At 58.2% G+C, this 57,671-nt stretch carries 52 protein-coding genes and 2 pseudogenes (2 of these 54 cut by a window edge); 25 read left to right on the top strand and 29 right to left on the bottom strand.

Annotation, left to right across the window (positions count from 1 at the left end; translation table 11 throughout):
• From ID864_RS18155 to ID864_RS18165, 3 genes and pseudogenes are all read left to right on the top strand, one after another.
• Positions 1 to 551: the end of an L-cystine transporter gene (locus ID864_RS18155; protein ID WP_099754372.1), read on the top strand. It extends 847 nt beyond the left edge of the window; the window shows 551 of its 1,398 coding nt (coding positions 848-1,398); the start codon falls outside the window, past its left edge; it ends in the stop codon at positions 549 to 551.
• Positions 552 to 721: 170 nt separating this feature from the next.
• Positions 722 to 2,812, top strand: a pseudogene (gene katE / locus ID864_RS18160) (catalase HPII); the annotation flags it as partial.
• A gap of 152 nt (positions 2,813 to 2,964) precedes the next feature.
• Positions 2,965 to 3,372 carry a DUF6515 family protein gene (locus ID864_RS18165; RefSeq protein WP_048916221.1) on the top strand — a complete coding sequence of 136 codons (408 nt, stop codon included), beginning with the start codon at positions 2,965 to 2,967 and terminating at the stop codon, positions 3,370 to 3,372.
• 63 nt (positions 3,373 to 3,435) lie between these two features.
• On the opposite strand, the gene osmE is transcribed toward ID864_RS18165, so the two are convergent.
• Entirely contained in the window at positions 3,436 to 3,774 is a 339-nt protein-coding gene (osmE, locus tag ID864_RS18170) for an osmotically-inducible lipoprotein OsmE (protein ID WP_048916222.1), read from the bottom strand.
• A gap of 198 nt (positions 3,775 to 3,972) precedes the next feature.
• Here osmE and ID864_RS18175 point away from each other — a divergent pair, with 198 nt between their 5' ends.
• The 4 genes from ID864_RS18175 to cho all read left to right on the top strand — a co-directional run bounded on the left by ID864_RS18175 (position 3,973) and on the right by cho (position 7,649).
• Complete coding sequence (locus ID864_RS18175; RefSeq protein WP_191150036.1) at positions 3,973 to 4,557, top strand: TetR/AcrR family transcriptional regulator; 585 nt, start codon at positions 3,973 to 3,975, stop codon at positions 4,555 to 4,557.
• Complete coding sequence (locus ID864_RS18180; RefSeq protein ID WP_191150037.1) at positions 4,554 to 5,744, top strand: multidrug effflux MFS transporter; 1,191 nt, start codon at positions 4,554 to 4,556, stop codon at positions 5,742 to 5,744. The genes ID864_RS18175 and ID864_RS18180 overlap by 4 nt, the downstream gene beginning before the upstream one ends.
• A 124-nt stretch (positions 5,745 to 5,868) precedes the next feature.
• Positions 5,869 to 6,696, top strand: a complete 828-nt coding sequence (gene nadE / locus ID864_RS18185) for an ammonia-dependent NAD(+) synthetase (protein WP_048916225.1) — start codon at positions 5,869 to 5,871, stop codon at positions 6,694 to 6,696.
• Between the two features lie 83 nt (positions 6,697 to 6,779).
• Complete coding sequence (gene cho / locus ID864_RS18190) at positions 6,780 to 7,649, top strand: excinuclease Cho (RefSeq protein WP_048916226.1); 870 nt, start codon at positions 6,780 to 6,782, stop codon at positions 7,647 to 7,649.
• A 129-nt stretch (positions 7,650 to 7,778) separates the two neighbouring features.
• Here cho and spy read toward each other — a convergent pair whose 3' ends face one another.
• The 18 genes and pseudogenes from spy to ID864_RS18275 form a co-directional block, all read right to left on the bottom strand.
• Positions 7,779 to 8,267, bottom strand: a complete 489-nt coding sequence (gene spy / locus ID864_RS18195; protein ID WP_048916227.1) for an ATP-independent periplasmic protein-refolding chaperone Spy — start codon at positions 8,265 to 8,267, stop codon at positions 7,779 to 7,781.
• Between the two features lie 311 nt (positions 8,268 to 8,578).
• On the bottom strand, positions 8,579 to 9,580 hold the full coding sequence (gene astE / locus ID864_RS18200) for a succinylglutamate desuccinylase (protein ID WP_048916228.1): 1,002 nt from the start codon (positions 9,578 to 9,580) through the stop codon (positions 8,579 to 8,581).
• A 73-nt stretch (positions 9,581 to 9,653) separates the two neighbouring features.
• Positions 9,654 to 10,982, bottom strand: coding sequence for an N-succinylarginine dihydrolase (gene astB, locus ID864_RS18205; RefSeq protein ID WP_191150038.1), 1,329 nt, complete (start codon positions 10,980 to 10,982; stop codon positions 9,654 to 9,656).
• Positions 10,979 to 12,448, bottom strand: coding sequence for a succinylglutamate-semialdehyde dehydrogenase (astD, locus tag ID864_RS18210; RefSeq protein WP_191150039.1), 1,470 nt, complete (start codon positions 12,446 to 12,448; stop codon positions 10,979 to 10,981). The genes astB and astD overlap by 4 nt, the downstream gene beginning before the upstream one ends.
• Positions 12,445 to 13,479, bottom strand: a complete 1,035-nt coding sequence (gene astA / locus ID864_RS18215; protein WP_191150040.1) for an arginine N-succinyltransferase — start codon at positions 13,477 to 13,479, stop codon at positions 12,445 to 12,447. Before astA ends, astD begins: the two co-directional genes overlap by 4 nt.
• Positions 13,476 to 14,696, bottom strand: coding sequence for an aspartate aminotransferase family protein (locus ID864_RS18220; RefSeq protein ID WP_191150157.1), 1,221 nt, complete (start codon positions 14,694 to 14,696; stop codon positions 13,476 to 13,478). Before ID864_RS18220 ends, astA begins: the two co-directional genes overlap by 4 nt.
• 424 nt (positions 14,697 to 15,120) lie before the next feature.
• Positions 15,121 to 15,279 (bottom strand): annotated as a pseudogene (locus ID864_RS23890) (type VI secretion system tube protein Hcp); the annotation flags it as partial.
• A gap of 5 nt (positions 15,280 to 15,284) precedes the next feature.
• Positions 15,285 to 16,193, bottom strand: coding sequence for a bestrophin family protein (locus ID864_RS18225; protein WP_133623474.1), 909 nt, complete (start codon positions 16,191 to 16,193; stop codon positions 15,285 to 15,287).
• Positions 16,194 to 16,338: 145 nt separating this feature from the next.
• Positions 16,339 to 17,778: a YchO/YchP family invasin gene (locus ID864_RS18230; protein ID WP_187498631.1), complete on the bottom strand. Its 1,440-nt coding sequence runs from the start codon at positions 17,776 to 17,778 to the stop codon at positions 16,339 to 16,341.
• A 152-nt stretch (positions 17,779 to 17,930) separates the two neighbouring features.
• Positions 17,931 to 18,728: an SDR family oxidoreductase gene (locus ID864_RS18235; RefSeq protein WP_048916234.1), complete on the bottom strand. Its 798-nt coding sequence runs from the start codon at positions 18,726 to 18,728 to the stop codon at positions 17,931 to 17,933.
• A gap of 72 nt (positions 18,729 to 18,800) precedes the next feature.
• Positions 18,801 to 20,315 carry an FGGY family carbohydrate kinase gene (locus ID864_RS18240; protein ID WP_048916235.1) on the bottom strand — a complete coding sequence of 505 codons (1,515 nt, stop codon included), beginning with the start codon at positions 20,313 to 20,315 and terminating at the stop codon, positions 18,801 to 18,803.
• Positions 20,308 to 21,375, bottom strand: coding sequence for an ABC transporter permease (locus ID864_RS18245; protein ID WP_062820952.1), 1,068 nt, complete (start codon positions 21,373 to 21,375; stop codon positions 20,308 to 20,310). Before ID864_RS18245 ends, ID864_RS18240 begins: the two co-directional genes overlap by 8 nt.
• Positions 21,376 to 21,395: 20 nt before the next feature.
• Entirely contained in the window at positions 21,396 to 22,946 is a 1,551-nt protein-coding gene (locus ID864_RS18250) for a sugar ABC transporter ATP-binding protein (protein WP_099755210.1), read from the bottom strand.
• An 11-nt stretch (positions 22,947 to 22,957) separates the two neighbouring features.
• Positions 22,958 to 23,569, bottom strand: a complete 612-nt coding sequence (locus tag ID864_RS18255; protein ID WP_048918588.1) for a DUF2291 family protein — start codon at positions 23,567 to 23,569, stop codon at positions 22,958 to 22,960.
• Positions 23,570 to 23,625: 56 nt separating this feature from the next.
• Positions 23,626 to 24,561 carry a D-ribose ABC transporter substrate-binding protein gene (locus tag ID864_RS18260; RefSeq protein WP_048918589.1) on the bottom strand — a complete coding sequence of 312 codons (936 nt, stop codon included), beginning with the start codon at positions 24,559 to 24,561 and terminating at the stop codon, positions 23,626 to 23,628.
• Positions 24,562 to 24,643: 82 nt separating this feature from the next.
• Positions 24,644 to 25,441 carry a GolD/DthD family dehydrogenase gene (locus tag ID864_RS18265; RefSeq protein WP_048918590.1) on the bottom strand — a complete coding sequence of 266 codons (798 nt, stop codon included), beginning with the start codon at positions 25,439 to 25,441 and terminating at the stop codon, positions 24,644 to 24,646.
• A gap of 15 nt (positions 25,442 to 25,456) precedes the next feature.
• Complete coding sequence (locus ID864_RS18270) at positions 25,457 to 26,374, bottom strand: transketolase family protein (protein WP_048918591.1); 918 nt, start codon at positions 26,372 to 26,374, stop codon at positions 25,457 to 25,459.
• Between the two features lie 2 nt (positions 26,375 to 26,376).
• On the bottom strand, positions 26,377 to 27,180 hold the full coding sequence (locus ID864_RS18275; protein WP_048918595.1) for a transketolase: 804 nt from the start codon (positions 27,178 to 27,180) through the stop codon (positions 26,377 to 26,379).
• Between the two features lie 378 nt (positions 27,181 to 27,558).
• Between ID864_RS18275 and ID864_RS18280 the strand changes: the two genes are divergently transcribed.
• On the top strand, positions 27,559 to 28,350 hold the full coding sequence (locus tag ID864_RS18280) for a DeoR/GlpR family DNA-binding transcription regulator (protein WP_048918592.1): 792 nt from the start codon (positions 27,559 to 27,561) through the stop codon (positions 28,348 to 28,350).
• A gap of 126 nt (positions 28,351 to 28,476) precedes the next feature.
• Here the strand turns inward: ID864_RS18280 and ID864_RS18285 are convergent, their stop codons facing one another.
• A complete protein-coding gene (locus ID864_RS18285) occupies positions 28,477 to 28,896 on the bottom strand; it encodes a DUF1311 domain-containing protein (protein WP_191150041.1) in 420 nt (139 codons plus the stop codon).
• On the bottom strand, positions 28,893 to 29,498 hold the full coding sequence (locus ID864_RS18290; RefSeq protein WP_191150042.1) for a pesticin C-terminus-like muramidase: 606 nt from the start codon (positions 29,496 to 29,498) through the stop codon (positions 28,893 to 28,895). The genes ID864_RS18285 and ID864_RS18290 overlap by 4 nt, the downstream gene beginning before the upstream one ends.
• 1,005 nt (positions 29,499 to 30,503) lie before the next feature.
• Here ID864_RS18290 and ID864_RS18295 point away from each other — a divergent pair.
• The 8 genes from ID864_RS18295 (at position 30,504) to ID864_RS18330 (ending at position 39,664) form a co-directional block, all read left to right on the top strand.
• The gene (locus ID864_RS18295; RefSeq protein ID WP_318153235.1) at positions 30,504 to 31,097 is read left to right on the top strand and encodes an SH3 domain-containing protein; all 594 of its coding nucleotides are present in this window, start codon (positions 30,504 to 30,506) and stop codon (positions 31,095 to 31,097) included.
• A gap of 113 nt (positions 31,098 to 31,210) precedes the next feature.
• Positions 31,211 to 32,434, top strand: coding sequence for a type IVB secretion system protein IcmH/DotU (gene icmH, locus ID864_RS18300; protein ID WP_048916240.1), 1,224 nt, complete (start codon positions 31,211 to 31,213; stop codon positions 32,432 to 32,434).
• A gap of 1 nt (position 32,435) precedes the next feature.
• Positions 32,436 to 34,544: a type VI secretion system membrane subunit TssM gene (gene tssM, locus ID864_RS18305; protein ID WP_396018883.1), complete on the top strand. Its 2,109-nt coding sequence runs from the start codon at positions 32,436 to 32,438 to the stop codon at positions 34,542 to 34,544.
• A gap of 10 nt (positions 34,545 to 34,554) precedes the next feature.
• Entirely contained in the window at positions 34,555 to 35,253 is a 699-nt protein-coding gene (gene tagF / locus ID864_RS18310) for a type VI secretion system-associated protein TagF (protein ID WP_048916242.1), read from the top strand.
• Between the two features lie 38 nt (positions 35,254 to 35,291).
• Positions 35,292 to 36,467, top strand: a complete 1,176-nt coding sequence (gene tagH / locus ID864_RS18315) for a type VI secretion system-associated FHA domain protein TagH (protein ID WP_048916243.1) — start codon at positions 35,292 to 35,294, stop codon at positions 36,465 to 36,467.
• On the top strand, positions 36,464 to 37,240 hold the full coding sequence (locus ID864_RS18320) for a PP2C family protein-serine/threonine phosphatase (RefSeq protein WP_062818284.1): 777 nt from the start codon (positions 36,464 to 36,466) through the stop codon (positions 37,238 to 37,240). The genes tagH and ID864_RS18320 overlap by 4 nt, the downstream gene beginning before the upstream one ends.
• 14 nt (positions 37,241 to 37,254) lie before the next feature.
• Positions 37,255 to 38,205 (top strand): hypothetical protein, encoded by a 951-nt coding sequence (locus ID864_RS18325; RefSeq protein ID WP_191150043.1) that lies wholly within the window; start codon positions 37,255 to 37,257, stop codon positions 38,203 to 38,205.
• A 34-nt stretch (positions 38,206 to 38,239) separates the two neighbouring features.
• Complete coding sequence (locus ID864_RS18330) at positions 38,240 to 39,664, top strand: serine/threonine protein kinase (protein ID WP_191150044.1); 1,425 nt, start codon at positions 38,240 to 38,242, stop codon at positions 39,662 to 39,664.
• Positions 39,665 to 39,890: 226 nt separating this feature from the next.
• Here the strand turns inward: ID864_RS18330 and ID864_RS18335 are convergent, their stop codons facing one another.
• Positions 39,891 to 40,568, bottom strand: a complete 678-nt coding sequence (locus tag ID864_RS18335; protein ID WP_048916248.1) for a gamma-glutamylcyclotransferase — start codon at positions 40,566 to 40,568, stop codon at positions 39,891 to 39,893.
• 291 nt (positions 40,569 to 40,859) lie between these two features.
• Here ID864_RS18335 and ID864_RS18340 point away from each other — a divergent pair, with 291 nt between their 5' ends.
• The 6 genes from ID864_RS18340 to chaA all read left to right on the top strand — a co-directional run bounded on the left by ID864_RS18340 (position 40,860) and on the right by chaA (position 48,767).
• Entirely contained in the window at positions 40,860 to 41,795 is a 936-nt protein-coding gene (locus ID864_RS18340) for an aminoimidazole riboside kinase (protein WP_191150045.1), read from the top strand.
• Positions 41,796 to 41,925: 130 nt separating this feature from the next.
• A complete protein-coding gene (locus ID864_RS18345; protein ID WP_191150046.1) occupies positions 41,926 to 43,470 on the top strand; it encodes a carbohydrate porin in 1,545 nt (514 codons plus the stop codon).
• 34 nt (positions 43,471 to 43,504) lie between these two features.
• Positions 43,505 to 44,878, top strand: coding sequence for a sucrose-specific PTS transporter subunit IIBC (locus ID864_RS18350; RefSeq protein ID WP_048916251.1), 1,374 nt, complete (start codon positions 43,505 to 43,507; stop codon positions 44,876 to 44,878).
• Positions 44,875 to 46,284: a sucrose-6-phosphate hydrolase gene (locus ID864_RS18355; RefSeq protein ID WP_191150047.1), complete on the top strand. Its 1,410-nt coding sequence runs from the start codon at positions 44,875 to 44,877 to the stop codon at positions 46,282 to 46,284. The genes ID864_RS18350 and ID864_RS18355 overlap by 4 nt, the downstream gene beginning before the upstream one ends.
• A 28-nt stretch (positions 46,285 to 46,312) precedes the next feature.
• Positions 46,313 to 47,329: a substrate-binding domain-containing protein gene (locus ID864_RS18360; RefSeq protein WP_099754006.1), complete on the top strand. Its 1,017-nt coding sequence runs from the start codon at positions 46,313 to 46,315 to the stop codon at positions 47,327 to 47,329.
• Positions 47,330 to 47,675: 346 nt separating this feature from the next.
• Complete coding sequence (chaA, locus tag ID864_RS18365) at positions 47,676 to 48,767, top strand: sodium-potassium/proton antiporter ChaA (RefSeq protein WP_048916254.1); 1,092 nt, start codon at positions 47,676 to 47,678, stop codon at positions 48,765 to 48,767.
• Between the two features lie 181 nt (positions 48,768 to 48,948).
• On the opposite strand, the gene ID864_RS18370 is transcribed toward chaA, so the two are convergent.
• The 7 genes from ID864_RS18370 to hemA all read right to left on the bottom strand — a co-directional run bounded on the left by ID864_RS18370 (position 48,949) and on the right by hemA (position 54,783).
• Positions 48,949 to 49,362: an META domain-containing protein gene (locus tag ID864_RS18370; RefSeq protein ID WP_191150048.1), complete on the bottom strand. Its 414-nt coding sequence runs from the start codon at positions 49,360 to 49,362 to the stop codon at positions 48,949 to 48,951.
• Positions 49,363 to 49,474: 112 nt separating this feature from the next.
• Entirely contained in the window at positions 49,475 to 50,329 is an 855-nt protein-coding gene (gene kdsA, locus ID864_RS18375; RefSeq protein WP_048916256.1) for a 3-deoxy-8-phosphooctulonate synthase, read from the bottom strand.
• Positions 50,330 to 50,357: 28 nt separating this feature from the next.
• Entirely contained in the window at positions 50,358 to 51,167 is an 810-nt protein-coding gene (sirB1, locus tag ID864_RS18380; RefSeq protein WP_048916257.1) for an invasion regulator SirB1, read from the bottom strand.
• The gene (locus ID864_RS18385; RefSeq protein WP_099754008.1) at positions 51,164 to 51,562 is read right to left on the bottom strand and encodes a SirB2 family protein; all 399 of its coding nucleotides are present in this window, start codon (positions 51,560 to 51,562) and stop codon (positions 51,164 to 51,166) included. The genes sirB1 and ID864_RS18385 overlap by 4 nt, the downstream gene beginning before the upstream one ends.
• A 9-nt stretch (positions 51,563 to 51,571) precedes the next feature.
• A complete protein-coding gene (gene prmC, locus ID864_RS18390) occupies positions 51,572 to 52,408 on the bottom strand; it encodes a peptide chain release factor N(5)-glutamine methyltransferase (protein ID WP_048916259.1) in 837 nt (278 codons plus the stop codon).
• Positions 52,408 to 53,490, bottom strand: a complete 1,083-nt coding sequence (prfA, locus tag ID864_RS18395; protein ID WP_191150049.1) for a peptide chain release factor 1 — start codon at positions 53,488 to 53,490, stop codon at positions 52,408 to 52,410. The genes prmC and prfA overlap by 1 nt, the downstream gene beginning before the upstream one ends.
• A gap of 36 nt (positions 53,491 to 53,526) precedes the next feature.
• Positions 53,527 to 54,783 (bottom strand): glutamyl-tRNA reductase, encoded by a 1,257-nt coding sequence (gene hemA / locus ID864_RS18400; RefSeq protein WP_048916261.1) that lies wholly within the window; start codon positions 54,781 to 54,783, stop codon positions 53,527 to 53,529.
• 226 nt (positions 54,784 to 55,009) lie between these two features.
• On the opposite strand from hemA, the gene lolB reads away from it, so the two are divergent.
• The 3 genes from lolB to prs form a co-directional block, all read left to right on the top strand.
• Entirely contained in the window at positions 55,010 to 55,636 is a 627-nt protein-coding gene (lolB, locus tag ID864_RS18405; protein ID WP_191150050.1) for a lipoprotein insertase outer membrane protein LolB, read from the top strand.
• Positions 55,633 to 56,496, top strand: a complete 864-nt coding sequence (gene ispE / locus ID864_RS18410) for a 4-(cytidine 5'-diphospho)-2-C-methyl-D-erythritol kinase (protein WP_048916263.1) — start codon at positions 55,633 to 55,635, stop codon at positions 56,494 to 56,496. Before lolB ends, ispE begins: the two co-directional genes overlap by 4 nt.
• A 258-nt stretch (positions 56,497 to 56,754) precedes the next feature.
• Positions 56,755 to 57,671 carry the 5' portion of a ribose-phosphate diphosphokinase gene (gene prs, locus ID864_RS18415; RefSeq protein ID WP_013201847.1) on the top strand. 31 nt of this gene lie beyond the right edge of the window, so only the first 917 of its 948 coding nucleotides appear in the window; its start codon is at positions 56,755 to 56,757; the stop codon falls past the right edge of the window.

Consider the following 57,671-nt stretch of genomic DNA (forward strand, 5'->3'; position numbering starts at 1 on the left):
CGGTCAACGGTGTGAACCCCCTGCGCTTCTTCCGTAAAGTGTGGCCGGTTATCACCTTCGCCTTCACCAGCCGCTCCAGCGCCGCGACTATCCCGCTGAGCGTGGAAGCGCAAACCCGTCGTCTGGGTATTCCAGAGTCGATTGCCAGCTTTGCGGCATCCTTTGGTGCCACCATTGGCCAGAACGGCTGTGCCGGTCTCTATCCGACCATGCTGGCGGTAATGGTGGCGCCAACCGTGGGCATCAACCCGTTTGACCCCATGTGGATTGCTACGCTGATCGGCATCGTGACCCTCAGCTCTGCGGGCGTTGCCGGCGTTGGTGGTGGTGCAACCTTCGCGGCGCTGATTGTGCTGCCTGCCATGGGCCTGCCGGTCACCCTGGTTGCCCTGCTGATCTCCATCGAGCCGCTGATTGATATGGGCCGCACCGCGCTCAACGTCAACGGTTCCATGACCGCCGGTACGCTGACCAGCCAGTGGCTGAAGCAGACCGATAAAGCGGTAATGAACACCGAGTCAGACAGCGAAGCCGAACTGGCACATCGCTAACCCTCCCGCGGGCCGGATCCCCCCGGCCCGCCTCATTTCGTCATACCCCTGCATTTATCGGGCGTATATCCCTCACTGTTCTATAGTTACTGTTGCCCTAAAATGACAGCAACTGGAGTACATGAGTCATGCCGAAAGAACACAAACCGCAGCAGCAGAAGCCCACTACCGCCCCTGACAACGCCAAAGTGGCTGCGCTGGAACCCTTTCGCAAAAATGGAATGGAACAACCACTGACCACCAATCAGGGTACTCGCATCGCCGATGACCAGAACTCACTGCGTGCCGGAACGCGCGGACCGACGTTGCTGGAAGACTTCATCATGCGTGAGAAGATCACCCACTTTGACCACGAGCGCATCCCGGAGCGTATTGTCCATGCGCGCGGCTCTGCGGCGCACGGCTACTTTCAGACCTATCGCGACATGAGCGAGGTTACCAAAGCGGACTTTCTGCGCTCTCCGGAAAGCGTCACGCCAGTATTTGTGCGCTTCTCCACGGTGCAGGGCGGCGCGGGTTCCGCCGATACCGTGCGTGACATCCGCGGCTGGGCCACCAAGTTCTATACGGAGGAAGGCGTTTTCGACCTGGTGGGCAACAATACCCCGGTGTTCTTTATCCAGGATGCCCATAAGTTCCCTGATTTTGTCCACGCGGTAAAACCAGAGCCGAACAATGAGATGCCGCAGGGGCAAAGCGCCCACGACACCTTCTGGGATTATGTTTCCCTGCAGCCAGAAACCCTGCACAACGTCATCTGGGCGATGTCCGATCGCGGCATTCCGCGCAGCTACCGCACCATGGAAGGTTTTGGCATTCACACCTTCCGCTTTATCAACGCCGAAGGGAAAGGGACGTTTGTGCGCTTCCACTGGAAGCCAGTGGCGGGTAAAGCCTCGCTGCTGTGGGACGAGTCACAAAAGCTGACCGGCCGCGACCCCGACTTCCACCGCCGCGACCTGTGGGAAGCGATCGAAGCGGGAGACTTCCCGGAATATGAGCTTGGCGTGCAGCTTATTCCCGAGGCTGACGAATTCAACTTCGATTTTGACCTACTGGATGCCACCAAGCTTATCCCTGAAGAGCTGGTGCCGGTGCAGCTGATTGGCAAAATGGTGCTCAACCGCAACCCGGATAACTTCTTTGCCGAAACCGAGCAGGTGGCCTTCCACCCGGGTCATATCGTACCGGGAATGGATTTCAGCAACGACCCGCTGCTGCAGGGGCGCCTGTTCTCCTACACCGATACCCAGATCAGCCGTCTTGGCGGCCCTAACTTCCATGAAATTCCGATTAACCGCCCGGTCTGCCCGTACCACAACTTCCAGCGCCAGGGCATGCACCGTATGGAGATCGATACTAACCCGGCCAACTACGAACCCAACTCGATCAACGACAACTGGCCGCGTGAAACGCCACCCGCGCCACAGCGCGGCGGTTTTGAGAGCTATCAGGAGCGTATTGAAGGCCATAAAGTGCGCGAGCGCAGCCCCTCTTTTGAGGAGCACTACTCGCAGCCGCGCCTGTTCTGGCAGAGTCAGACGCCGGTGGAACAGCAGCATATCGTCGATGCTTTCTCCTTCGAGCTAAGCAAAGTCGGCCGCGCCTACATTCGCGAGCGCGTGGTGGACCAGCTGGTGCATATCGATATTTCGCTGGCGAACAGCGTGGCGGAGAACCTTGGCCTGACCCTTTCCGAACAGCAGTTGCAGACGGCCCCCCCTAAGGACGTCAATGGCCTGAAAAAAGATGCCAGCCTCAGCCTGTATGCGGTGCCAAGCGGCACCATTAAAGGCCGCAAGGTGGCGCTGCTGCTCAGCAATGGTTTCAACGCGGCCGATACGCTGGCTGCGCTGCAGGAGCTGAAAAATCACGGGGTGCATGCCAAATTGCTGGCGGCGCACATGGGCGAGGTTCACGCGGATGACGGTTCGACGCTGACCGTGGATGCTACCTTCAGCGGCCTGCCTTCGCTGACGTTTGACGCGGTGCTGGTGCCCGATGGCAACATCGATGCCCTGCTGCTGCGCGGCGATGCCTGTTATTTCCTGCTGGAAGCCTACAAACACCTGAAAGTGATTGGGCTGAGCGGCAACGCACGGCGCTTTAAGGCACAGTTCGGGCTGGCTGACGATGATGAAGAAGAGGGCATCATCTGCGACAGCAAAACTGAGGGGGTGTTGATGAGCGAATTCCTGGCCGCGCTGGGTGCTCACCGTATCTGGTCACGCAGCCAGAAAGCGCTCAGCGTCCCGGCGTAAGCGCCCTGCTCATCACAATCTGAGGGCAATCGTGGCGGTCAGGTAAAGGAAACGTTAAGCGCTGTAAGCAGCGGCAAATGGCGAGGGGTTGGCGCTTGTATTTATCCCGGGTAAGGAAGATGCTGAACCCGGTATGAACCAGGAGAATGCTTATGAAAAAGGTGATAACCACACTTTTCGCCTTATCGCTGCTTACCCCGGCGCTGGCATCGGCCCATCCCGGCGGCTGGGGTCCCGGCCCCGGTCCGGGCTGGCATCATGGCGACGGCGGCTGGCACGGCGGCCACGGACCCGGGCGCTTATCGTTTCTTCCCGGTGCTGCCGCTGCGGTGCTGATTGGCGGCCTGACTTACTATGTGCTTAACGGCAACTACTACCAGCGCCAGAACGATAACACCTATGTGGTGGTTGACCGCCCGGTGGAACATTACCGCGACAGTTACGACGACATGCGCGCGCTGGATTACAACGGTGAGCGATTTTACGTGCAGGACGGCCATTACTACCGCCGCAGCATCAACGGTGAATATCTGGAAGTTCCACGGCCGCCGGGTCTGTAACTTGCTAAAAATGACAAAAAAAAACGGTCACCGCGGTGACCGTTTTTTTTACGTAACCAACAGTTACTTGGTGGTAGCCTGCGGGTCGGTATCGTAATCTTTGCAGCTCTGGAAGCCGTAGTTCATCACACGGCCGGTGTCGCTATAGCTGACAAAGTAAGTCTGCTGTTTACCGTCACGTTCGCCCAGCACATACGTCTGGCAGGTGCCGCGAGCGTGGACCATGGTAATTTCGGTAGAAGGTGGGCCGGCGATGTCACGCACCTGCTGGCGGGTCATCCCTTTTTTCACGTCCTGCACTACTGGTTTGGTGACATAACTTTCAGCCCGGTCGTAGGCAGTACAGCCAGACAACACGGCCAGGGCAACAGCAGCACCAATCAATCCCGTCAACTTACGCATTTATTCTTCCTCATTTATTATCCATGTAAGCTTAAGCCTGGAATATAAATGCAGATTTATCAACTTTATGGCGTCAAATTATTATCGATCTCTCTGCTCCACGCCTATAATGCAGCCATTGAGAATGAACATTCGCATTCCTGTTATTGCTGTAGCTTACAGATTGTTATGGGTCACTCACCCCCAAGCGGAGAGCCGATGAGCACACAAGCAGAAGCACGCGATGCGCGCCACCGTCTGCGCCAGGACGAGATTATCACTGCTGCCCGCCGCTGTTTTCGCCAGCATGGTTTTCATGGCGCCAGCATGGCGCAGCTGGCGCTGGAAGCGCAGCTCAGCGTGGGGCAAATCTATCGCTACTTCACCAATAAAGACGCGATTATTGAAGAGATCATCCGCCGCATAATCGACTACCGCCTGCAGGAGATGATATCCACCAGCGGCAACATCTACCTGCCCGAGCTGCTGGCGTGGCGCAGGGTACGCAATGAAGAGGATGAAGCCCTGATGATCGAGGTTGCCGCCGAAGCCACGCGAAACCCCGGAGTGGCAAAGATGATGGCCGATGCCGACCAGCGTATGTTCACCCAGGCCTGTCGCAAAGTGGCGGATGAACATCCTGAGTTCAGCCCTGAGCGGGTTCGCGCCTCGGTCGAGATCCTCGCCGTCATGGTGGAAGGCACCTCTTACCGCCGCATCACGCCGCAGAAAGCGTCAGCAGAACGTCTCTATACCCTTTATCAGCAAATTAACGACCTTCTTTTCAGATCAGAGGAATCATGACACCTGCTCATCCCAAACGTCTTGGCTATGCCATCACGCTCGGCCTGCTGGCGGCTCTTGGCCCGCTTTGCATCGATCTCTACCTGCCCGCGCTGCCGGAACTGGCTAAAGACCTGCACACGCCGACCGCAACGGCACAGCTGAGCCTGACCGCCGGGCTGCTCGGCCTTGGCTTAGGCCAGCTGTTTTTCGGCCCGCTAAGCGATAAATATGGCCGTATTCGCCCGCTGCTGCTGTCGCTGGTGCTGCTGCTGGTGGCCTCCATCGGCTGTGCGCTGGCGCAGGATATCCATCAGCTGCTGCTGGCGCGGCTATTTGAGGGGCTGTCCGGGGCTGGCGGTGCGGTGCTGTCGCGCGCCATTGCCCGCGATATGTACAGCGGCCACGAGCTGACCAAATTCTTTGCGCTACTGATGCTGGTCAACGGCCTGGCGCCGATTGCTGCGCCAGTGCTGGGCGGCGCGCTGATGGCGTTCCTCGACTGGCGCGGGCTGTTTATGGTGCTGGCGGCGATTGCCGTGCTGCTGTTTGTGCTGGCACGCCTCAAGCTGCACGAGACCCTGCCCGCTGAGCGGCGCAGCCAGGGCAGTCTGTTCTCTTCCTGGGCGGCTCTCGGCCAGGTGGTCACTCATCGCCCGTTTATGGGCTTCTGCCTGACGCAGGGCTTTATGATGTCGGGCATGTTCGCCTATATCGGCGCATCGCCGTTCGTCCTGCAGCAGATCTACCAGCTTTCCCCTCAGGCATTCAGCTTCTGCTTCGCCGCCAATGGGGTCGGCCTGATTATTGCATCACAGGTTAGTGCACGCCTCAGCCCGCTGTGGGGTGAGTATCGCGTGCTGAAAGGCGGGCTGGTGCTGGCGTTTATCTCTTCCGGCAGCCTGCTGGTGGCGGGGCTAAGCAGCGCGAGCCTGCCGCTGGTACTGGTGGCGCTGTTCTTTAGCGTGGCCAGCAACGGCGTGATCTCCGTCACCGCGGCCTCGCTGGCGATGCAGAGCCAGGGGCACCGTGCAGGCAGCGCTTCGGCCGTGATTGGCGTCACCATGTTTACCCTGGGCGGCATTAGCGTCCCGGTTACCGGTATCGGTGGCACCTCGGTACTGACCATGAGCGCCACCATCTTTGGCTGTTATATGCTGGCGATTCTGATGTTCAATCTGCTGGCACAGAAAGCGAAAACAGCCTGACCCAATCAGACCCGGTGCAGAGAGTAACGTATTGATTGTTGTGGTTTCGCGCCGGGCACGTTAGCTTAAACAGATAAATTGCACACGGTCGCCGCCAGTCGGCGCTGAAAATGAGGAGAGGTAAATGGCTCTGCAACAGGACATTATCGCGGCGCTGGGCGTCAAGCCCACTATTGATGCTCAGGCAGAAATTCGCACCAGCGTTGAATTTCTTAAATCCTATCTGAAAACGTATCCGTTCCTGAAGTCGTTGGTGCTGGGCATCAGCGGCGGTCAGGACTCTACCCTGACGGGTAAACTGTGCCAGATCGCCATTAACGAACTGCGCGCTGAAACTGGCGACAGCAGCTACCAGTTTATCGCGGTGCGCCTGCCGCACGGCGTACAGGCCGATGAGCAGGACTGCCAGGACGCCATTGCGTTTATTCAGCCGGATCGCGTGCTGACGGTGAACATCAAGGCTGCGGTGCAGGCCAGCGAGCAGGCGCTGCGCGATGCCGGAATTACGCTTTCCGATTTTATTCGCGGCAACGATAAAGCGCGCGAGCGCATGAAAACCCAGTACAACATTGCCGGTATGACTTCCGGGGTGGTGGTCGGCACCGACCACGCGGCGGAAGCCGTCACCGGGTTCTTTACCAAATACGGCGATGGCGGCACCGATATCAACCCGATCTTCCGCCTGCATAAAGGTCAGGGTAAGCAGCTGCTGAAAGCGCTGGGCTGCCCGGAGCACCTCTATCTGAAGCACCCCACCGCCGACCTTGAAGACGATCGTCCGGGCCTGCAGGATGAAGTGGCGCTGGGCGTGACCTATGAGATGATCGACCGCTATCTGGAAGGGCAAACCATCGACCCGGCGGCAGCGAAAACCATTGAGAACTGGTATCTGAAAACCGAACACAAACGCCGCCCGCCGATTACGGTGTTTGACGATTTCTGGAAACGTTAACCCCTTCGGCCCTTTTCACCGGTTATTCCTTACGCGAAAACTCCTGCTATACTGTGCGCATACACAGTATGCCGGAGTTTTTAGTGGTCAGAAGAATAGCCAGTCATCGCCTTGAGTTTGAACCCGCCGCGATCTACCAATATCCGGAACAGCTGCGTCCGTGGCTCGAGTCCCTGCCCTCCCTGCCCGGCGTCTATATTTTTCATGGTGAAAGCGAAACCCTGCCGCTGTATATCGGTAAAAGCGTCAATATCCGCAGCCGGGTGCTGTCGCATCTGCGCACGCCGGATGAAGCACGCATGCTGCGCCAGGCCACGCGCATCAGTTTTATCCCTACCGCCGGTGAGCTGGGCGCGCTGCTGCTGGAAGCCCAGATGATCAAACTGCAGCAGCCGCTGTTCAATAAACGCCTGCGCAAAAACCGCCAGCTGTGCGCGCTGCAGATCCGCGCCGGGCGCCCGCAGGTGGTGTATGCCAAAGAGGTCGACTTCTCGCACACCCCGGATCTGTTCGGCCTGTATGCCAGCCGCCGCGCCGCGCTGGACACCCTGCAAAAAATTGCCGACGAGCAGCGGCTCTGCTACGGCCTGCTGGGGCTGGAAACGCTGACTAAAGGTCGCGCCTGCTTCCGCTACAGCCTGAAACGCTGCGCCGGAGCCTGCTGTGGGGAAGAGTCACTGGAGGCGCACCAGCAGCGCCTGCTGGCGGCGCTGGACGCCGTGCGCCTGCAGTGCTGGCCATGGCCGGGTGCCGTCGCCGTGGTGGAAAAAGGCGTCAGCCAGCAGCAGATACATGTGATCAATAACTGGCTCTACCTCGGTTCAGTCAGCGATCTGGCGGATGCCGCCGCCCTGTGCACCACCCCGCCCGGTTTTGACAGCGACGGTTATAAGATCCTCTGCAAGCCGCTGCTGAAAGGCAGCCTGCCGATCATCCCTCTGCCCGGCGCCTGAACAAAACAAAACCGCCGACGGTGACCACGGCCATTCAGGCGGTGTGGGCAACGTCGGCGGTCTCAGATTTGTGCAGCCTGCTCGGGTCGAAGGGGGAAGGCATCCCTCCCCACTTCGAAACTAGCGGATTTAATCTTCTGCAGGCGCCATTTTACCTTCATGCTGCGGCTTTTCAGTCAGACGTTTCTCAAAGTTCTGATTAAACTGTTTTTTCTGTTCAGGGGTCAGCACGTTATACAGCTTGTTTTGCGTCTCCAGCATCGACATTGCCCGCGCTTTGCCGTTGGCAGACATCTGTTCAGCCTGCGCTTCTGCCTTCGCCTTGTCGAAGCTGTCGGAGGCAATAATGTTATGTACCGCACGGCGCTCTTCCAGCGACGGGCGCTTCATCTCTTTATGGGACTCTTTCATGATGGTGCGCATCTGTTGTTTCTGCGCGTCCGTCAGATTCAGTCCTTTAAACATCTCGTGCATTCCACCGTGACGCGGTGGCTTATGCATCATCGGCTTGTCGGCGCCCGCCGGCGGTGGCGTCAGAGTATCAGCGGCTGCATGAACGATATTTGCAGCACCCAGAGCCAGTGAAGCGGCAACAAAAACAGAGGTTAATTTACGCATAATATAGTCCTTACTTTTCAGTTCAATGACGACGCGATTGTCGTGATGTCGGAAGCAAGTTTACGGCGCTGAACGTCAAGTAGTCAGAGCGTCAGTAAAGCCCTGAAAGCATAAAAGACAATTTGACGCCAATCATGAAGAGAATGCGAAGATTATGGTGAGGAATTGCAAAAGAATATGAATTTGCACAGGTTTATGCAGAAATTATGGAGGAGTGTAATCTGTGCGGCAGGATAGCGGAAGGAAAAGTTAACGCATTAACGGCCTGGCTACTGCATGACTGAGCCGCCACGGGGCGGCTCATTTTCAGGTTACGGCGTGGAGCCGAGCGCCTCATTATGCGCATTATCTTCGACCAGCATCAGCCCGGCACGCAGGCCGACCGCGACGTTGGGATTAGGGAACAGCACGTACTCCCGCGCCTGCTGGACAAAATAACGCTTCTCGCCATCTTCTGCCAGCAGCGTGCCCTGCGGGAAAACGGTGAAGTTCAGCGTGTCGTCGTTCATATGCAGCACAAAGCTATCCGACAAACGGGTGATCTGCTGAGAGACCCGATAGCGGCGCGGCGCCTCAGCGACGGCAGGCGGTTCCCCCCCGCAAATCAGCGCGATCAGCGCCTGCCGGGCCGCGCTGAACTGGCTGAGATCGTTCTGCCCAAACGGCAGTGCTTTACCCAGTTCCAGCGTACAGCTGGCAGCCTGAAAATGCTGGCTGCTATAGTGGGTAAATGTGCCACCCGGTGCGCGGTGGAACACCAGCGCCTCCAGCCCGGCAACGCCCAGCCACGCCATAAAATCTTCCGGCCACGGCGTGTCGCGCAGCGGCAGCACGCCAAAGCGCGTATGCCATGAGCCGCGGATCGCGGTGTGCATATCAATATGCCAGCGCACCTCTTCGTACTCGCCGGCCTGCCAGAAGTTCTCCATCGCCTGCTCCAGCCGCCAGGCGCGGCGCGCTTCCGGACAGTCTTCATACTGCTGCCAGCGGCCGCCAAACATGCGGTTCATATCGCCGTGCAGATAGCGCTTATTACGCCTCAGCGCTGCCGGGTTGCCATAAATCACCAGCAGCCGCGTCTGCAGCGGCCGCTCGCCGCGCAGCAGAGAGTCCAGCAGCGGCTCAACAATTTCTACCGGGGCCGTCTCGTTGCCGTGGATCCCGGCAGAGACCACCAGCGCCATGGTCGCCGGTTGGGTCGGGGTCAGTTCAACGATCCCCTCATCGATCCAGCGCCAGATGAGATGCTCATTACGCCCCTCAGGCGCGGAGGGGGTTTGCCCGTTTAGCGTGGTGGTGAGGAAGTCCTGCATTGATACTCCTTAGAATCAATCGCCGTTCAGCCATGACAGGCCGGAGCTGATCTCCGGCCCTGCGATCATCGCGTTACTGCTGAAAACGGTAAACATTGCCTAAGTTTAGCAGCTTCGTCAGCTCATCGAGAGCTTCACGTCCTTCACGCAGCAATTGCGGGTCGGCCAGGTCAGCCTGCGACAGCCGGTCGCGGTAGTGGCGCTCTACCCAGCCGTTGAGCGTGGCGAACAGCTGGTCGTTCATCATCACCGCCGGATTGACCGCCGCCTGCTGCTGCTCATTCAGCACTACGCGCAGGCGCAGACAGGCCGGGCCGCCGCCGTTGCACATACTTTCGCGCAGGTCGAATACTTTCAGTTCGTCAATCAAGCCGCCGCGGGTGACCAGCTCGCTGAGATACGCCCAGACGCCCGCATGGCGGCGCGCCTCTTCCGGCAGAACCAGCAGCATTTTGCCGTCTGGCTTGCTCAGCAGCTGGCTGTTGAACAGATAGGTTGACACCGCATCGGCCACGCTCACCCGGCTATCCGGAACTTCGATGGCGCTGAAGCCCGGCACTTTCGCCCCCAGCTCCGCCAGCAGCTGCGGCTGATGAACAAAGGCCTGCTGATGGCAAAACAGCGCCTGCTGGTTGCTGACGGCAATCACGTCATTGTGGAACACCCCCTGGTCGATCACCGCCGGATTCTGCTGAGCGAATACCGTGCGGGCCGGATCAAGCTGATGCAGCCGCGCCACGGCTTCACTGGCCTCCAGCGTCTGCCGTGCCGGGTAACGCACGGGAGCCACCTCGCCACGGCGTTCTGCGCGCCCATAGACAAACAGCTGCACGCCCGGCTCGCCGTAGCCGTTGCCAAAGCGGTTGTGGTTGGCCGCGCCCTCATCACCAAACATCGCCACCTGCGGCAGCGCGTCGTGCACGCTGAAGTGGTCACGGTCGCGGAAAATAGCGCGCAGCAGCGCCGCCGTGGTGGGGGCTTCTATCGCGCGGTGAAACTTATTGTTCAGATTGGCCACGGTGAGATGCACGCGACCGTCGGCGCTGTCCGCCGAAGGGGATACGGTCGCGGCATTGGCGACCCACATTGCCGACGCCGAACTGGCGGCAGAAAGCAGCTGCGGTGCCTGTTTTGCCGCCTGCGCCAGCACCTGGTCATCGCTGCCGCTAAAGCCAATCTGGCGCAGCGCTTCAATATTCGGGCGCTGGTGCGGCGGGATCACGCCCTGGGCAAAGCCCATATCCGCCAGCGCTTTCATCTTCATCAAGCCCTGCAACGCCGCCAGCTTCGGGTTGGACTGCTGGTGCTGGTTGCGGGTTGAGGCTTCATTACCAAACGACAGCCCGGCATAGTGGTGGGTCAGCCCCGGCAGGCCGTCGAAGTTAACTTCACGTGCGCTCATCGGGCACCTCCTGCATCGCTAAAATCGAGGCCCGGTGACAGACTGGCAGGCAGCGACAGATCGCTGGACTCCAGCGAGGCCATCGGCCAGGCGCAGTAGTCTGCAGCATACCAGGCGCTGGCGCGGTGGTTACCGGAAGCACCGATGCCGCCGAATGGCGCGGTACTGGCTGCCCCGGTCAGCGGTTTATTCCAGTTCACGATCCCGGCACGCGCTTCAATCAGCAGGCGCTCAAACTTCTCACGCTGTGGGGAGATCAGCCCGCAGGCCAGGCCGTAGCGGGTGTTATTGGCAATGCGTATCGCCCGGTCGAAATCGTCGTAGCGGATCACCGTCAGCAGCGGCCCGAACACCTCTTCATCCGGCAGGTTGGCAACATCGGTCACGTCAATAATGCCCGGCGTCAGGATCGCGCTGTCGCGCTGCGGCCACTGCATCGCCAGCAGCACTTTGCCGCCGCTATCGATGCGTGCCTGCCATTCGCTGTAGATCTTCTCAGCGGCCTGCAGCGAGATCACGCTGCCCATAAAGGGCTGCGGCTCGGCATTCCAGCTTCCGCTGCGAATTTTTGCCGCCACTTCAACCAGGCGTTGCAGGAAGGCATCCCCCGCCGCGCCGCGCTTCACCAGCAGACGGCGCGCACAGGTGCAGCGCTGCCCGGCGCTGATAAACGCCGACTGAATGGCGATATGCACCGCGCCGTCGATATCATCAGGATCTTCGACGATCAGCGGATTGTTGCCGCCCATCTCCAGCGCCAGCATTTTAGCAGGCTGCCCCGCCAGCTGACGGTGCAGCTGATAGCCGGTTGCCGCACTGCCGGTAAACAGCACGCCGTCCATCTGCGGCTCCTGCGACAGCGCCTGGCCGGTTTCGCGCCCGCCCTGTACCATATTCAGCACGCCACCCGGCAGCCCGGCACTCAGCCACAGCCGCACGGTGATCTCCGCCGTCAGCGGTGTCAGCTCGCTCGGTTTGAACACCACGCAGTTGCCCGCCAGCAGCGCTGGCACGATATGCCCATTCGGCAGATGTCCGGGAAAGTTGTACGGGCCGAATACCGCCATCACGCCGTGCGGACGGTGGCGCAGCGAGCTGTCAGCACCACTCTGCTCGCCGGTGCGCTGATGATAGGCGCGCACGGAGATCGCCACTTTATTGATCATCGCCTGCACTTCGGTCTGGGTTTCCCAGCGCGGCTTGCCGGTTTCGCGCGAGATCGCCTCACTCAGCTCCACTTTGCTTTTTTCCAGCAGAACGGCAAATTTCTCAGCAATTGCCTGACGCTCGGAGAACGGGCGTCGCGCCCAGGCTGGAAAGGCAGCCCGGGCCGCGGCACAGGCGTCAGTCACCTGCCCGGCGCTGGCGGCTTTACCCTGCCACAGCAGCTCGCCGTGTACCGGATCGGTTTTTGTGATGTTGTCGCCGCCGCCGATCAGCCACTGGCCGTTAATACAGTGCGTCATGCTTTTTTCTCCTCACGAAAAAGTGTCACCACCCGCAGCTTATCGCCCGGCTGGCACAGCAAAATCTCTGCCTGTTCTGGCGTAATACTGATGCTCTCTGCCTCTGCATTGGCAGGCAGCAGGATCGCGCGGAACTGCTGATAGTTTTCATTCGACACCAGGCACAGCGGCAGGTTTTCGTCCTGCTGCGGGTCGATGCGCGCCGTCATAGGGTGGCTTTTACGAATCGCCCGTACGCGATCAATGTCGCACTCCAGCGTCGGGCCGCCGTCGAAAATGTCAATGTAGTTCTGGAACTGGAAACCCTCGGCTTCCAGCACGGCGCGCGCCGGAGCCGTTTGCGGATGAACCTTGCCGATCACTTCGCGCGCGTCTGGCGTCAGGTAGTCGATATACAGCGGATGCTTCGGCATCAGTTCGGCGATAAACGCCTTCTGCCCGGTGCCGCACAGATAGTCGGCATCGGCGAAGGACATGGAGAAGAAGCGGCTGCCCACGCTGTCCCAGAACGGCGAACGTCCCTCGTCATCGATCCAGCCGCGCATCTCCGCGACCACCTTCTGCATAAAGTGCTGGCGAAAACCGGCCATAAACAGAAAGCGCGATTTAGATAACAGGTAACCGTTTTTGCCATTGCGGTAGTCCGGATCAAGGAATAGCGTACAGAGCTCGCTGCTGCCGGTATGGTCGTTGCTGAGCGACAGCGTCGGCAGCATGTTATACACGTTCAGCTCTTTCGAGGCGTGCACCTGGGTGCCGACGCGAAAGTTGTACCACGGGTCCTGCAGACCGACCGCCACTTCAATCGCGCAGATCCCGACGGCCTTCTGACTCTCACTGTCGGCCAGCACAAACACGTATCCCTGTTCTGCACGCGGCAGTTCACCCTGCCAGGTCAAAATCGAACGTTCGATACGCGCCGACAGCGTGTCGCTGTCGGCAGGCAGTGAGGTCAGTCCCCCGCCGGTTTTGCCGGCGAGGTGCATCAGCTGTGCCAGATCGTCTCGTTCAACGGGACGAATAAACATCATAGGCCGGCTCCTTCAGTGAGCGTACGGCAGGCACGTTCAAAGCGGGCCAGCCCTTCGGTCACTTCCTCGCGGGTGATAATCAGCGACGGCGCGAAGCGCACCACGTTGGCCCCGGCAATCAGCACCATCAGCCCTTCGCTGGCCGCTGCCTGATTGATCTGTTTGGCTTTACCCTGGAAATCCTGATTCAGCACGCAGCCGATCAGCAGGCCGAGGCCGCGAATTTCGCTAAACAGCTGCAAACGCTGGTTGATCTGGTTGAGACCGTCGACAAACCACTGATGACGCTCCATCACGCCCGCCATCACTTCCGGGCGATTGATCAGCTCCATCACTTTTCCACCCACCGCCCCTGCCAGCGGATTGCCGCCGTAGGTAGTGCCGTGGCTGCCAACGTTGAGGTGCGCCGCCAGCGTTTCGGTGGTCAGCATCGCACCAATCGGGAAGCCGCCGCCCAGCGCTTTCGCGGTGGTCAGCACGTCCGGCGTTACCCCGTAGTGCATGTAGGCATACAGCGAACCAGTGCGGCCCACCCCGCTCTGCACTTCGTCAAAAATCAGCAGCGCGCCGTGCTGGTCGCACAGCTCACGCAGGCCACGCAGGAATGCCGGCTGCGCCGGAACCACACCTCCTTCGCCCTGGATCGGTTCAACGATCACCGCACAGGTGCAGTCGTTAATCAGCGCGGCAGCGGAGGCGAGGTCGTTATACACCGCGTGCTGAATACCACCGGGCAGCGGCGCAAAATCTTTCGAGTAGGCGGGCTGCCCACCGGCAGAAACGGTGAACAGCGTGCGTCCGTGAAACGCGTTGTTAAACGCCACGATGCCATTTTTATCTTCAGCACCATTATCATGGGCCACTTTACGCGCCAGCTTCAGCGCTGCTTCGTTGGCTTCCGCACCGGAGTTACAGAAAAACGCCCGGTCGGCAAAGGTGGCATCCACCAGCTGCTTCGCCAGGCGCAGGATAGGCTCATTGGTATAACCGTTGCCGGTGTGCCACAGCAGTGCGGCCTGCTGCTGCAGCGCCAGCTGCAGGTCCGGGTGGGCATGGCCCAGGGCATTAACCGCAATGCCACCGGCAAAGTCGATATACGACTTGCCCTCCTGATCCCATAAGGTCGACCCTTCAGCCCTGACCGGCACAAAGCTGGCAGGTGCGTAGGTAGGAACAATCCATTGATCAAAGTTTTGACGGGTGACTGACGGTTGCATAGCGGCCTCGTATTTCATTATCCCCTGCTTGCGTGCAGGGTGAATTAAAAGTTTAAAAAATGTTAATGAGATGATTCATTGCAGCTCTACTGTAGATTGCACGCTGCGTGCCAGCTAGCGGTAAAAATGCATAAACCATTTTGAACAACCATATATCAATCACTTACGTCAAGTCGCTATTCACACTTAATGCATAAAAAGTGAATAAGATTCCGATCCGCCCGGCTTAACCGCACAATAAAAAGCAGAATTATGCATTGCTAAAATAAAATATCGATTATGTGATCAAAGCCAGAATTAGGTTTTAAAAGAGGCAGTTAGCGCACCAAAATGAACCAGTTGCACCAAAAGAGGGAGAGTTAAGAAAGGTTAAAACTTATCAAGGGTGGCAGGCTGCCACCCTGAGAAAGGGTCATTTGCCAGCTCAGGCCGTCATACGTTCGTTCCATGAGTCTTTGAATACAATGTGTCCGTTGCAATGCTTCCGGGTAATCATTTCGTAGCGCAGCATGATGGTTTCTAAATGCGTGCCCGTTGCGGCGCCAGGATAGAGATCCGGCGTGATTGAAACGATTTTGACGTTAACCATTACGTCAGGCGATAGTGTTTATCCGGCACCGGGGTATCGGGCAGTTCGGTTTCCAGACTCATCTCGCGCAGGTTGATCTCAATATTGATACACATGGCATCCAGCGGCAGATGGTTTTTGGCAAGGCCAAACGGCATCTCCAGCTCCTCTGCCAGCGTGTCCAGCGACAGGAAGGTGTAAGAGATAAACACCGACACCAGCGGCGTCATGTAATGCAGGTCCGGCACCAGCGCGAACGGCAGCAGCGTACAGAACAGGTAGACCGTGCGGTGCAGCAGCAGGCCGTAGGCAAAGGGCACCGGCATGCTCGCCAGCCGCTCGCAGCCGCCCAGCACCTGCGACAGCTGGTTAATATTGCTGTCCATATGCTGGTAGAGAATATCGGAAATATTGCCACGACGTCGCTGTTCCGCCAGCCAGTTCGACAGCTGCAGCTCAATAAAGTTAGTCGGCGCGCGGCGCGTTAAGATTTCATCGGCTTCATCACCGAGATAGCGGCGCAGGTCCGCATGGGCATCGGTGCGGCGCAGCTGGTGCTTCAGGCTGTAGCAAAATGCCAGCAGCAGCGCCATCACGCGCGGCGCTTCTGCGGGGGAAATGGCCTGCGCCAGCCGCTGCAGCGTGCGGCAGGCAATCAGTAAGTTGCCCCAGAACATGCGCGCCTCGATAAAGCGACCAAAGCAGACGCTGTTGCGAAAGCCAAGAAACACCGCAATCGACACCCCGAGCAGGCTGAACGGGGCCAGCGTCAGCTTAATCCCCAGGGTTTCATACCAGTCGAGACAGTAAATCGCGATGATCGACATCAGCAGATTCAGCGACAGGCGGAACCAGATGCCAGGTAATACCGAACCGTGCCAGGCGAACAGGCGGACAAACCAGTGACTATTTGTTGGGCGGATGATCATGATGTGAGGATGAGTGGGATTTTTCGCGATTGTGCGGAAAAATCTCGCGCCTGAGAAGTGATATTTTGTGAGTTTAGTCACATATATTTGCTGGCCGCATATTGACAAAAATCACCCTCTCAGCGGCCAGAACATTCCCCTGTTTTCAGGGTGCCATCAGGTTGAAATCGCCGTTATCCGGAGCCTGTAGCGTCACGGGAGGTGCCAGCTTGAGGGTGATCCAGTTCGAGGTAACGCGCTGTTGCCTGCTGTCCTCCAGCGTCACCGACAGATGATATTCATTGCTGGCCCCTTCGCTGCTATCCCACGCGGGAATAATGATGCTCCAGCCCTGGGTGCTGGCATTGCTGGCCGGTGGCGTCAGGCTCAGGGCCTGGGTATCCCCCTGCCAGCTGACCGCTTTAATCGCATTGCTGTTGCGCACCTGCAGCTTGAGCGGCAGGGTTTCGCCCGGCTGCACCTGCCACGGCGGCGTGGCAAGGAACACCGACAGGGTTTTACGCTGGCGGAAGGCCATCACCGGGGAGTTGTTGCGATCCACGCTGTCATAGCGGCTGCCGCTCAGCGACTGCGCCGCCGCGACGTTATCTGCCGACAGCTGTTTACTCAGCGCCACGCCGATGCGGTAGTTCATCTTCAGGGCGAACTGATCCTGCGACTCGCCGCCGTCGCCCTCTTTATGCAGCGCGCTGAGGGTGAACAGCGGTACCGGGGTGTAATTGACGCCGAACGAGACCGCCGCAGGGTTGGTCATCTGGGTGCCGCTGTTAAACAGGTCAACGTTCTGGCCAAGGTACTGCTCATAGCTGAGCGAGACGCCAAGCTGGCGGTAAAAAGGCAGGTAGCCGCGGGTGGTAATATCGTAGCCGCGCGCCATACGCATCTGGCTGGTACTGCTGCGATTGCGCCAGCCGGAGAGCGGCTGGTAGTAGTTGGCAGAGAAGCGTAAATACTCGCCCCAGGCCTCGGCCCCCAGCGAACCGCGCTGCTGGCTGGAGTCGATAAGATCGTCGACAAAGGCGTTATAGCCAAGTCGCCAGCTGCCGGCGATCCAGCGCTGACCGAGACCGGCATTGCCCACCGTGCCATATTCCGTCTGCTCAACGCCCAGCTGGCTAAAGGTGAGATACTGGTAGTTATCCTGCCACGGCGTCAGCAGCTGCGCCGAGGTGCCGTTAAAGCTCCCTTCCGCATCAACGTTAAGCGATACCGTGGCGCGCCCGTAGGGGGACAACAGCTGTTCGCCCTCGCTGGCGACGCGCTCGCTGGCCGCATCGCGGAAGCGGTTGAACGCCCAAATCCCCGCCTGTTCGCGCAGCGACTTATCGCTGTCGCTGTTCATACTGGCTTCGCCAATCGTTTTCGCTGCCGTGGCGATTTTTTTCGCCAGCTCGCCACTGCTGTCGGTACTGCCCAACTCAGGCAATTGCTGCTGGAGCTGGCTAAAGCGGGCGGGATCGTCAAACGGGGCATCGGCAACGCGGTCAGAAGCGTCAAAGGCATACGCCGGGCAAAGCGGCAAACCGCTGACCGCAAGGGTGATGAACAGCGCTGAAAGGGGGAATGGGTGTTTAAATCTGGTCATAACCTCGAAGCAGTGTAGTTTTATAAAAAGTGAGATCTGATTCACAAATCAATAAAACTAACCTTAACACATATTCGCGGGAAGGTCGGATTATCGGGCACGCCCGGAGCTTAAACCGTCGCGCCCACGGTAAAAAACGTCAAGGGTCCACCTCAGGACATAATCAGGCCACCGTCAACGTTAATGGTCTGCCCGGTAATGTAACGCGCATCGTCAGAAGCGAGGAATGCCACCAGCCCCGCGACGTCCTGTGGCTGCCCGGCGCGCTTCAGCGGAATGCCTTCCACCCATTCAGCCATCAGCTCACCCTTGCCGTATTTTTTACTGTCGCTGCTGAGGATCTCACCCCACACGCGATCGTTGTAGTCCCACATTTCACTCTCAATAATTCCCGGACAGAAAGCATTAACCGTGACGTTGTAACGTGCCAGCTCCTGCGAGAGGCTCTGGGTGATACCAATCACCCCCATTTTGCTGGCGGCGTAGTGCGGCGTATAGATAAAGCCCTGGCGGCCCTGTCCTGAGGAGGTGTTAATCAGGCTGCCCGACTGCTGTTTAACCATGTATTTTGCCGCTTCACGGCAGCACAGCCAGACGCCGGTGGTGTTAACCGCCAGAATTTTATCGAAGTCACTTTTCGGCATTTTGTCGAAGGTGTCGATAGTAATCACCCCGGCATTTTGGATCGAGACGTCGATGCTGCCAAAACGTTCGTTGGCCTGGCGGTAAAGCCCCTGCACCTGCTCTTCGTCGGTCACATCGACCTGCAGTGCCAGAATCTCGCTGCCGTGAGCCGCTTTCAATTTTTCGGCGGTGGCAAATACGCGTTCGGCGTTAGATACCATCACCAGGTTCGCGCCATCACGGGCAAAACGTTCCGCAATGCCGGCACCGATACCACGACAGGCCCCGGTAATCACCACGGTTTTTCCACTAAAATCTCGCTTCATCTGCTGCTCCTGTTGCAATATTCGTCGTTGACCGGCGGGTCGGGCATGCCCGACCCCTACGGGTATTGGCAATTAATTCGGGTTATTGCCCGGCTGCCACAGCGTGCGTTTCACCGCATCCTGCCAGCCCAGCCAGCTCTGCTGGCAGCGCTGATGCCGTTCGGCGTCGGGCTGCCACAGGTCATGCTGCGGCATCATTTCGCGCAGCTGACTGTCGTTGAGCTGACCGAGCGTGCGCCGTGCCAGCAGCCCGGCACCCAGCGCCGACAGCTCGGGCGTGCTGCTGCGCGCCACCGGGCAGCCCAGCAGGTCGGCCTGAAACTGCATCAGCCACGGGTTTTGCGTCGGCCCGCCGTCAACCATCAGTCGCTCCAGGCGGAAACCCGGGTGCTGACGCATCGCTGCAATCACATCGGCAATCTGGTAGGCGATCGCCTCCAGCGCGGCGCGGATCAGGTGCGCTGGCGTCACGCCACGGCTTAAACCGCAGATCATGCCGCGCGCCTGGTCATCCCACCACGGCGCGCCGGTTCCGGTCAGCGCCGGGACGAAATAGACGCCCAGCGTGGAATCGATGCTGGCCGGCAGTTCGTGCAGCGCCCGCGCCAGCACCTGCCCCTTACCGTCGGTCAAGCCGGTGGCCTGCGCCATCCACGCCACGCCGTCGCCGGTATGCGGAATATTGCCCTCAAGGCCGTAAACCAGGCGCTCGCCGTCGTGCCACGCCACCGTGGTCGCCAGGCTGGTGATGCTGGTGTCCGGGGTGTTAAGCGGCGCCATCACCGAGGATCCGGTGCCGTAGGTGGCTTTTACCCCGCCCGGGTCGCCCAAACCGTGACCGTAAAGCGCAGCATGAGAATCGCCCACCATCGCCATAATCGGCAGGCCATCGGCAATCCCTTCCAACCCGTGCGTGACGCCAAACAGGCTGCCGGACGGGCAGATCTCCGGCAGCGCCGCCGCCGGAATGCCAAACAGGGCCAGCATCGCCCCGTCCCACTGGCCGCTGTGCAGATTCAGCAGCTGGGTGCGCGCCGCATTGGAGGTATCACAGCGGAACTGCCGGCCGCCGCTGAGGTTCCACAGCAGCCAGGCATCAATAGTGCCGAGGCACAGCTCGCCATTTGCCGCACGGGCATGGCCATCGCTGACGTTATCCAGCAGCCAGCGCATCTTTGAGGCGGAGAACAGCGGCGCCACCGGCAGCCCGGTGACGGAGCGGATCAGCGCTTCCTGGCGATCGTGACGCAGCTGTTCGCAAAATGCCGCCGAACGCGAGCACTGCCAGGTCAGCGCCGGGCCAATCGGTTTACCGCTGTGGCGCTCCCAGCCGATGGCGGTTTCGCGCTGGTTGCTGATCGCCAGCGCCGCCACGTTCTCCTGGCCTACCGTATTCAGCACTTCGCGCAGCACCGTCAGCGAGGCATTAAGCAGCGTGAGGCCGTCCTGCTCCACCCAGCCCGGCTGCGGCGTCGCCACCGTCAGCGGGCGCGAGGCTTTCGCCACCACCTGACCGCGGGCATCAATCGCCACCGCTTTGACATTGCTGGTGCCTTCATCCAGCGCAATAATCAACGCTCTAGCCATGGCTAACCTCAGAGAGCGGCGCGGCCGCCTGCTTTTTTTCATGGCGACGCATCAGCACCACTTTGCTTTGCAGTTTCTGCTGGAACTGGTCGATGACCACGGCGGTCACGATAACCAGCCCTTTAATCACCATCTGCCAGAAGTCGCTCACGCCCATCATCACCATGCCATCGGCGAGGAAGACGATAACGAACGCGCCGATGATTGAACCGGAAACCCGCCCGCGCCCGCCCGCCAGCGCCGTTCCACCCAGCACCGTGGCACCGATAGCATCCATCTCAAACATGTTGCCGGTCATCGGGTGCGCGGTTTGCAGCTGCGACGCCACCACCAGCCCGACCAGCGCGGCGCACAGCCCGGAGAAGGCATAGACAAACACTTTGACTTTCACGATCGGCACACCCGCCAGGCGCGCCGCCGATTCGTTACCGCCGGCCGCATAGATGTAGCGGCCGAGCGGGGTTTTACGCGTGATATACAGACCGAGCAGCAGGAAACCGACCATCAGCCAGATCGGGAAGTAGACCCCAAGGAAGCTGCCGGACCCGAGCAGCGAGAAGCCGGTGTTGCCGAGCTGCGGCACGCCGACCAGGTTCGCGTAGGTGCTGCCGTCGTTGAACAGCAGGGCTGCACCGCGCGCCACATACATCATGCCGAGGGTACAGATAAACGGCGCCACGCCGAGACGGGTGATCACCGCGCCGTTGATAAAGCCCAGCAGGATGCCAAAAATGGCCACCGCAAGGATCACTTCCGGCACGTTGAGGAACAGCACCTGCCCGCCCCAGATCGGCACGCCGTTGGTCAGCAGCGCACCGGCCACCATGCCGCAGATCCCCGCCACCGCGCCGACCGACAGGTCAATCCCGCCAGTGAGGATCACCAGCGTCATGCCAATCGCCAGCAGCCCGGTGATCGCCACGTGCTGGGTCATGATCAGCAGGTTGGACGTAGTGAGAAAGTTCGGCACCATCACGCTGAAAAAGCCGACGACAATCAGCAACGCAATAAAGGTTCTGGCCTTCAGCAGGTACATATAGAGCAAATATTTCTGATTCATTTTGTCTTCCTCAAGCCAGCTTATTCGTGCGGTGTCGACGCAGTAATTAACCCTTCGCGCGTAGCGTCAGCACGCAGCAGGTCGGCAGCAATACGGCCATCGGCCATCACCAAAATGCGGTCGGCCAGCGCCATCACTTCATCCAGTTCGGACGAGGAGAACATCACCGCCAGGCCTTGATGCGCCATTTTGCCAATCAGTTGATAGACGTCAGTTTTGGCGCCGACATCGATACCGCGCGTTGGCTCATCCAGCAGCACCACCTGCGGGCCGGTCATCAGCGCCTTACCCAGCACCACTTTCTGCTGGTTGCCACCGCTCAGCGAGGTGATCGGCAGCTCGGTATCGCTGACTTTGATCGCCAGGCGCTGCACCATATCGTCCACTTTTTCGCTCTCCTGCTGCGGGCGCAGCAGGCCCAACGCCCGGCGAAAACCGCGCAGGCTGAGGTCGCTCAGCGTCATATTGGTTTTGATCGACATCATGCCGATCATCCCCTCGCCTTTGCGATCCTCCGGCACCAGCGCAATGCCTTTTTTCAGGCGGTACTGGAAGTCGCGCTTGTCGAGGCACTCGCCGTTGAGGTTGATACTGCCGTGCTCGCAGCCCATCAGGCCAATCAGCCCTTTAAACAGCTCGGTGCGCCCGGCGCCCAGCAGGCCGTAAATGCCCACCACTTCACCCTTGCGCAAATTGAAGGAGACTTCGTTCAGCTTGTAGCCGCCGTCCTGGCGCAGCGCGGTCAGCCCGTCCACCTCCAGTACCACCTCACCCTGCTGCGCCGCCGAGTAATCAAACTGTTTTTTCTTATCGCCGACCATCTGGGCGATAATCCACGGCACGCTGGCGTCACGCACTTCACGCTCGCTTATAAAGCGGCCGTCGCGAAAAATAGTGATGTGATCGCCAATCTCCATCAGCTCTTCCAGGCGGTGAGAGATGTAGATAATGGTGACGCCGCGCCGCTTGAGAGCGGCAATCACGTTGAACAGCACTTTCACTTCCGACTGGCTGAGCGCCGAGGTCGGCTCGTCCATAATCAGTACCCGGGTGTCTTTCGACAGCGCACGCGCAATCTCCACCAGCTGCTGGTGGCCGATGCCCAGTTCCCCGAGCGGCGCATAAGGATCGACATCCAGCTCCAGCCGTTCCAGCAGGGCTTTCGCCAGCTGGTACTGATATTTTTCGTTAATCCGGCCACGCTGGAAAAATTCATTACCGATAAAGATGTTGTCCATCACGTTCATATTCGGGAACAGATTCAGTTCCTGAAAAATAATGCTGATACCGTGCTTTTCGGCCTGCTGCGTCGAGTGCAGCGAGACGGCTTCACCGTCGAGGAAAATCTGGCCGGAGGAGGGTACTTCCACCCCGGCAAGCATTTTCATCATCGTTGACTTTCCCGCGCCGTTCTCGCCGATCAGCACGTTGACCTTGTTGCGATAGACGCGATAGTTGACCTGGTCCAGCGCGGTAACGCCGGGATAGATGCGCGAGACGTTGCGCGTTTCAATAATCACTTCTGACTGCTGTTCCGCGTGCGGCAGCACGTCAATCTGATGTTCAGCCATCATGACCTCCTCTACTGACGAACCACGCGGGCCGGTGTCACGTCCGGTGGGGTCTGTGGCACATCCCAGCTGCTGAAGACGCCGTCCACTTCCACCTTATCGCCCACTTTCGGCTGCAGTTTTTTCACCTCTTCAGAGGCGAGGTTATTGATGGCGCGACCGTAATCGCCAAACAGCACCTGATCGTTGAAGTCCTGATAGCTGGAGCCTTTATAGACATCGCGCAGTGCGGTGCCGCGAATAATCGGGCCAATCTGCACCACCACATCCTGACCGCTCAGGTCTTTCACCGTCATTTTTCCGCTGCGCGAGGTGGTATTCACTTTACTGACGGTGCCCTGCACTTTTACCGTAAAGATGCACGGGTTCTCATCCTGGCTGCGGTAACCCAGGGTTTTACACGCCGTGTCAAAATCTTTCGCCGCCGCCAGCGAGCTCATCAGCTCACCCAGCGGTTTCGCTTCACTGAGTACCTGCGGCACAATTTTTTGCTGATAAGTCGCGGTGACGTTGGCCATTGCCGGGTTGGGCGGATTTTTTAAATCGGCCAACTCCTGCTGCGACACAATACGACAGCCCCCGAGGGCTAAAGCGGCCATTGCCAGCCAGACTCGCCTGGACATAACTCTTCTCCTTTGCGCCCCCGCAGGGGCGCAGCAACTTCGATGAAAACGTTAACTCAGGATTTGAAATTAAAGTCCTGCACTTTGTCCGCGTTGTCCTTGTTGATCAGGATGCCGCGGAACATCACGCGCTGTTTCTCGGGTTTGGTGCCTTTCTGCAGGAAATTATCGATGTCGGTCACGCCCTGGGCTGCAATGGCCTGCGCCTGCAGCATCACGGTGGCCTGCAGCGTACCGGCTTTGACGGCTTCGCGTTCGTCGTTGCTGCCGTCGATGCCGACAACAATTACGTCGCTACGGCCAGCGGCTTTCAGCGCGGCAATCGCCCCCAGCGCCACCGGACCGTTACCGCAAATCACCCCTTTCACATCCGGGTGCGCCTGCAGAATACTGTCCATGATGCGCTTGCCGTCGATCAGGGTGCCTTTGGCATCCTGTTTCGCCACGCTCTTCAGATCAGGGTACTGATCCAGCACTTCATGGAATGATTTGGAACGGGTCACGCAGTTGTTGTCGGCGAGGTTACAGGTCAACTCGGCATATTTGCCCTTCTCTCCCATTTTCTCCACGAACACGTTGGCAACGTCAGAACCCGCCTGGAAGTTGTTGTGGGTGATCTGCTCCAGCGCCACGTTGTCGACCGGGATTTCACGGTTAATCAGCACCACCGGAATACCGGCGTCCTTGGCTTTCTGGATAGCGGCTACGCTGGCCGTCGAGTCGGCGTTGTCGAGGATAATGCCCTGCACTTTTTTACCGATAGCGGCATCAATCAGCTCGCTTTGCTTCTTCACATCTTCACCGTGCGACAGCACCGAGGTTTTGTACCCCAGCTCCTGAGCTTTCAGGTTGGCACCCTTGGCTTCCGAGGCGTAATACGGGTTATCCAGTGAGTTAACGAGGATCATGATAGTGCCTTTCTCAGCGGCAGAAGCCGCGTGGGAGAAGGCGCAGGCAGTTGCAAGGGCAAGCAGAGTTAAACGCATTTTCATATTGATGTTCTCTTATAATGTTATGTGTAGGTACAGCATCTTTACTCACGTTCTCTGGTCTGGGCGAAGCACTGACTAAGTGTTACCAAATTGTAAAACCGCCATCGATCATCAGATCGGCGCCGGTGATCATGTCGCTACCGTTGCTGGCAAAGAACAGCACGGCAGCGGCGATTTCATCCGTGTAGGCAAAGCGTCCCATTGGAATCAGTTTCTTCATCGCTTCCCCTTTTTCGCCGCGCCAGGCTTTTTCGCCCATCGGCGTCAGCACTACGGTTGGCGACAGGGTATTCACGTTGATTTTGTGTGGCGCGAACTCTTTCGCCATCACTTTAGTCATGCCGAGCAGACCGGCTTTTGCCGAGGTGTAGGCCACATGGTTATCGATAGCGATCGACGCCGCCTGTGAAGCAATATTGATAATCTTGCCGCCGTTACCGGCCTTAACCATGCGTTTTGCCACCGCCTGCGAGCAGAGGAACGGCCCGGTCAGGTTAACCGCCACCTGCTTCTGCCACTCGTCGAAGTCCGTTTCCAGCACCGATTGCAGCATCACGTAACCTGCGCAGTTCACCAGAATATCGATCTTGCCGTAGTGGGCTTCCACTTGCGCAATCGCCTGTTCTACCGAATGCGGGTCGGTGACGTCGCACTGCACAAACTGTACGCGGTCCGATGCGAACTGCCCGGCGATATCGGCGACTTTACTCTGCTCAAAGGCCGGATAAAGCAGCGCCAGGCTGGCGCCCTTCTCCAGCAGCATCTGATTACTGGCCATCGCGATGCCGCCCAGACCGCCGGTCACCACCGCCACTTTACCGGTCAGATCGCCTTTGGTGTCCACGCCGTAGCGCAGGTTTACGTCATATTCGTTGCTCATTTTCCTGCTTCTCCCTTATGCGGCGGCGACTAGTTGTTCTAAGGTGGCGCGCAGCCCGTCGGCATCAATGCGGAACTGGCGGCGCAGCGCAGCGCGGCTGCTGCTGTGGGTAAATTCATACGGCGGAATACCCAGCGGGATAAAGCGCTGACGCAGGCCGTGTTGGTGCAGCATTTCGCCGATAATGCTGCTCAGGCCGCCGCTCAGCACGTGCTCTTCCATAGTGATCACCTGCGAATGCGCAGCAATCAGCTTGACCACGGCATGCGTATCCAGTGGCCACAGTGACGGCAGGGAAACGATGGTGATGCTGTCATCTTTTGCCGCCAGCGCTTCATGTGCCAGCGTGCCCATGCAGAACACCACGGTCTCTTTGCCCTGCTGGAGCACTTCCGGCTTACCGGGAATAAACTGGTAACTTTCATCGTGCAGCAGCGGCACTTTGTCGCTGTCCATGCGAATATATACCGGGCCTTTATGGCTGATGGCATGGCGCGCAATCGCGCTGGCCTGAATCGCGTCCGCCGGGGCAAAAATTTGCAGATTACCCATCGAGCGGGCGATGGCGATATCGTTAGTACAGTGGTGCGTCGCGCCCAGCGGGCCATAGGCGAAACCGGCATTCAGGCCGAGCATTTTGACGTTGGTTTCGGAGTAGCAAACGTCATTTTTCAGCTGCTCGTTAGAGCGGGCAAACAGGAAAGGTGCCGCGTTGGCGGTAAATACCGTGCGGCCACTCAGCGCCACACCGGCGGCCATGCCGACCATGTTCTGCTCGGCAATGCCGACGTTGATCACCCGGTCCGGAAACGCTTTTTCGAACGGGGCGATTTTGGACGTTGAGGTGGAGTCAGCCACCATCACGCTGAGATCGGCGCCGCGGTTCTGCTCTTCCACCAGCGTATTAATAACTGCATCGCGTAAGTCTTGCATGATTACTCCTCCAGCTCGGCTAACCCAAGGGCCAGCTGCTCATCGTTCGGGACGGCGTGATGCCAGGCGGGGACGTTGGCCATAAAGGAGATGCCGTGCCCTTTCTCGGTGTTGGCCAAAATAACGCGCGGTTTGCCGATGCCCGGCTGATTGACCGCGGCGGCAATCGCCTGGGGATCGTGGCCATCGCACTCCAGCACTTCAAAGCCAAACGCCAGCCATTTGTCCGCCAGCGGCTCCAGCGGCATGATCTCTTCGGTCTTACCCGCCAGCTGCAGGCGGTTGCGGTCAACGATAGCGATCAGGTTTTCCAGCTTGAACTTGCTGGCTGACATTGCCGCTTCCCAGTTTGATCCTTCCGCCAGTTCGCCATCGCCCAGCAGCACGAAAGCGCGGCGATGCGCACGGCCAGAAAGTTTGTTACCCAGCGCCAGGCCTACGCCAATAGACAGGCCGTGGCCCAGGCCGCCGGAGTTAATTTCCACCAGTTCAGGCAGCTTCTGGTGAATCGGGTGGCCGGCCAGCAGCGTGTCGTCGCCCATAAACTGGTCGAGGATCGCCGGGTCCAGCAGGCCCATCGCCGCAGCGCTGCAGTACAAGCCGCCCGCACCGTGCCCCTTGGAGAGGATGAAGCGGTCCTGATCTGGACGGGCGCTGCTACGGTCCATCACCGCCATAAACAGCGTACAGATGATGTCCACCTCAGAGAGGTCGGCACCGGTGTGACCTTTACCTGCCCGATGATTCATTTGCAGTACATAGCGCCGGGCCTGACGCGCAGTCTGTTTGATTGCCTGAAAGTCCATCATTACCTCTTCATCAATGGCGCCGCGCTGAATAGCATGCTGATACGACAGTCAACTGCGGCAAACTCGTTTTCGAATAAAAATATACGCTATCGTTTGTAATCATATTGTGGGGTAGATCATAATTCAAACAAAAGCCGCGCAAATTATTAACCCGTTGTATTTGTTATGGTTAGATTGCTGATATGGGTGTTACCGCTAAACAATATGGATAAAAAGTGAAGTAAATCAATTGCATGACCTTGATTGGGCTTTCATTCGAAAATCGATAGTGATTTTCGCTCTGCTCGCAATTGGCGCATCCGGGGGTTACTATTTGACGCAGAGTCGGGCTGGCACGCATAAAAGGCCAGTAATCAGGCAAATGGAGTGTTTCACTTGAAAAGCAAAAATGAACAATTGGCTGATATGCAGCAACGACGAGAGAAAATCCTCGAAATGATCCGTGAGGACGGTACGGTCACGGTGAAATTGCTGACGGAGACCTTCGGCTTGACCGAAGCGACAATCCGCACAGACCTGCGCATGTTGCAGAAAGAGGGATATGTGCAGCGTTATCACGGCGGTGCCACGCTGATGACCGGTAAGCAGAATACCGGCGCGCTGCTGCTGGAGCGCCAGACGCATCTGGATGCCAAAGATGCCATTGGCCGCCTGGCGGCGCAGCATATCGAAAACGGCGATACGGTGATTTTCGATTCCGGCACCACCACCACCGCCATTGCCAATCATATGAACCATATTCGGCGGCTGTCGGTGGTGACCACAGCGGTGAATATTGCGCTGAAGCTGGGCGGCGAGCCGGGCATCAATATCCTGCTGACCGGCGGCACGTTTAAATTCCCCACGCTCTCCACCTCTGGCGATAAAGCCGCCAGCTTTTTTGAGAACGTGCTGGCCGAGAAGCTGTTTCTTGCCACTGCCTGTATTTCACCGCGCCTCGGTTTAAGCTTCCCCAGCGAGACCGATATCAAGGTGAAAACGGCGATGATCAACTGTGCCAGTACCATCTATGTGGTAGCCGACTCGAGTAAAATCGACAAGGTGTCGATGTTTGCCCTGCCGTGTGAGTGGAGCAAGATCCACTACCTGATCACCGACAGCGGCATTACTCCGGAGGCGGTGCAGGCTTTCGAAGCGCTGGGCGTCAAGGTGCTGGTGGCGGACTAAAAAATTTGGACGGTCGACTGCAAGATGCCAAAGTGCGACAGGTTGCTTACATCTAACATCTGGCAGTGGAATATGACAAGCGGGTGCATGACCATGCACCCGCTGTGAGTTTGTTCATTCCTTAGCTCATAATTGATAAGCCTTGTAATAGATGATCCTTTGCTGATAGCCCTTCACTAAGCATGCGCTATAGTCTGACTGGTAAGCATAGCTTCCTTTAATATCCAGCTGCGCTATCGCCATACACTCATTTTTTATAAAGTCATCCCAGTTTTTTTTTGCAGCCAGTACTGAATGATGGAAGTCAGCAAAGTTATTAAAAGAGGAGTTTGAAGAAATAATCTTATTTAGAAAATTGTTAAATTCTCTTTCATACTCAGTCTGTTTTTTGTTAGAAAGATCCTCCATACAGCCTTGTACCGCTTGAGACATAGGCTTGCTGTAACAACTCTCTACCGTTTCATTCTTGAAATAATCAATCTTATCCTCAGCATCTGAGGCTGTAACAGATAGCATCAAAACAGCCAAAACTCTATATTTTATCATTTCATGCGGCTCTTTATGTAGCCAATACGGTCTCTCGCAGCTTCATCATGGGAGAGCGACACACTGTTCTTAATAAGGTTAATGACATCATTCTTTTGATTCTTACCAATTACGGAGATCATATCAGGCCGCAACCTACCCTGATATAACATATCAACAACCACGTCTTTGAGCGTACTATCAAGGTTCCCCCAGCTAACTGAATCAGACTTCTTGTGTCTATTGTAAAAACACTCAGCATCTTTAGAGTAGCGCTGATAGAGAGAGTCGAATATTCTCAGTTGTTGTGACTCGGTTATTTCGCCTACATCAATTCTGTTTTCTCTAACAAAATCCCCTGCCTGGCAATGCGTAAGTTTAGAACCCTCAGCTATTTTTTTTGCCTGTTCCTTAAGTATGCCTGCCATGGCCAACATATGCATGACCTCTTCCTTAGAACGCCCACCCAGATCCAACCCTCTTCCTATAGTCACACCTGAGTTATTTTTGGAACAGCTCGCTCTGTTTCCGGGCCAATGAATTTTACGGGAATAATATGCACTACCTGAATCATTGTTACCTTCAGCTCTGAAGGTCAAAAGTCCTTCCTTTGGCTCTAACATTGCAATCTCCATATCATTTATTCAGTCATTTAGTCACTGAAAAACTGACTCTCACATTATTCTAACCTTTAAAACTATCACAGTGGTTTTTTAACGAAAAACTATAGATTTTTATTACAAATAAATTCTGAGTGTTGTATTTATTCCCTGCTTTGATTGTTCAATAGGCATATTCGTTGTCTTTAAGATCCTATCTCTGCATAGCGCTATCCGATGAACAGCATGATATGAGGTGGCCTGCATCAATTATTGACTGCGTTAAGCCATCGCTATTGGGAGCAGGCGATGGATCAGGCCAGAAGTTAGCCTATAAAAAAAGGCGTCCGCCATGCTGAGTCAGCTGCTGGCCGGACGCCTTAATCCAAAGCACTCGCTTCACGTTGTGCGAAACAAATGCGTAAGGGTTTACCACTTCCCACTTCTGACGTTGCAACTGCTGTGCCAGTTCCCCGACAGGATACTTTTCTGGCGCTTTTCAGCCACTAAACAGTTTAAAGCCGGGGCGATCCTGCCCTTTTTGCCCCTCACTGAGGCACAAGTGCACGTTTTTTGTGCAGCCTGTTATCTACGGCAGCAGATCTTTCTGGCATTTTGCTGAAAATTTTAAGCCAGCGTGCCAGTTGATTGCGCTAGCAAATAATTAGCGCTTTTAACCCTTTGAAGCTGAAGCGTTTAGCAATGCGCTTGAGATACCCGCACCTGCACATTTAATAGTATAAAAATCCGTTATCGCCATTAATCAAATTGCCGTTTTGTCACCTTTCAGGCAAACTCTGTCACGCCTAAAGTTCGCAGTAACATGTTCGCCGCGCCCCCGCAATGGTTTCCATTCCCAAAAGCGTCAGGTAGACTGATTGCAGATTTATCTTTATGTAAACCCGAGCAATTTTTTACCTGACGCTGACCGGACTTTTTTAGCCCGTCGCAGGCGATTAGGGTGGCTCAGCGCCGCAGCTTTGCGCCTGAAAAGAACCAGATTTTTTGATGATATTCACGAGGACCAATGTGAAAATTAGCATCGCGTTTACCCTGTTAGCCGTGCTCACCTTAGCGGGATGCAAAACACCTCCGCCGCCTGTTGGCGATGATACGATTGTCACCAGTGAAGTTGACGGCGTGAAGCTCAGCCACCGTCATGCGGTGCTGCCGCCAAAATCATTTACCCCGGTGAACGCTGAGTATCGCGCGCTCTATAATGCTTCCGTCATGACCAGCCCGGACTACAGCGGCAAAGTCGTGCGTTATCTGGAAAACGGTAAGCCATTTATCGTACTCGGCGAGGTTGAAAACCGCTGGCTGGCGATTGCCGACGTGCCAGAGAAAGCCGAAGCAAAGGCGGAAGCTGAGGCCGAAGCGAAACCTGATGCAGTGCCCGATGCCAAAGCCCCTGCCGAAGCCGGTGCAGCTGAAGAAAAACTGCCGCAGCTGATTGGCTACGTGCCGCTGAAAGCCGGGGTAAAGAGTGAGCTTTATGACGCCACTCTGCGCAGCGATCGTCCGCGTCCACGTAATAAAAATAATAAAAAAGTCTGCGTCGACGTGGGCGGACAGAGTAAAGCCTGTCGCAATAATGATACGGCGACCTGGATCCTGGAATAGTTGCCTGGCGCGCTACAGCCTGCTGCCAGGGAGGGCAGCAACAGTCCCCATCTACCCTCTGGTGAAGCCCCTTTTTTTGCCAGCTGGCACACAGCCGAGACTAACAAATCCTGATGACGTTGGAACTTCCCGCTGACCCAGCCACTCCGGTCAGCACAGACAATCCCCTGATTACAGCAGCGTCACCGCTGCTGAATGCCATCGTGCAAATCCGCCTGGCGGCCACGCATGACGATCCCGCCGGGCTGCGCCATCAGCTGATCGACGAAATGCGCCAGTTCGAGAGCCGCTGCAAGCAGGCAGCCATGCCGTTCGAGATGATCATCGGCGCCCGCTACTGCCTGTGTGCGGTACTGGACGAAGCCGCGGCGCAAACGCCATGGGGCAGCCGTGGCGTCTGGTCCGGCAGCGGCCTGCTGGTCACTTTCCATAACGAGAGCTGGGGCGGCGAGAAAGTTTTTCAGCTGCTGGCGCGCATTTCGCAAAACCCGGCGCAGCATCTCTGGCTGCTGGAATTGATCCACTACTGCTTACTGCTGGGATACGAGGGGCGCTATCGCGGCATGGATAATGGTCGTCTGCAGCGTGATGCCGTACGCAACCGGCTGGCGCAGCTGATCGCCGACGTGCGCGGCACCGCCCCGCTGCCACCGCTGCAGGTGGCTGAGGGCGCGCAGCACAATGCGCTGTGGCGCCCGCCGGTGCCGCTCTGGGCCTGCACCACCATGGCGGCGTTTATCGCCTGCCTTATCTTCTCCGGTCTTAACTGGCGGCTGGGTAACGCCGCCGAGCCGCTGCTGCGCGCTATCTGGCAGGTACCGCTGCCGAAAGTGGTGGCCGGTCAGCGCGGTGCCGCTCCGCAGGCGTTGATAGACCTGCGCCAGCGCCTGAGCGATCTGATTGCCGCTCGCCAGCTCGACGTCACCGACAGCGCCAACGGCAGTAAAGTGATTATCGCCGCCGACCGCCTGTTTAGCTCGCCTGCTACCGTCCTGTCGCCCGAAGGCCGGGCGCTGGTGGCGCGCGTTGCAACGGCGATGGAGTCAGGTAAAGGCACGATTGTCGTCAGCGTGTTCACCGACGATCGGCATATTCGCTCCAGCCGCTTCCCCTCAAACTACGAATACTCTACCGCTCAGGCTCGGGCCATCAGCACCATGATGGCGCAGATGATCGCCCAGCAGGGGATCAGCATACGTGCTCAGGGGCGTGGGGACAGCGGTGCGCTGCTGCCTAACGATAGTCCGGAAAATCGGGCGCAGAACCGCCGTGTCGAAATCACCCTGTTTGCTGCTCCGGATAGCGATGACAGCAGCCCAACTACGGGGAAAAAATAAGTTGAAAACCTTTTTCTCATGGCTTTCCAGCCGCCTGCTGTGGGGCCTGCTTGGGATCACCTCGCTTTCCGCCCTGATCTGGATGGTTGGCCCGCTGCTGACCTTTACCCGCTTCCAGGCGCTGGAAAGCCCGCTGAACCGCCAGCTGCTGATTGGCCTGTGCTATTTCCTTTGGGTGCTGTTCCAGCTGATCCCTCAGCTCTACCGCGCCTGGTTCAACAGCAAGCTGCTGACCCGCCTGCAGCTCAGCAACAGCGACCATGCGGAGCTGCAGGCCACTGGCGAAATGCTTGATAACCGCTTTAGCGAAGCGGCGCTGCTGCTGAAGAAAACCCAGTTCGGCAAGCGCGATAAAGGGTTCCAGCGCTTCAGCGCCCAGTACCTTTATCAGCTGCCGTGGTATTTGATTGTTGGCGCACCCGGTGCCGGTAAGACCACCGCGCTGATCAACTCCGGGCTGGAGTTTCCCCTTAGCGACGCGCTGGGTAAAACCGCACTGCGCGGCGTGGGCGGCACGCGTCACTGCGACTGGTGGTTCACCGACCGGGCCGTGCTGCTGGACACCGCCGGGCGCTACACCCTGCAGGAGAGCCAGCGCGTGCGCGATGCCAGCGAGTGGCAGACCTTTATCACGCTGCTGAAGCGCTACCGACCGCGCCAGCCGATCAATGGCGTGATCATGACCATCAGCGTCGCCGACCTGTTAAGCGACTCCGCAGAAGTGCGTCACGCCCAGGCCAGCGCCCTGCGCAAGCGTATGGCGGAGCTGCATCAGCAAACCGGGATCCACTTCCCGGTGTATATCATGGTGACCAAAACAGACCTGCTGAAAGGCTTTATGAGCTACTTTGCGCGGCTGGATAAGAGCCAGCGCGACCGGATCTGGGGCTTTACCTTCCCGTGGGAGGCCAGCCGCCAGAGCGAGCACCGCCTTAATGCGCTGTTTGAACAGCAGTTCAGCCTGCTCAATGCGCGGCTGATGAGCGATCTGAGCGGTAAAATGGCGCAGGAAGGTGACCTGACGCTGCGCGCCGAGTGCTTCCAGTTCCCGCAGGAGTTTCGCGCTCTGCGCCCGCTGCTGGCTGAATATCTCGATATCGTCTTTACCCCGGACAATGACGACGTTCCCTGGTCGGCGCGCGGCCTGTTCTTTACCAGCGGAACGCAGGAAGGCTTGCCGTTTGACCGCGTGATGGGCGAACTGTCGCGTAAGCTCCAGCTGCCGCAGGCTCAGGGCCAGTCGATTGCCAGCTGGGACAGCGTCAACCGCAGCGCGCCGATCCCGGCCAACAAGGGCCAGAGCTTCTTTATCCGCGGGCTGCTCAGCGATGTGGTATTTAAAGAGAGCCGCCTGGCCGGCAGCGACCGCCGCTGGGAGCACCGTAACCGCCTGCTGCACTGGACCGGCTACAGCACGCTGGCGGTTGCCCTGCTGGCTGCTTCGGCACTCTGGCTGACCAGCTACTACAAGAACCACCATTATTTGCAGGAAGTCGCTACCCGCCTGCCTGCCGTCAACCAAGCGGCCACGCGGCTGACGCAGGATAATCACGGGGATATTGTGGATCTGCTACCCTTCTTAAACAGCCTGGTTTCCCTGCCGCAGAGTCAGGCATTCGCGCTGGATAAGCCGCCGCTCACCCTGCGCGGTGGCCTGTATCGCGGCGACCAGATTAGCGAGGCCGCCTGGGGACTGTATCAGGGCGCGCTGAAGTCGCTGCTGTTGCCGCGTGTCGCCCAGACGATTACCCAGACGCTGCGCAGCGACAGCGGCGAAGATGCCGAGTTCAGCCGTAATGCGCTGCGCGCTTATCAAATGCTCTACCAGCCGCGCAGCTATGACGGTGAGTTTTTACGCGGCTGGGTGATGCAGAACCTGCAGCGCAGCCTGCCGGCCAGTGTGACCACGCGCCAGCTGCAGCAGCTGGACTGGCACCTCAGCCAGCTGCTTGACCGCCAGATCCTCAGTTCACCTTATCTGCGTGATAATGCGCTGATGATGAAGAAGCTGTCGCTTAATCTGGAGAATGCCGGGCATCAGGCTGACCCTGACGAGCCGCTGGCGGTGTTAAAGCCCGTTAGTGGACAAACTGCCGCATTGCATAAATAAGGTCATCACTATGGCAGCCAATAATGACCTGGGATGGTATGGCAAATTGCCGACAGCGGGCGATTTTTTGCAGCACCGGATGCCGGAAGCACTGATTAACAGCTGGTCCAACTGGTTCCAGCTCGGGCTGATCCACTGGCATCACCATCATGATGGCGCCAGCGATCTGTTCAGCCAGGCGCCGGTGTGGAATTTTGCCCTGCCCGCCACCCTTGGGGTGCAGCGGGTGCAGCTGGGCTGCCTGATGCCGTCACGCGACCGCGTCGGGCGCGCCTGGCCGCTGCTGGTGCTGCAAAGCGTGCCGATGAAATACTGGCACCCGGCACAGCTGGCGATCTCCGGTGACTGGTTCCAGGAAGTGGGCTCCACCATGGTTCAGGCGGTGCAGCAGCGGCATACTGCAGAGTGGCTGGAGCAGGCGCTGTGCGGCATTGCTCCGCTGTCGCTGCCTGACACCGGGCGCTCCGATATTATGGACGTGATTGGTTACCAGGATCTGCCCTGCACGCTCGACTGGCGCGAAGTCGCAACGCGTTTTGACCCATTACAGTACACCAGCTACTGGTGGACCAATCAGAGCGACGGCTACCCGCTGGCCAGCCATAAACACAGCGGCAACCTGACCGCACAGCTCTTTTCACAACTCTTTCATCCGGCTGCTGCAGCGCAGCCGGGCCGTCATGGGCTCTATCCACCGATGTTTGAATAGAGTCATTTGGCCCTGGGGCCTCAGTGCAGGAAACGCGCATGCGATTGACCATTTTGCAGAACCAGGCCGAGGCTCCGGTAGCCACCTGTGATTTTGTGCCGCCTGGCGGCACCATTGGCCGCAGCGTCGATAATGACCTGGTGTTGCCCGATCCCGATCGGGCGATTTCCCGCCTGCAGGCGCTGGTACACGTTGCCGCTAACGGCGACTGTCGCCTGACCAATCAGGGCAGCGTCATCGCCGTGATCCACAACGGCAACGAACTGACGCGCGGCAGCCAGGTGATGCTCGATCACGGTGATACGCTGTCGATTGGCTCATACCAGATTGGCGTCAGCGACCCGCTGCGCGCCGCTCAGCCGGACGCTACGCCGGCGTTTGATGACCCGCTGTCGCTGTTTGAGGATGATGGCGCGGGCAATGACCAACTGTTGGCGATGCAGCCGCTGGCCAGCAGCCCGCTGCCGGTGCAGGACGGACTGAGTGCCGAAGAGCAGGAGCTGCGCGCGCAGCGTCAGGCCGTGGGTCGCCTCGGCATTGACCCGGTCGCACACGACGCTCCGCCGGTAGAGCCAGGCGCAGCTGCGCAGGGCAACCGTGAGCAGCGCCTGATGGCCGCGCTGCTGGAGGGGATGGGGCTGGATACCACGCTGGATAAAACCCCGCTGACGGAAGATCAGATGCGCACCACCGGACGGATGCTGAGCCTGTTTTCCCAGGGCACGGTGGCGCTGCTCTCCTCCCGCTCGATCCTCAAACGCGGGGTGAAGGCGGAGATGACCATGATCCTCAACGAGGCCAATAATCCGTTTAAGATCCTGCCGTCCGGCAAAACCGTGCTGATGCAGATTTACCAGAGCCAGATGCCCGGCTTTATGCAGCCGGAGCAGGCGGTGCGCGATGCGCTGGTCGACCTGCAGGCCCACCAGCTGGGGATGATTGCCGGGATCCGCGCCATCATCGCCGCCATGCTGCAGTCGTTTAATCCGCAGCGGCTGGAGGAGCACGCCAGGCGCGATGGCGTGATGCCGCGTTTCGCCCTCAGCAGCGCAAAGAAGGCCCAGCTGTGGGACTACTTCATGCGCCACTATCAAAACACCTCGGGCGAAATTGAGGATGATTTCCACACCCTGTTTGGAGAAGCGTTCCTGCAGGCCTACGACATGGAAGTGAATCAATACAAAGACTCACAAACCCGACCGGAAGACGTATGAATATCAATTTTTCCAGCACCTCGCAGATCGGCGCGCGCGTGAGCAATCAGGACACCACGGGAGCCCTGTTAGGCGACCACCATGCCTGTTTTATGGTCTGTGATGGCGTGGCGGGCAACGCGGGCGGCGAGCTGGCGGCCCGCATCGCGCGCGACACGCTGCTGGCTCAGCTGGACGGCGACAGGCCGTTTCAACCTCAAAATACCGCCACCCTGGTCGAAAATACCGAGCTGGCGATACGCGCGGCGCAGCGGAATAATCTGAATTACAGCCAGATGAGCACCACCCTGGCGGCGCTGTTTATCGACCGCGATGCGCTGCAGGCCTGGTGGGTACACGCCGGTGACAGCCGGGTTTATCACTTCCGCCGGGGTCTGATCCATGCGGTGACTCGTGACCATAGTCTGGCCCAGCAGCTGCAGGATGCTGGCTATGAAAATACCGGAATTAACAGTAATTTACTTTATAATGCGCTCGGCGCAGATGTCTCCCATCCCCACGGCTACAGCGAAGTGCTGCCGCTGGAAGATGGGGATGCATTTTTGGTCTGCACCGACGGTTTCTGGAGCAACCTCACGCCGGGTGAAATGGAGCAGGCGCTGCGCATGGTGAATTCACCGCAGGAGTGGCTGGCGCTGATGCAGAAAGCCATCGATCGCAGCGCAAAAACCGATAACCTGAGCGCCGTAGCCGTCTGGGTTGGCTCGCCGCAGGAAACCACATTACTCTTTTCGATGGCGGATTCGGCTCGTTTTCTCCCGCCACGCGATTAATACCAAGGAATGCTATGAAATTTTGGTTGCCAGCTACTGTGACACTGTTGTTAGCCGCCAATGTCCAGGCGGCAGATTATCGGGTGGTCTACTCCCCCAGCCTCGCGCTGGAAGTCTTTATCGATAATGTTGCCAGCAACACGCCTGCGGCCTGGTGTCAGGAGACGCTCAACCTGCGTATCGTCTCAGGCAAGAGCACCGAATCCGGCGTGCTGACCAGCTTCCTGCCCCGTGTGGGCAACCTGCTGCAGAACCAGTGCGGCAAGCTGCTGGAGCTGCCGTGGCAGATGACCAATAACGACGGTACGGTGCTGGCCGCTGGCACCGCGGCCAAGGAACAGGGCTGGCGCCCGATTGTCACCGCAGACTCGACCGCCACCGCCACCGCCAGCAATGCCGCACCGCTCGACCTGTCACAGCCGGCAAATGGCGAACCGTTGCAGCATTTTGATCTGCCCGGCGGCTGCCATTTTCGCACCTGGTGGGATGATAACGGCCAGTCGCTGTTTATCCCGGATGAGAAAAGTATGACCTGCTCCACCGAAGGCTGGCTGGAGGGCCACAGCACCCTGACGCTGGCACGCGACGGTAAGAGTGAGGCGCTGCAGGTTAATTTCTACCAGGGATACCCGCTGCTGCATCTGCACCCAAAACCGGACGCTTTAGATGTCGTGGCGGTCAATAACCAGCGCCTGGTGGTGACGCGTGCCGATGCCGCCGATAGCTGGCTGGTGCTACCTTTCAATAACCCCCTGCACGCCTGGTCGTTTGACGGTGCGCTGCTGGTGAAAATGGACAGAGCGCAGGCCGGTGACAGCGCCGCGCTGAAAGCACGGGTGGATGCCGTGCGTAAAACCTGGTCCGACGTGATCGACACCGGGGTAAAAGTCAATGTGCTGTTGGTGGATGACCTGCACGCCGACCTGGCCGACCCGGCGATTGGCGCCTGGCGTACCGTTAATTAACCCTCAGCCCAATATGCGCCAGGAGAGCTCGACGATGTCGGCAAACGAACAGCAAAAAAACGTGCCCAATGCCCTTCCGGCTGGCTACCGGTTTAACGAGTTTGAAATTAAGGAAGTGATTGGCGGTGGGGGTTTTGGCATTGTCTATCGCGCCTGGGATCACCTGCTGGAGCGCACCATTGCCATCAAAGAGTATATGCCGATCTCACTGGCCAGCCGCAGCGACCAGCTGGCCATTACCCTGCGCGGTGAACGTTACCAGAAGCTGTTCAGCGCCGGGCTGAACAGCTTTATTCAGGAAGCTCGACTGCTGGCCCGCTTTAACCACCCTGGGCTGCTGCACGTGCTGCGCTTCTGGGAGGAGAACGGGACGGCCTATATGGGGACGCTGTTCTACAGCGGCATGACGCTGAAGGAGTGGCAGCAGACCAGCCCGCAGACGGTTAACGAAGCGTGGATCCGCCAGCTGTTACCGCCGCTGTTTGGCGCAATCAACACCATTCATCGCGCTGGCTACCTGCACCGCGATATCTCACTGGATAATATCCAGATCCAGGAGAACCAGCTGCCGGTGCTGCTGGACTTCGGATCGGCGCGTAAAGAGATTGGTAATCTTTCCGATGAAACCGAAATTATGCTCAAACCCGGCTATGCGCCGATTGAGCAGTACAGCGAAGAGGGCGACAGCGACCAGGGGCCGTGGACGGATATCTACGCGCTGGGCGCGGTACTGCATACGCTGGTGACCGGCAGCCCGCCGCCGGTGAGCGTGGTGCGCTGTATTGAAGATCATTACCAGCCGCTGAGCACGCTGTTACCGGAAGGTTTTTCACTGCCGCTGCTGCATGCCATTGACCGTGCGCTGGCGATGGATCCACGGCAGCGCCCGCAGTCGATTGATGAACTCGCTGCGCTGATCGACCTACCGGTGAGTGAAGTGGCGGAGCTGGTCAACAACGTCGCCCAGCCGCTGGAAGAGCAGGAACCGCTGCCGGAGCCTGAACCGGTGGTGCTGGCGGTGAACCCCACTGCCGGAGCGGCGGTGCCGGTGATGACGCCACGCGTGGCAAAGCGGCTGTCGCGCCCGCTGATGCTGATGAGTTTACTGGCCGTGGTGGCCGTGGCGGCGCTGGTCTGGGGCCTCAACGCTAACGATAGCACCCCGCAGAAGCAGCCGGCTGCGGCAGCCAGCAGCAGCCAGCCGCCCGTCAGCACGCCAGCCAACAACGCAGCGGCCAGTGCACCGGCGATGGCAACGGTGTATCTCAAGCTCAACGCCGGCGAGTCGCTACTGCTGAATGGTAATGTGATGGAAGTGAAGCCGAATAACAGCGGCTATGCCTCGCTCAACCTCGCCGCCGGGGATTATCATCTGGAAGTGCGCAGCGCCAGCAGCGTGCACAGCCAGCGGCTGAAGATTGACCGCGCGGGAACCTGGCTGATCAATCCCGGCCAGTAATGTCGTTTGCCGGGCGGACAGAAACAGAAATGTCGTTTGCCGGGCGGACCGAAAAAGAGGGTCCGCCCCTACGCGACCACTCCGGCCTTTATCTGGGTCGACCCGAATTCCAGCGACATTCAAGCCTTTGTAGGGGTCGACCGCTCTTCTGGTCGACCCGAAATCCAGCGACACCCCGGCCTTCGTAGGGGTCGACCGCTTTTCTGGTCGACCCGTCATGCGCTATTTATCCCACCATCCCGTTATGGCACTGCTGCAGCTCGCGTACGCGCTGCACCAGGTCGGTCAGACAATCGTCATACATCCCGCGCCGTTTCAGCTCCTGCTCAAGCGAGAACAGATACTGGGCATTGGTGCCGAGCGGTCCTTTGGCCTGCGCGATCAGCGGCGCGATAGTTTTCGGGCAGGAGTCGGCTTCGTACAGGGCGTGGCGCGGATCCATAACAAACACCAGCGCCGTCACGGTGCGGCCATCGTCCAGCGCCAGGTCACACCAGGTGGGCAGATAGCAGCCGGTGACCATCTCGCGCTTCCACAGCAGCTCGAGTTCCTCGTGCAGTTTGGCTTCGGGCAGGCAGAAAGCCAGCCCGGTGGTCTCGCCACCCTCTTTCAGCGCCAGCATGCGTCCCGGCTGGACCGCTGTCCCGCGTCCGGCGGTCAGGCGCAGGCAGAACGCCCGGTGCCAGCCCTGCAGCGTGCCCGCTGCTACTTCATCCGCTTCAAACACCGGGTTCCACATTAGCGAGCCGTAGCCAAAAATCCACACCGGGCTGTGATCGGGACGACAGGCCAGCGTTGCCGCAAGGGACGCGGCACGCTGCTCACTGGTCCACAGCAGCGACTCCTCAATATCACCAAAGGCGGTTTTACAGTCTGCTTTTAATAAGAAATCTCTTGTTAACATTGCCACCTCCCACGCCACTGCCCTGAATCCGCGCTGTTATCACTGCTATCCCTGGAAAATGCGCGTTTTCAGCAAAAAACTGAACGCTTTTAACGACCTTATGCATTTATGCGACTGCAATCAAGTTTGAACCTAATCACAAAAGAAAAAAAGTTTCACTTAAGCGATCGGCAGCAGGCCGGAAATCTTTATGGTGAGCGGAAAAAAAGCGGCACGAGAAGTAAAAAGAACTTTTGATTTTTTTGCTAAACCAGTTTAGCTTTCAGTCGAAACCATTTAAGGATAATCAACATGCAAAAAAGAGTCTGGGTTCTGGGTGATGCGGTCATTGACCTGCTGCCGGAAGAGGAAGGACGGCTGCTGCAGTGCCCCGGCGGCGCACCGGCAAATGTTGCCGTCGGTATCGCCCGTCTGGGTGGCAACAGCGCATTTATTGGCTGCGTGGGAGACGATCCTTTCGGCACGTTCCTGCAGCAGACGCTGCGCGCGGAGGGGGTGGATGCGCAATATATGTACCCCGCTGCCGGGCAGCGCACATCAACGGTACTGGTTTCACTGGATGCAGAGGGTGAGCGCCACTTCACCTTTATGGTGCGCCCCGCTGCCGATCTGTTCCTGACCCCCGACCGGCTTCCCGTCTTTCAGGCGCATGAAGGTCTTCACCTGTGCTCCATTGCGCTGAGCGCCGAACCGTCGCGCAGTGCCGCTTTGCAGGCCATGCAGGCGGTGAAACAGGCCGGAGGCTGGGTCAGTTTTGACCCTAACCTGCGCAGCGATCTCTGGTCAGACGCCAATGAGATGAACGCCCTTCTGGCTCAGGCATTTGCTCTCGCGGATATCATCAAGCTGTCCGAGGATGAGTTATTTACGCTGACCGGCTGCCGCGAGATTGAGCCTGGCATTAAGCAGTTTACTGCCGATTACCAGCCCGCGCTGCTGCTGGTAACGCGCGGTAGCGAGGGAGTCACGGTCTGGCAACCGCAGCGCCAGCAGCACTATCCCGCGCCGCACGTCAGCGTGGTCGATACCACCGGCGCAGGCGATGCCTTTGTCGCCGGACTGCTGGCTGCGCTTGCGCGTGAAGCCAATCCGTTGGCCCCCCAGCAGCTGGAGAAGGCCATTCAGCAGGCCCAGCATAGCGGTGCCGCCGCCACCACGGCCAAAGGTGCCATGACCGCCCTGCCTTACGCAGACGAACTTCTCCGTTTCACCTCCTTAGCAGGTTAAATTGCCAACCCGGTCACACTTCCTAAACCGGGTTAGCAAATCTGATTGAACAGCCTGATTCATTTCGCTTACGCTTCGCATCGAACCGGTTTAGCAAAATACAAAATAATCACTCTGGGATATCTTATTCATGATTAAACCTGGCACTCTGGCGATGGCTATTGGCATCGCCCTTTCCACTCCAACACTGGGCTACGCCGCACCGACCCTCGACAGCCTTGAAGCACGTCTGGTGGCCATGGAGCAGCGCCTGCAGCAGGCTGAAAGCCGCGCCGCCGATGCTGAAACACGCGCCACCGCTGCCGAACAGCAGGTTGCACATCTGCAAGCCCGTACTCAGGCACCGCTCTCCACTGCCCGACAGACGGACAGCGCCGCAGCGCCCACCCCGGCTGAACAACCCGCAACGAACGTGGCTGCCAGCGCCGCCGCGCTCAGTGAAGGTTTTGAGTTTCATGGCTACGCCCGCTCCGGCCTGATCATGAATGATTCAGCTGCGGGTACGCAGAGCGGCCCTTACCTGACGCCCGCCGGGGAGACGGGCGGCGCGGTCGGCCGTCTCGGCAACGAAAACAACACCTACGTCGAACTGAATCTTGAGCACAAGCAACAGTTGGCCAACGGCGCTACTACGCGATTTAAAGCGATGCTGGCCGACGGGCAGCGGGATTACAACGACTGGACCGGCAGCACCAGTGAACTGAACATCCGCCAGGCATTTGTTGAGCTGGGGAACCTCCCGACCTTCAGCGGGGTGTTTGATAACAGTACCCTGTGGGCGGGAAAACGCTTTGACCGCGACAACTTTGATATCCACTGGCTCGATTCTGACGTGGTGTTCCTCGCGGGGACCGGCGGCGGGATCTATGACGTGCAGTGGAACGAGGGGCTAAAAAGTAACTTTTCACTCTACGGGCGTAACTTTGGTGATATTGAAACCATTGATAACACTATCCAAAACTACATTGTCACCAGCAACCATTTTGCCGGACCGTTCCAGCTGATGGTCAGCGGCCTGCGCGCCAAAGATAACGACCAGCGGGTTAACCGCAGTCGTGATAACGATCGGGCAGGCGACAGCGGCATCCACGCGATGCTGGCTCTGCACAATGACAGTTTCTGGGGCCTGCGCAGCGGCAGCGCCAAAACTGCGCTGCTGTATGGGCATGGGCTGGGTGCGGAAGTGAAAGGGATTGGCTCCGATGGCAACCTGACGCAGCAGGCAGAAACCTGGCGCCTGGCCAGTTATGGCGTCACCCCGCTGAACAAAACATGGAGCTTTGCTCCGGCACTGCTGGCACAAACCAGCAGCGACCGCTATGCCGCCGGGGACCACTACCGCTGGGCGACGCTCAATGCCCGTCTGATCCAGGCGATAAACCAGAATTTCGCCCTGGCGTATGAGGGAAGTTATCAGTATATGGACCTGGATGCGCAGGGGTACAGAGATCGTCAGGCCGTTTCCGGCAGCTTCTGGAAGCTGACCGTCGCCCCGACCTTTAAAGTGGCGGATATCGGCGATTTCTTCACCCGGCCGGAGATCCGCTTCTTTGCCAGCTGGATGGACTGGAACAGCTCGCTCGATCGCTACGCCAGCGATGACGCCTTCGGCAGCAGCGGCTTCAGCGCGGGCGGAGAGTGGAACTTCGGCGTTCAGATGGAAACCTGGTTCTGATACACATAAAAAACGATAAGCAAAAGGTGAAAGAATGGATATTGATAAAACAGCCAGGGCGCTCCTGCCGCTGCTTGGCGGACGGGAAAATATTGCCAGCGCAGCCCACTGCGCGACACGCCTGCGTCTGGTAATGGTCGATGACAGTAAGGTACAAAAAGAGGAAATTGAAGCCCTGGAAGGTGTCAAAGGCTGCTTCCGCAACGCCGGGCAGATGCAAATTATCTTCGGCAGCGGCCTGGTTAATAAAGTGCATGCCGCCTTCGTCCGTGAAGCCGGAATTAGCGAATCGAGCAAAAGCGAAGCGGCCGATATCGCCGCTAAAAAACTCAATCCGCTGCAGCGCATTGCACGGGTACTGTCGAATATCTTCGTGCCGATCATTCCGGCTATCGTGGCATCCGGCCTGCTGATGGGCCTGCTCGGCATGGTCAAGACCTACGGCTGGGTTAACTCCGACAGTGCGCTGTTTATCATGCTGGATATGTGCAGCTCTGCCGCCTTTATCATTCTGCCGATCCTGATCGGCTTTACCGCCGCGCGTGAATTTGGCGGCAATCCTTACCTTGGCGCCACGCTGGGTGGCATTCTCACCCACCCGGCGCTGACCAATGCATGGGGCGTTGCCAGCGGTTTCCACACCATGAATTTCTTCGGTCTGGAGATTGCGATGATCGGCTACCAGGGGACGGTGTTCCCGGTGCTGCTGGCGGTATGGTTTATGAGCCACTGCGAGAAACGCCTGCGGCGCGCGATCCCGGACGCGCTGGATATTATCCTCACCCCGTTCCTGACGGTGATTATTTCTGGCTTCGTCGCCCTGTTGATTATCGGCCCGGCCGGACGCGCACTGGGTGATGGTATCTCGCTGGTGCTCAGCACGCTGATTGCCCACGCCGGCTGGCTGGCCGGACTGCTGTTTGGCGGATTGTATTCCGTGATTGTCATCACCGGCATCCATCACAGTTTCCACGCGGTTGAAGCCGGTCTGTTGGGCAACCCCGCAATTGGCGTTAACTTCCTGCTGCCAATCTGGTCGATGGCCAATATTGCTCAGGGCGGTGCCTGCCTGGCTGTCTGGTTCAAAACCCGGGATGTAAAGGTGCGCAGCGTGGTACTGCCCTCGGCGTTTTCCGCCATGCTGGGGATCACCGAAGCCGCTCTGTTTGGCGTAAATCTGCGCTACATTAAACCCTTTATCGCCGGGCTGGTGGGCGGTGCTATCGGTGGTGCCTGGGTGGTGACGATGCACGTCAATATGACCGCCGTCGGCCTGACGGCCCTGCCAGGCCTGGCGATTGTGCAGGCCAGCTCGATGCTCAATTATCTTATTGGTATGGCTATCGCATTTGGCACTGCGTTTGTGCTCTCACTGCTGTTCAAAATTAAATTCGAGGCAAAAGCATGAGTGAAGCCCAGCGGGTAAAACAGGCCCTGCTGGCTGTCCTGCGCGGACAGCCTGGCGTCGCTGATGACCCTCACCGCCCTGCCTGGCATCTTGCGCCACCGGTGGGGCTGATGAATGACCCCAACGGGTTTATTCAGTTCAACCAGCGCTATGTGCTCTGCTACCAGTGGAACCCACTTGCCTGCGCGCACGGGGCCAAGTTCTGGGGCCAGTGGAGCTCGGCTGACCTGGTCAACTGGCGACATGAACCCCTGGCGCTGGCGCCGTCGGAAGGATATGAAAGTCACGGCTGCTATTCTGGCAGCGCGGTGGACAATCAGGGCGAACTGACCCTGATCTATACCGGCAACGTAAAGTTTGACGACGGTCAGCGCACGGCCTGGCAGTGTCTCGCTACCCGTAATGCAGCGGGTGACTATACCAAGCTGGGGCCGGTAGTTACTTTGCCAGCCGGTTATACCGGCCACGTGCGCGATCCAAAAGTCTGGCAGCATGCTGAGCAGTGGTACATGGTTCTCGGCGCTCAGGACCTCAATCTACAGGGTAAGGTACTGCTGCTGCGCTCGCCGGACCTGCATCAGTGGACGCTGCTGGGTGAAATCGCCGGTAGCCAGCTCAACGGACTTGGTGATTTTGGCTACATGTGGGAGTGCCCGGACCTGTTCACACTTGGTGAGCACAGCGTACTGCTGGTCTGCCCGCAGGGGCTGCCGGCGGCAGACGGGCGGTATCTGAATACCTTCCAGAGCGGCTATTTCTGCGGCACGCTCGATTATGACCATCATCAGTTCAGCCACGGTCAGTTTCATGAGCTGGACCTGGGCTTTGAGTTTTATGCCCCACAAACCTGCCTGAGTGACGACGGACGCCGCCTGCTGATCGGCTGGATGGGCATACCCGACGAGGATGAGTTTTACCAGCCGACCAAAGCCTATGGCTGGATGCACACCATGACCTGCCCACGTGAACTGACCCTGCGATCTGAGCGCATTTACCAGCAGCCAGCGCGCGAGCTGCAGCAGCTTCGCCAGCAGCAGGTAACGCTAAACGCCCGCGCTGACGAACTTCCGCTGCTGGCGATCGACAGCGCAGAACTGGAACTGACCTTTAACGGCAGCTTTAGAGCGAACTTCGCCGATACGCTGCAGCTGGTGGTTGAGCCAGGCGGCATCTGGCTGCACCGCAACAATCTGCGCAGCGGTGAAGCGGAGCAGCGGCAGTGGCTGGGCAGCGTCCACAGTCTGCGTATTCTTTGCGACCGCTCCAGCGTTGAGATCTTTATTAACCAAGGTGAAGCGGTGATGTCGGCTCGCTACTTTCCCGGCCCGCAGCCGCGGCTGCATTTTAGCGGCGGCGCGCAGATCGCCCTGCATCACTGGAGGTTACGGCAATGCGTGATAGAATAAGGCGATGAGCCATCACACCTAAGCCACTGTGAATAAAAACAAACGTATCACGATTAACGATATTGCCCGGCTGGCAGGCGTGTCCAAATCTACTGCCAGCCTGGTTCTTAATGGCCGGGGAAAGGAGCTGCGCGTCGCGGAAGGAACCCGCAGCCGGGTGATGGAGATCGCCCGCCAGCAGCATTACCAGCCAAGCATCCATGCCCGCGCATTAAACTCCAGCCGCAGCCATACCCTCGGGCTGGTGGTGCCAGAAATGACCAACCACGGCTTTGCCCGTTTCTCTCATGAACTGGAAATGCTGTGCCGCGATGCTGGCCTGCAGCTGCTTATCGCCTGCACCGCGGAAAATGCCAGCCAGGAGACGCTGGCGGTGAATAATTTGATCCAGCGCCAGGTTGACGGGCTGATTGTGGCTTCCAGCATGCTCAATGATGCTGAATATCAGAAGATTAATCAGCAGCTGCCCGTGGTGCTGTTTGACCGCCATCTTGGCGACTCCACCCTGCCTCTGGTGATCACCGATGCCACTGGCCCCACCGCCACGCTGGTCGAAGCCGTGGCGCGCGAAGGCTATGACGAACTCTATTTCTTTGGCGGACAGCCGCGAATTTCACCGACGCGCGATCGTCTGGCGGGCTACCGTCTCGGGCTGGAGCGTGCCGGGTTAACGCTAAATCCGCAGTGGATCATGCACGGTCACTATCACGCCAGCTCCGGCTATGAAATGTTTGCCGAGCTCTACGCACGGCTTGGGCGGGTGCCGCAGGCGCTGTTTTGCGCCGCCTGTGGCCTGCAGGAAGGTGTCCTGCGTTACCTCAGCCAGCACGGCCTGCTGAATACGCCGATGCACCTGTGCAGCTTTGACGACCACTATCTGTATGACGCGCTCTGCGTGCGCATTGATACCGTTGAGCAGGATGAACGCCTGCTGGCATGGAACTGCTTCGAGATGGTCACCCGACTTATCGATGAGCAGATACCGGAAGAGACTCAGCGCTGGTTACCCGCACGGTTAATCTGGCGCCGTGCGACAGCCAAGTAGCCCTTGGGGATGGCTGTAAAATAGAGCCAATCCCCAGAATTTTTATCTGCAGCCTGCTTTTTTGCATCATAGCACCATCATTTTCCGTCCGTTATGGCTTGATTAATTACTTCTGGACAATAAAGACCCCAGTTTTTCATTAAGATAGCTACATAAGTGCAATAAATAGCTGTTATAGCCCGTTATTCATAAAACCCCGTAAAATAGCGTAAATTTCTGCCAAAAGCGGCGAAAAAAGGTTACACTTTCGCCACTTGTCTTTCATATTGTCAGACTATGTTTAATGGGCCTGCGGTGTGGTTTGCCGATTTCAGGCCAACAGGATAAGGTTAAGGAGCGTTTGCCTATGAGTGCGCACGAGAGCAGTAAAACCCGTCACACCGAGTATTCCCTCATCTTTCCCATCGCCGCACTGACCATTTTATGGTTTTGGGGCAACACCGCATCATTTCCTCTGGTCATTGGCATCAACCTGATTGCGCTGATCGCCATCCTCAGCAGCGCCTTTAGCGTGGTACGTCATGCCGACGTATTAGCCCACCGCCTGGGCGAGCCCTATGGTTCCCTGATCCTCAGCCTCTCCGTGGTGATCCTTGAAGTCAGCCTGATCTCCGCGCTGATGGCCACCGGCGACGCCGCGCCCGCGCTGATGCGCGACACGCTCTATTCGATCATTATGATTGTTACCTGCGGCCTGGTGGGCTTTGCGCTGCTGCTCGGCGGCAACAAGTTTGCCACCCAGTATGTCAATCTGGCGGGGGTTAAACAGTATCTGATTGCGATTTTCCCGCTGGGGATGATCGTGCTGGTGCTGCCGAATGCCCTGCCCGGCGGCAACTTTACCATCGGTCAGGCGCTGCTGGTTTCGGCCATTTCTGCGGCGATGTACGGCGTGTTCCTGCTGATTCAGACCAAAACGCACCAGAGTCTGTTTGTCTATGAGCACGAAGATGACGGTGACGATCCGCACCACGGTAAGCCCTCGGCGCACTCCAGCCTCAGGCACACCCTATGGCTGATTGTGCATCTGGTGGCGGTGATTGCCGTGACCAAAATGAATGCCAATACGCTGGAGTCACTGCTGACCGAGCTCAACGCACCGGAGCAGTTTACCGGCTTCCTGGTGGCACTGTTGATCCTGTCGCCTGAAGGGTTGGGCGCAATTAAAGCGGTGCTGGCCAATCAGGTACAGCGCGCGATGAACCTGTTCTTCGGCTCCGTGCTGGCGACCATCTCACTGACGGTTCCGGCGGTGACGATTATCGCCACGCTGACCGGGCAGCAGTTGATCTTCGGGCTGGAGCCGCCGCAGATGGTGGTGATGATTTCCGCCCTGCTGCTGTGCCAGATTTCGTTCTCTACCGGGCGTACCAATGTGCTGAACGGCGCGGCGCATCTGGCCCTGTTTATCGCTTATCTGATGACGGTGATGTTGTAAAATCGGCACCGGGCGACCGGAAAAAATGGCCTTCATCACGATTAGTGCTAATCATCGGCACGGGGCGACCGGAAAAAATGGCCTTCATCACGATGGGTGCTAATCATCGGCACGGGGCGACCGGAAAAAATGGTCGCCCCCTACAAGCGGGCTGACCATTTTTCGGGTCAGCCCTTTGATTTTATTGTGCCTGATACTGCAAAGTATGGCCGCTGCCGGTCAGCGTCAGCGACTGCTCATCCACCTTCACCTCAGCGCCATTCATCAACATCTGCGTTAGCGTCTGCTCCCACTTGTTCAGATCGGCATTGCTGCACAGCATGCGCGTGGAGGCCAGCTGCGGCACGCTCAGCCGTCCCTGCTCAACTTTGCCCTGGCCGAAGAAACGGTTGCACATCACCCCGCTCACCTTCAGCCCTTCACTAAAACCGATCCCCGGCCTGATGCCCTCATGCGGCACGACCGTCTGACCATCCACCACGCTGAGCACAAACTGACGATTCGCCAGCTGGCTGGCATCCGTCGGGCTGGTGTTGCTGTGGCTGCAGCCGCTCAGCGCGACAGCACCCAGTAACAGTAAAGTGACTTTTTTCATTATGACTCCTTAAATTGGCAATCCATGTTAACAACTGAGTAAGCCGGTAATAACGGCGCAGGGCGCGGAAAAAGAGCGGGCCAGAATATCTGGCCCGCAGGAGAAAGGAAGTTTAGTTGCTGGTATCGAGCTCGGGGAAGCTCTTCACCAGGTCATCAATCGCTTTCATCTGCTTCAGGAACGGCTCCAGCTTGTCCAGCGGCAGCGCGGACGGGCCATCGCACTTGGCGTTCGCCGGGTCCGGGTGCGCTTCGATAAACAGGCCAGCAATGCCAACGGCCATACCGGCACGCGCCAGTTCAGAAACCTGAGCGCGACGACCGCTGGATGCGGCGCCCATCGGGTCACGGCACTGCAGCGCGTGCGTCACGTCGAAGATCACCGGACTGTTGTTCGATACCTGCTTCATCACGTTGAAGCCCAGCATGTCGACCACCAGGTTGTCGTAACCGAAGTTGGCACCGCGATCGCACAGGATCACTTTATCGTTGCCGCCTTCAGCGAACTTATCCACGATGTTACCCATCTGGCCAGGGCTGACAAACTGCGGCTTCTTGACGTTGATTACCGCGCCGGTTTTCGCCATCGCTTCCACCAGATCGGTCTGGCGGGCAAGGAAAGCCGGCAGCTGGATCACGTCAACCACGTCAGCCACGGTCTGCGCCTGGCTGGCTTCGTGCACGTCGGTGATGATTTTCACGCCGAACGCCTGCTTAATTTCCTGGAAGATTTTCATCCCCTCTTCGAGGCCCGGGCCACGGTAAGAGTGGATAGATGAGCGGTTGGCTTTATCAAACGAGGCTTTGAACACGTAGGGAATACCCAGCTTCTGGGTTACGGTGACGTAATGCTCACAGATACGCATCGCCAGATCGCGCGATTCCAGCACGTTCATCCCGCCAAACAGCACGAACGGCAGGTCGTTTGCGACTTTAATGTCGCCAATGCTTACCACTTTCTGATTCATGTCTTCGCCTTTATAAAGTTCACTGCGTTTAGTGAAGGGTAATCTGTTTTTGCTCGATAGAGTGGATCTGAACCTTAATCATTTCGCTGACCGGATCTTCCGGGCACTGCTCAACAAAGTAGGCCAGATCGTGCAACGCCACGTGTCCACACTCCAGCTGGGCGAAAATCAGCCCGCGGTCGCGGATCTCATAAGGGTCTTCCGGATCCATCTGCACCAGCACCTGGCTCACGTGCAGCGCCATTTCCATCTGCTTCTCATCCATCAGCGATGATTTCAGCGTATCGAGCATTTTGCGCAGGACCGCCAGCGGTTCGGCTTCCTGTAAATCGTCATCATACAGTTCGGCAATCGGCCCGATGTTGCCCTTCAGCCACACTTCCAGCGTGTGCTCATCCAGGGTTTCGCCATCAAACGGGTTGATCAGCCACATATCCTGATCGATCCACTCGGCGCGCAGGATCAGCTGCGTCGGGAAGATCACTGGGAACAGCGGCAGATCGAGCTTGCCTGCAATATGCAGAAATATCACCCCCAGCGACACCGCGGTGCCCTGACGGGTACGTAAAACATTATCCAGCCACAGAGTATCCGACAGGCGATAAACGCCGCTCGCGCCACCAAAGCCCCAGCGGCCCCAGAACAGCGTTATCAGCTGCTCGACCTGTAAGTCAGCGGCCAGCTCGGGCGGGATCTCTGCGCGTGCTTCGGCAACCAGTGCCGACAACTGCTTTCTGACGTCTTCAGCCGGAAAGTCGCTGCGGATCGCCAGCGACGCGGCAATCACCGCCTCACTCAGCGGCGCTGCGGTAAAATCAAAATCAGCGATGGACGTCATACAAACCCCAGCAATGGCATTTTAGTGGTGGCTAACTGAACGATGGCCACAAGGGCGATTAACGCCACAATGAACGCTATCCAGCGTACTTTTTGCGCGCGCGGACGTCGTCCCAGGGCAATAGCGCCCAGCGCGATATAGATGATAACGCCAAACAGCTTCTCAGTCAGCCAATTGCCCTGCGGTGTAAACGGGTAAAAATGGGTCATCATCACCAGCAGCACGCCAGAAAGCAGCAAAAGCGTGTCGTTAAGATGCGGCACAATACGCACCCAGCGCCGCTGCAGCGTAGCTGAACCGGTCTGCAACCAGTAAAAGCGCAGCAGAAACATCACTGCCGTTATCGCTACGGTTAACAGATGAAAATTTTTAAGTGGAAGGTACCATGCGGCCATAAAAGTTCCTTAATTATGCGTTATCTGCCCGAGCGTCACGCGGTCGTTACCACCATAATCCTGACAGGTTTCTACCTGACAGAAGCTGTTTTCGCGCAGGATTTGCCGCACCGCTTCACCCTGCTGCCAGCCATGTTCCAGCAGCAGCCAGCCGTTATCCGCCAGATATTTCGCAGCCGAAGAGGCAATAGTTTTGATATCGGCCAGGCCATGATCGCTCGCCACCAGCGCGCTGGCGGGCTCAAAGCGCACATCGCCCTGCGACAGATGGTGGTCGGCGGCATCGATATAGGGGGGGTTACTCACGATCAGCTGGAAACGCTGAGCATTCAGCGCCGAAAACCAGTCGCTTTGCAGGAAGCGGGCGTTAGGCAGATTAAGTTTCGCCCCGTTGTGCGTTGCCAGCGCCACCGCCGCCGCAATGCGGTCCACGCCCGTCACCTGGCAGTCAGCGCGTTCACTGGCCAGCGCCAGCGCAATCGCGCCGGTACCGGTGCCGAGGTCAAGAATGGCGCACGGGTCGGCAGGAAGCCGGCTTAGCGCCTGCTCAACCAGCACTTCGCTGTCCGGGCGCGGGATCAGGGTGTCGGGCGACACGCTGAGCGGCAGCGACCAGAACTCACGTTCACCGATCAGGTACGCCACCGGTTCCCCGGCGGCGCGGCGCGCCAGCAGACTCTCCAGCGCGGCCAGCTGGCTGTCGTCCAGCTGCGCATCGTCAAAAGCGATCAGCCAGGCGCGGGATTTGCCGCTAACCCATGCCAGCAGGATCTCCGCGTCGCGTTTCGGGCTTTCGCTGCTGCTGAGACGGGCTATCGCCGCTCGCAGCCAGACACGGATTTGCACTACTCGTTCCCGGCAAGTGCAGCCAGCTGATCGGCCTGGTATTCCTGCACAATCGGCTCAATCAGCGCGTCCAGCTTGCCTTCCATCGCTTCATCCAGACGGTAAATCGTCAGGTTGATACGGTGATCGGTGACGCGGCCCTGCGGGAAGTTATAGGTGCGGTTACGGTCCGAACGGTCGCCGCTGCCGAGCAGATTGCGACGGGTCGAGGACTCTTGCTCCTGCCGGCGCGCCATTTCGGCGGCGCGAATACGGGACCCGAGCACGCCGAGCGCCTTGGCTTTGTTTTTATGCTGGGAACGTTCGTCCTGGCACTCCACCACGATGCCGGTTGGCAGGTGGGTAATACGGATCGCCGAGTCGGTGGTGTTAACGTGCTGGCCACCCGCCCCCGATGAACGGAAGGTATCAATTTTCAGGTCGGACGGATTAATCTCCGGCAGCTCCGCTTCCGGCACTTCCGGCAGCACCGCCACGGTACAGGCTGAGGTGTGGATACGCCCCTGAGATTCGGTTTCCGGTACGCGCTGCACGCGGTGACCGCCGGATTCAAACTTCAGGCGCCCGTAGGCACCCTCGCCAATCACTTTGGCAATCACCTCTTTGTAGCCGCCGTGCTCGCCTTCGTTGGCGCTCATCACTTCGACACGCCAGCGGCGCGATTCAGCGTAGCGGCTGTACATGCGGAACAGATCGCCGGCAAAGATCGCCGCTTCGTCACCGCCGGTTCCGGCACGAATTTCCAGATAACAGTTACGCTCATCATCCGGATCTTTCGGCAGCAGCAGCACCTGCAGCTGCTGCTCCAGCGCTTCGCTGGTGGCACGCGCCTCTTTTAGCTCTTCCTGTGCCATCTCACGCATTTCGGCGTCATCCAGCATCATTTCGGCGGTTTCAATGTCTTCCTGGGTTTGCTGCCACTGACGGAAGCACTGACTGACGTCGGTCAGCTGGGCGTATTCGCGGGATAAAGCGCGGAAACGCTCCTGATCGGCAATCACACCAGCATCGCCCAGCATCGCCTCAACTTCTTCGTGGCGCTCCTGCAAGGCTTCCAGCTTGGCAACAATAGAAGGCTTCATTCGTGTAGTTTTACCTTGTAAATAGAGGTTTAAACGCTATTCCAGCCCGAGGCTGTCGCGTAAAATTTGCAGGCGTTCGCCATCGCCATCGCGGGCGGCCTGCTGAAGAGATTTAGTTGGAGCGTGGATCAGACGGTTGGTCAATTTGTGGGCCAGGTCACGCATCACCGCTTCGGGGTCTGCACCCTGCTGCAGTGCGGCAAGCGCCCGCGCCTGCAACTCTTCCCTGACCTGCTCTGCCTGCGAACGGTAGTCGCGGATGGTTTCAACGGCGCTCTGCGCGCGCAGCCAGGACATAAACTCGCTGCTTTCCTGCACCACGATGGTTTCAGCCTGCACCGCAGCCGCCTGGCGCTGGGCCATATTGCTTTCAATAATCGCCTGCAGGTCATCCACGCTGTACAGATAGGCGTTCGGCAGCTTGCCCACTTCCGGCTCCACGTCACGCGGTACGGCAATATCCACCAGCAGCATCGGCTGGTTGCGGCGCTGCTTCAGCGCACGCTCCACCATCCCTTTACCGATGATCGGCAGCGGGCTGGCGGTTGAACTGATGATAATGTCGGCTTCTGCCAGACGTGAATCGATCTCCGCCAAGCCTATCACCTCAGCCCCGACTTCATCCGCCAGCACCTGCGCACGCTCGCGGGTACGGTTAGCGATGATCAACTTCTTCACCTTGTGCTGATGCAGATGGCGCGCGGCCAGCTCGATAGTCTCGCCCGCTCCGACCATCAGCACGGTAACGGTCGACAGCGATTCGAAGATCTGGCGCGCCAGGGTACAGGCGGCAAACGCGACCGATACCGCACTGGCACCGATTTCAGTTTCGGTGCGCACGCGTTTGGCGACGGAGAAGGTTTTCTGGAACATGCGCTCCAGTTCGCTGGAGAGCGAATGGCCGCGCTGGGAGTCGGCAAAGGCTTTTTTCACCTGGCCTAAAATCTGCGGTTCACCGAGCACCAGCGAATCCAGGCCGCTGGCAACGCGCATCAGATGGCTGACCGCTTCGTCACCCTGATGCCAGTAGAGGCTTTTACGCACCTCTTCAACGCTCAGATGATGGTAATCACAAAGCCACGAGACCAGCTGCTCCTGCAGATTTTCCTGCTGCTCAACGCTCAGGTACAACTCGGTACGGTTACAGGTAGACAGCACAACGCCGCCCTGAACCAGCGGCTGTGCCAGCAGGCTGTTAAGCGCCTGATCCAGCGTGTCCGGCGAGAACGTAACGCGTTCGCGCAGAGCCACAGGTGCCGTTTTGTGATTGATGCCGAGTGCCAGTAACGTCATGGTGCGAGGTTGGGTTAATCCCACAGTTGTCAGGGTTTTGTGAGGCGCATTCTACAAGATGAGCGAGATCAATAAAAGTGATGGTTCACCTATCCCTGTAACAAGTTATACCGACAACAGGTCAAATGAGACAATTTGAGCATTGACGCGGCCCGGTTAGCTGGTTAGCGTGAGCGGTTGATTGCGGCAAGTATGCCCGAACCCCGTCTGAGGAGCTGACCTGATTATGCTATCGCCAAACCGCCGCCTGCTGCGGCTTATCCCCCTTGCCAGCCTGCTGTTAACCGCCTGCGTTACGCCCACCAAGCCACAGGGGCCGGGCAAGAGCGCCGATACGCCGCAGTGGCGTGAGCATCAGCAGTCGGTGGAAAAGATCACCCAGTATCAGACTCGTGGCGCGTTCGCCTACCTCTCCGATCGGCAAAAAGTGTATGCGCGCTTTAACTGGCAGCAGACCGCACCAGACCGCTATCGCCTGCTGTTAACCAATCCGCTCGGCAGCACCGAGCTGCAGCTGGACCAGCAGGGCCAGACCGCACAAATTGTTGATAATAAGGGCAAGCGCTACGTCAGTAACGATGCCGCGAAGATGATCTCCCAGCTGACCGGTATGAGCATTCCGCTGGATAACCTGCGTCAGTGGATGGTCGGCCTGCCGGGCGACGCCACCGATTATCAGCTTGACGAGCAGTACCGCCTGCGCGAACTGAACTACAGCCAGGACGGCAAGCAGTGGCACGTGACCTACCAGGGTTATGACAGCAAGCTCAATCCACAGCTGCCATCCAATCTCGAACTGCGTGAAGGCAGCCAGCGCATCAAACTGAAGATGGACAGCTGGACGGTAAAATGATCACAACCTGGCCTGCCCCGGCAAAGCTGAATTTATTTCTCTACATCACTGGCCGCCGCGCCGACGGCTACCATAATCTACAAACGCTGTTTCAGTTTCTCGATTACGGCGACACGCTGACCATTGAAGTGGACGACAGCGGCGAGATTACGCTGCTGACGCCGGTGGCGGGCGTGCCGGATGCGCAGAACCTGATTGTGCGCGCCGCAGCGCTGCTGCGCGAGCGGGCGGCCGCTCTCGGTTCCCTGCCCGATGCTGCCGGGGCGAAAATTGCCATTGAGAAGCGCTTACCGATGGGTGGCGGTTTGGGCGGCGGTTCCTCAAACGCCGCCACGGTGCTGGTGGCGCTTAACCACCTGTGGCAAACCGGGCTGAGCCTGGGGCAGCTGGCAGAGCTTGGCCTTCAGCTTGGCGCCGACGTGCCGGTGTTTGTTCACGGCTTCGCTGCCTTTGCCGAAGGTGTGGGTGAGCAGCTGACCCCGGTTAACCCGGCGGAGAAGTGGTATCTGGTGATGCACCCTGGGGTGAGCATTGCCACCCCGCTCGTTTTCAACGATCCGGAGCTGACCCGCGACACGCCAGCAAGGGAAATCAGCCAGTTATTAAGCACCGAATTCCATAATGATTGTGAACCTGTCGTAAGAAATCGTTTTCGCGAGGTTGAACAGCTTGTTTCCTGGCTGCTAGAATACGCGCCGTCGCGCCTGACTGGAACGGGTGCTTGTGTGTTTGCAGAATTCGACACCGAGTCCGCCGCCCGCCAGGTGCTTGAGCTGGCCCCGAAAAATCTGCAGGGGTTTGTTGCGCGAGGTGTTAATATCTCGCCGCTACACCGCAGACTTTCAGGGCAATTGAGTTGATGTGACAGTGTCACTCTGTTCCAGACGCTGCACTACTGCTCTTATTTAACCCAAATAATTGGCGTTGTAGCAAGGCGGCAAGTGTTTGAGTTCCCGTGAGCTTACCCAGGTAAGTGACCGGGGCGATGACGCGCAGCCAACGCCGCTACGGCGTCAAGAATGTAGGGTTAAAACACCCGTATGAAAGCATAAGTCGTATACCGCCCAGTGCGGCTTATGGTATTTCATTCTCTGGACGCAAAGCCTGAGGTTCTTCTCGTGCCTGATATGAAGCTTTTTGCTGGTAACGCCACCCCGGAACTAGCACAACGTATTGCCAACCGCCTTTACACCAGCCTGGGCGACGCCGCCGTCGGTCGTTTCAGTGATGGTGAAGTGAGCGTACAAATTAACGAAAATGTACGCGGTGGTGATATTTTCATCATCCAGTCCACCTGTGCCCCAACCAACGACAACCTGATGGAACTGGTTGTGATGGTTGACGCCCTGCGTCGTGCTTCCGCTGGTCGTATTACCGCGGTGATCCCTTACTTTGGTTATGCACGTCAGGACCGCCGCGTGCGTTCCGCCCGTGTGCCAATTACTGCCAAAGTTGTCGCCGATTTCCTCTCCAGCGTTGGCGTTGACCGCGTTCTGACTGTGGATCTGCATGCTGAACAGATTCAGGGCTTCTTTGACGTCCCGGTTGATAACGTATTTGGTAGCCCGATCCTGCTTGAAGATATGCTGCAGATTGGCCTGGAAAACCCGATTGTGGTTTCCCCGGACATCGGCGGTGTGGTTCGCGCCCGCGCTATCGCCAAACTGCTGAACGACACCGATATGGCCATCATCGATAAACGTCGCCCACGCGCCAACGTCTCACAGGTGATGCATATCATCGGTGATGTGGCTGGCCGTGACTGCGTGCTGGTCGATGATATGATCGATACCGGTGGCACCCTGTGTAAAGCAGCGGAAGCGCTGAAAGAGCGCGGTGCGAAGCGCGTGTTCGCCTACGCAACCCACCCTATCTTCTCCGGTAACGCGGTCGAAAACCTGCGTAACTCGGTGATTGATGAAGTGGTTGTGTGCGACACCATTCCACTGCCGGAAGAGATTAAAGCGCTGCCAAACGTCCGTACCCTGACCCTTTCAGGCATGCTGGCCGAAGCAATCCGCCGTATCAGCAACGA

It is taken from the genome of Erwinia aphidicola (genome assembly GCF_014773485.1).
Classification (GTDB): domain Bacteria; phylum Pseudomonadota; class Gammaproteobacteria; order Enterobacterales; family Enterobacteriaceae; genus Erwinia; species Erwinia aphidicola.

Bases quoted from the DNA above. Each gene is read 5' to 3' on its own strand.
- ID864_RS18165 (WP_048916221.1), top strand. From the start codon at position 2,965: ATGAAAAAGGTGATAACCACACTTTTCGCCTTATCGCTGCTTACCCCG.
- osmE (WP_048916222.1), bottom strand. From the start codon at position 3,774: ATGCGTAAGTTGACGGGATTGATTGGTGCTGCTGTTGCCCTGGCCGTG.
- ID864_RS18175 (WP_191150036.1), top strand. From the start codon at position 3,973: ATGAGCACACAAGCAGAAGCACGCGATGCGCGCCACCGTCTGCGCCAG.
- ID864_RS18180 (WP_191150037.1), top strand. From the start codon at position 4,554: ATGACACCTGCTCATCCCAAACGTCTTGGCTATGCCATCACGCTCGGC.
- nadE (WP_048916225.1), top strand. From the start codon at position 5,869: ATGGCTCTGCAACAGGACATTATCGCGGCGCTGGGCGTCAAGCCCACT.
- spy (WP_048916227.1), bottom strand. From the start codon at position 8,267: ATGCGTAAATTAACCTCTGTTTTTGTTGCCGCTTCACTGGCTCTGGGT.
- astE (WP_048916228.1), bottom strand. From the start codon at position 9,580: ATGCAGGACTTCCTCACCACCACGCTAAACGGGCAAACCCCCTCCGCG.
- astB (WP_191150038.1), bottom strand. From the start codon at position 10,982: ATGAGCGCACGTGAAGTTAACTTCGACGGCCTGCCGGGGCTGACCCAC.
- astD (WP_191150039.1), bottom strand. From the start codon at position 12,448: ATGACGCACTGTATTAACGGCCAGTGGCTGATCGGCGGCGGCGACAAC.
- astA (WP_191150040.1), bottom strand. From the start codon at position 13,479: ATGATGTTTATTCGTCCCGTTGAACGAGACGATCTGGCACAGCTGATG.
- ID864_RS18220 (WP_191150157.1), bottom strand. From the start codon at position 14,696: ATGCAACCGTCAGTCACCCGTCAAAACTTTGATCAATGGATTGTTCCT.
- ID864_RS18225 (WP_133623474.1), bottom strand. From the start codon at position 16,193: ATGATCATCCGCCCAACAAATAGTCACTGGTTTGTCCGCCTGTTCGCC.
- ID864_RS18230 (WP_187498631.1), bottom strand. From the start codon at position 17,778: ATGACCAGATTTAAACACCCATTCCCCCTTTCAGCGCTGTTCATCACC.
- ID864_RS18235 (WP_048916234.1), bottom strand. From the start codon at position 18,728: ATGAAGCGAGATTTTAGTGGAAAAACCGTGGTGATTACCGGGGCCTGT.
- ID864_RS18240 (WP_048916235.1), bottom strand. From the start codon at position 20,315: ATGGCTAGAGCGTTGATTATTGCGCTGGATGAAGGCACCAGCAATGTC.
- ID864_RS18245 (WP_062820952.1), bottom strand. From the start codon at position 21,375: ATGAATCAGAAATATTTGCTCTATATGTACCTGCTGAAGGCCAGAACC.
- ID864_RS18250 (WP_099755210.1), bottom strand. From the start codon at position 22,946: ATGGCTGAACATCAGATTGACGTGCTGCCGCACGCGGAACAGCAGTCA.
- ID864_RS18255 (WP_048918588.1), bottom strand. From the start codon at position 23,569: ATGTCCAGGCGAGTCTGGCTGGCAATGGCCGCTTTAGCCCTCGGGGGC.
- ID864_RS18260 (WP_048918589.1), bottom strand. From the start codon at position 24,561: ATGAAAATGCGTTTAACTCTGCTTGCCCTTGCAACTGCCTGCGCCTTC.
- ID864_RS18265 (WP_048918590.1), bottom strand. From the start codon at position 25,441: ATGAGCAACGAATATGACGTAAACCTGCGCTACGGCGTGGACACCAAA.
- ID864_RS18270 (WP_048918591.1), bottom strand. From the start codon at position 26,374: ATGCAAGACTTACGCGATGCAGTTATTAATACGCTGGTGGAAGAGCAG.
- ID864_RS18275 (WP_048918595.1), bottom strand. From the start codon at position 27,180: ATGGACTTTCAGGCAATCAAACAGACTGCGCGTCAGGCCCGGCGCTAT.
- ID864_RS18285 (WP_191150041.1), bottom strand. From the start codon at position 28,896: ATGATAAAATATAGAGTTTTGGCTGTTTTGATGCTATCTGTTACAGCC.
- ID864_RS18290 (WP_191150042.1), bottom strand. From the start codon at position 29,498: ATGTTAGAGCCAAAGGAAGGACTTTTGACCTTCAGAGCTGAAGGTAAC.
- icmH (WP_048916240.1), top strand. From the start codon at position 31,211: ATGACGTTGGAACTTCCCGCTGACCCAGCCACTCCGGTCAGCACAGAC.
- tagF (WP_048916242.1), top strand. From the start codon at position 34,555: ATGGCAGCCAATAATGACCTGGGATGGTATGGCAAATTGCCGACAGCG.
- tagH (WP_048916243.1), top strand. From the start codon at position 35,292: ATGCGATTGACCATTTTGCAGAACCAGGCCGAGGCTCCGGTAGCCACC.
- ID864_RS18320 (WP_062818284.1), top strand. From the start codon at position 36,464: ATGAATATCAATTTTTCCAGCACCTCGCAGATCGGCGCGCGCGTGAGC.
- ID864_RS18325 (WP_191150043.1), top strand. From the start codon at position 37,255: ATGAAATTTTGGTTGCCAGCTACTGTGACACTGTTGTTAGCCGCCAAT.
- ID864_RS18330 (WP_191150044.1), top strand. From the start codon at position 38,240: ATGTCGGCAAACGAACAGCAAAAAAACGTGCCCAATGCCCTTCCGGCT.
- ID864_RS18335 (WP_048916248.1), bottom strand. From the start codon at position 40,568: ATGTTAACAAGAGATTTCTTATTAAAAGCAGACTGTAAAACCGCCTTT.
- ID864_RS18340 (WP_191150045.1), top strand. From the start codon at position 40,860: ATGCAAAAAAGAGTCTGGGTTCTGGGTGATGCGGTCATTGACCTGCTG.
- ID864_RS18345 (WP_191150046.1), top strand. From the start codon at position 41,926: ATGATTAAACCTGGCACTCTGGCGATGGCTATTGGCATCGCCCTTTCC.
- ID864_RS18350 (WP_048916251.1), top strand. From the start codon at position 43,505: ATGGATATTGATAAAACAGCCAGGGCGCTCCTGCCGCTGCTTGGCGGA.
- ID864_RS18355 (WP_191150047.1), top strand. From the start codon at position 44,875: ATGAGTGAAGCCCAGCGGGTAAAACAGGCCCTGCTGGCTGTCCTGCGC.
- chaA (WP_048916254.1), top strand. From the start codon at position 47,676: ATGAGTGCGCACGAGAGCAGTAAAACCCGTCACACCGAGTATTCCCTC.
- ID864_RS18370 (WP_191150048.1), bottom strand. From the start codon at position 49,362: ATGAAAAAAGTCACTTTACTGTTACTGGGTGCTGTCGCGCTGAGCGGC.
- kdsA (WP_048916256.1), bottom strand. From the start codon at position 50,329: ATGAATCAGAAAGTGGTAAGCATTGGCGACATTAAAGTCGCAAACGAC.
- sirB1 (WP_048916257.1), bottom strand. From the start codon at position 51,167: ATGACGTCCATCGCTGATTTTGATTTTACCGCAGCGCCGCTGAGTGAG.
- ID864_RS18385 (WP_099754008.1), bottom strand. From the start codon at position 51,562: ATGGCCGCATGGTACCTTCCACTTAAAAATTTTCATCTGTTAACCGTA.
- prfA (WP_191150049.1), bottom strand. From the start codon at position 53,490: ATGAAGCCTTCTATTGTTGCCAAGCTGGAAGCCTTGCAGGAGCGCCAC.
- hemA (WP_048916261.1), bottom strand. From the start codon at position 54,783: ATGACGTTACTGGCACTCGGCATCAATCACAAAACGGCACCTGTGGCT.
- lolB (WP_191150050.1), top strand. From the start codon at position 55,010: ATGCTATCGCCAAACCGCCGCCTGCTGCGGCTTATCCCCCTTGCCAGC.
- ispE (WP_048916263.1), top strand. From the start codon at position 55,633: ATGATCACAACCTGGCCTGCCCCGGCAAAGCTGAATTTATTTCTCTAC.